Annotated in this window: 49 protein-coding genes, 1 tRNA gene and 1 pseudogene (1 of these 51 running past the window's edge); 20 read left to right on the forward strand and 31 right to left on the reverse strand. The window is 60.8% G+C overall.

What is annotated here, in order from left to right:
- The 7 genes and pseudogenes from IP76_RS13395 to IP76_RS13425 form a co-directional block, all read right to left on the reverse strand.
- Window positions 1-1,187: pseudogene (locus IP76_RS13395) on the reverse strand (hypothetical protein); the annotation flags it as partial.
- 593 nt (window positions 1,188-1,780) lie between these two features.
- Window positions 1,781-3,217 (reverse strand): S10 family peptidase, encoded by a 1,437-nt coding sequence (locus IP76_RS13400; RefSeq protein WP_054158738.1) that lies wholly within the window; start codon window positions 3,215-3,217, stop codon window positions 1,781-1,783.
- Between the two features lie 114 nt (window positions 3,218-3,331).
- Complete coding sequence (locus tag IP76_RS13405) at window positions 3,332-3,880, reverse strand: hypothetical protein (protein WP_054158739.1); 549 nt, start codon at window positions 3,878-3,880, stop codon at window positions 3,332-3,334.
- Between the two features lie 55 nt (window positions 3,881-3,935).
- Window positions 3,936-6,002, reverse strand: coding sequence for a M13 family metallopeptidase (locus tag IP76_RS13410; RefSeq protein ID WP_245281461.1), 2,067 nt, complete (start codon window positions 6,000-6,002; stop codon window positions 3,936-3,938).
- Window positions 6,003-6,075: 73 nt separating this feature from the next.
- Window positions 6,076-6,414 (reverse strand): hypothetical protein, encoded by a 339-nt coding sequence (locus IP76_RS13415; protein ID WP_245281462.1) that lies wholly within the window; start codon window positions 6,412-6,414, stop codon window positions 6,076-6,078.
- A 48-nt stretch (window positions 6,415-6,462) separates the two neighbouring features.
- Complete coding sequence (locus IP76_RS13420; protein ID WP_245281463.1) at window positions 6,463-7,161, reverse strand: SH3 domain-containing protein; 699 nt, start codon at window positions 7,159-7,161, stop codon at window positions 6,463-6,465.
- Between the two features lie 118 nt (window positions 7,162-7,279).
- The gene (locus tag IP76_RS13425) at window positions 7,280-8,194 is read right to left on the reverse strand and encodes a LysR family transcriptional regulator (protein WP_054158741.1); all 915 of its coding nucleotides are present in this window, start codon (window positions 8,192-8,194) and stop codon (window positions 7,280-7,282) included.
- A gap of 150 nt (window positions 8,195-8,344) precedes the next feature.
- On the opposite strand from IP76_RS13425, the gene IP76_RS13430 reads away from it, so the two are divergent.
- The 3 genes from IP76_RS13430 to IP76_RS13440 all read left to right on the forward strand — a co-directional run bounded on the left by IP76_RS13430 (window position 8,345) and on the right by IP76_RS13440 (window position 10,199).
- Entirely contained in the window at window positions 8,345-9,337 is a 993-nt protein-coding gene (locus tag IP76_RS13430) for a L,D-transpeptidase (protein WP_054158782.1), read from the forward strand.
- Window positions 9,338-9,405: 68 nt separating this feature from the next.
- Window positions 9,406-9,810, forward strand: coding sequence for a hypothetical protein (locus IP76_RS13435; protein WP_156318570.1), 405 nt, complete (start codon window positions 9,406-9,408; stop codon window positions 9,808-9,810).
- A complete protein-coding gene (locus IP76_RS13440; RefSeq protein WP_156318571.1) occupies window positions 9,807-10,199 on the forward strand; it encodes a hypothetical protein in 393 nt (130 codons plus the stop codon). Before IP76_RS13435 ends, IP76_RS13440 begins: the two co-directional genes overlap by 4 nt.
- 119 nt (window positions 10,200-10,318) lie before the next feature.
- On the opposite strand, the gene IP76_RS13445 is transcribed toward IP76_RS13440, so the two are convergent.
- From IP76_RS13445 to IP76_RS13455, 3 genes are all read right to left on the reverse strand, one after another.
- Complete coding sequence (locus IP76_RS13445; protein ID WP_156318572.1) at window positions 10,319-11,092, reverse strand: CPBP family intramembrane glutamic endopeptidase; 774 nt, start codon at window positions 11,090-11,092, stop codon at window positions 10,319-10,321.
- Between the two features lie 326 nt (window positions 11,093-11,418).
- Window positions 11,419-11,658 carry a hypothetical protein gene (locus IP76_RS13450; RefSeq protein ID WP_054158745.1) on the reverse strand — a complete coding sequence of 80 codons (240 nt, stop codon included), beginning with the start codon at window positions 11,656-11,658 and terminating at the stop codon, window positions 11,419-11,421.
- A gap of 119 nt (window positions 11,659-11,777) precedes the next feature.
- Complete coding sequence (locus IP76_RS13455; protein ID WP_054158746.1) at window positions 11,778-12,035, reverse strand: hypothetical protein; 258 nt, start codon at window positions 12,033-12,035, stop codon at window positions 11,778-11,780.
- A gap of 517 nt (window positions 12,036-12,552) precedes the next feature.
- Between IP76_RS13455 and IP76_RS13460 the strand changes: the two genes are divergently transcribed.
- A complete protein-coding gene (locus IP76_RS13460; protein ID WP_054158747.1) occupies window positions 12,553-13,068 on the forward strand; it encodes a Dps family protein in 516 nt (171 codons plus the stop codon).
- Between the two features lie 325 nt (window positions 13,069-13,393).
- Here the strand turns inward: IP76_RS13460 and IP76_RS13465 are convergent, their stop codons facing one another.
- Entirely contained in the window at window positions 13,394-13,945 is a 552-nt protein-coding gene (locus IP76_RS13465) for a helix-turn-helix transcriptional regulator (protein WP_054158748.1), read from the reverse strand.
- Window positions 13,946-14,127: 182 nt separating this feature from the next.
- On the opposite strand from IP76_RS13465, the gene IP76_RS13470 reads away from it, so the two are divergent.
- Window positions 14,128-14,763 (forward strand): response regulator transcription factor, encoded by a 636-nt coding sequence (locus IP76_RS13470; RefSeq protein WP_054158749.1) that lies wholly within the window; start codon window positions 14,128-14,130, stop codon window positions 14,761-14,763.
- Between the two features lie 87 nt (window positions 14,764-14,850).
- Window positions 14,851-15,225 (forward strand): response regulator transcription factor, encoded by a 375-nt coding sequence (locus IP76_RS13475; RefSeq protein ID WP_054158750.1) that lies wholly within the window; start codon window positions 14,851-14,853, stop codon window positions 15,223-15,225.
- A 29-nt stretch (window positions 15,226-15,254) separates the two neighbouring features.
- On the opposite strand, the gene IP76_RS13480 is transcribed toward IP76_RS13475, so the two are convergent.
- The 6 genes from IP76_RS13480 to IP76_RS13505 all read right to left on the reverse strand — a co-directional run bounded on the left by IP76_RS13480 (window position 15,255) and on the right by IP76_RS13505 (window position 21,484).
- Window positions 15,255-16,871 (reverse strand): MFS transporter, encoded by a 1,617-nt coding sequence (locus IP76_RS13480; RefSeq protein ID WP_082352533.1) that lies wholly within the window; start codon window positions 16,869-16,871, stop codon window positions 15,255-15,257.
- 115 nt (window positions 16,872-16,986) lie between these two features.
- Window positions 16,987-17,964 (reverse strand): alpha/beta fold hydrolase, encoded by a 978-nt coding sequence (locus IP76_RS13485; RefSeq protein ID WP_054158751.1) that lies wholly within the window; start codon window positions 17,962-17,964, stop codon window positions 16,987-16,989.
- Window positions 17,965-18,027: 63 nt separating this feature from the next.
- The gene (locus tag IP76_RS13490; protein WP_054158752.1) at window positions 18,028-18,480 is read right to left on the reverse strand and encodes a DoxX family protein; all 453 of its coding nucleotides are present in this window, start codon (window positions 18,478-18,480) and stop codon (window positions 18,028-18,030) included.
- An 11-nt stretch (window positions 18,481-18,491) separates the two neighbouring features.
- Window positions 18,492-20,369: an amidohydrolase gene (locus tag IP76_RS13495; RefSeq protein WP_054158753.1), complete on the reverse strand. Its 1,878-nt coding sequence runs from the start codon at window positions 20,367-20,369 to the stop codon at window positions 18,492-18,494.
- Between the two features lie 49 nt (window positions 20,370-20,418).
- A complete protein-coding gene (locus IP76_RS13500) occupies window positions 20,419-20,676 on the reverse strand; it encodes a XapX domain-containing protein (RefSeq protein WP_054158754.1) in 258 nt (85 codons plus the stop codon).
- Window positions 20,677-20,827: 151 nt separating this feature from the next.
- Complete coding sequence (locus IP76_RS13505; protein WP_054158755.1) at window positions 20,828-21,484, reverse strand: hydrolase; 657 nt, start codon at window positions 21,482-21,484, stop codon at window positions 20,828-20,830.
- A gap of 294 nt (window positions 21,485-21,778) precedes the next feature.
- On the opposite strand from IP76_RS13505, the gene IP76_RS13510 reads away from it, so the two are divergent.
- Window positions 21,779-26,857, forward strand: a complete 5,079-nt coding sequence (locus tag IP76_RS13510) for an ATP-binding sensor histidine kinase (RefSeq protein WP_156318573.1) — start codon at window positions 21,779-21,781, stop codon at window positions 26,855-26,857.
- A gap of 105 nt (window positions 26,858-26,962) precedes the next feature.
- On the opposite strand, the gene IP76_RS13515 is transcribed toward IP76_RS13510, so the two are convergent.
- Window positions 26,963-29,824, reverse strand: coding sequence for a winged helix-turn-helix domain-containing protein (locus IP76_RS13515; RefSeq protein WP_054158757.1), 2,862 nt, complete (start codon window positions 29,822-29,824; stop codon window positions 26,963-26,965).
- A gap of 387 nt (window positions 29,825-30,211) precedes the next feature.
- Window positions 30,212-30,285: transfer RNA gene (locus tag IP76_RS13520), tRNA-Gln, on the reverse strand.
- A gap of 295 nt (window positions 30,286-30,580) precedes the next feature.
- Here IP76_RS13520 and IP76_RS13525 point away from each other — a divergent pair.
- Genes IP76_RS13525 through IP76_RS13535 form a run of 3 tightly spaced genes read left to right on the forward strand, consistent with a single transcriptional unit; the run spans window position 30,581 to window position 33,463 of the window.
- Window positions 30,581-32,284, forward strand: a complete 1,704-nt coding sequence (locus tag IP76_RS13525) for a Ppx/GppA phosphatase family protein (RefSeq protein WP_054158758.1) — start codon at window positions 30,581-30,583, stop codon at window positions 32,282-32,284.
- Window positions 32,285-32,286: 2 nt separating this feature from the next.
- Window positions 32,287-33,066, forward strand: coding sequence for an RlmE family RNA methyltransferase (locus IP76_RS13530; protein WP_054158759.1), 780 nt, complete (start codon window positions 32,287-32,289; stop codon window positions 33,064-33,066).
- Window positions 33,067-33,079: 13 nt separating this feature from the next.
- Window positions 33,080-33,463, forward strand: a complete 384-nt coding sequence (locus tag IP76_RS13535; protein WP_054158760.1) for a VOC family protein — start codon at window positions 33,080-33,082, stop codon at window positions 33,461-33,463.
- Window positions 33,464-33,475: 12 nt separating this feature from the next.
- Here the strand turns inward: IP76_RS13535 and IP76_RS13540 are convergent, their stop codons facing one another.
- Window positions 33,476-34,885: an MFS transporter gene (locus tag IP76_RS13540; RefSeq protein WP_054158761.1), complete on the reverse strand. Its 1,410-nt coding sequence runs from the start codon at window positions 34,883-34,885 to the stop codon at window positions 33,476-33,478.
- 243 nt (window positions 34,886-35,128) lie between these two features.
- Between IP76_RS13540 and IP76_RS13545 the strand changes: the two genes are divergently transcribed.
- Window positions 35,129-36,124 (forward strand): MBL fold metallo-hydrolase, encoded by a 996-nt coding sequence (locus IP76_RS13545; protein ID WP_054158784.1) that lies wholly within the window; start codon window positions 35,129-35,131, stop codon window positions 36,122-36,124.
- Between the two features lie 57 nt (window positions 36,125-36,181).
- Here the strand turns inward: IP76_RS13545 and IP76_RS13550 are convergent, their stop codons facing one another.
- The gene (locus IP76_RS13550; protein ID WP_082352534.1) at window positions 36,182-36,493 is read right to left on the reverse strand and encodes an ATPase inhibitor subunit zeta; all 312 of its coding nucleotides are present in this window, start codon (window positions 36,491-36,493) and stop codon (window positions 36,182-36,184) included.
- 280 nt (window positions 36,494-36,773) lie between these two features.
- Between IP76_RS13550 and guaB the strand changes: the two genes are divergently transcribed.
- The 4 genes from guaB to adhP all read left to right on the forward strand — a co-directional run bounded on the left by guaB (window position 36,774) and on the right by adhP (window position 40,916).
- Window positions 36,774-38,264 carry an IMP dehydrogenase gene (gene guaB / locus IP76_RS13555; protein ID WP_054158763.1) on the forward strand — a complete coding sequence of 497 codons (1,491 nt, stop codon included), beginning with the start codon at window positions 36,774-36,776 and terminating at the stop codon, window positions 38,262-38,264.
- A gap of 83 nt (window positions 38,265-38,347) precedes the next feature.
- On the forward strand, window positions 38,348-38,761 hold the full coding sequence (locus tag IP76_RS13560; protein WP_054158764.1) for an MAPEG family protein: 414 nt from the start codon (window positions 38,348-38,350) through the stop codon (window positions 38,759-38,761).
- Window positions 38,762-38,840: 79 nt separating this feature from the next.
- Window positions 38,841-39,716, forward strand: a complete 876-nt coding sequence (locus IP76_RS13565; RefSeq protein WP_054158765.1) for a dienelactone hydrolase family protein — start codon at window positions 38,841-38,843, stop codon at window positions 39,714-39,716.
- A 171-nt stretch (window positions 39,717-39,887) separates the two neighbouring features.
- Entirely contained in the window at window positions 39,888-40,916 is a 1,029-nt protein-coding gene (adhP, locus tag IP76_RS13570) for an alcohol dehydrogenase AdhP (protein WP_054158766.1), read from the forward strand.
- A gap of 97 nt (window positions 40,917-41,013) precedes the next feature.
- On the opposite strand, the gene IP76_RS13575 is transcribed toward adhP, so the two are convergent.
- Window positions 41,014-41,469, reverse strand: a complete 456-nt coding sequence (locus IP76_RS13575) for a hypothetical protein (RefSeq protein ID WP_054158767.1) — start codon at window positions 41,467-41,469, stop codon at window positions 41,014-41,016.
- Window positions 41,470-41,653: 184 nt separating this feature from the next.
- Between IP76_RS13575 and IP76_RS13580 the strand changes: the two genes are divergently transcribed.
- Both IP76_RS13580 and IP76_RS13585 read left to right on the forward strand, forming a co-directional pair.
- Window positions 41,654-42,793, forward strand: coding sequence for a patatin-like phospholipase family protein (locus tag IP76_RS13580; protein ID WP_054158768.1), 1,140 nt, complete (start codon window positions 41,654-41,656; stop codon window positions 42,791-42,793).
- 140 nt (window positions 42,794-42,933) lie between these two features.
- Complete coding sequence (locus tag IP76_RS13585) at window positions 42,934-43,566, forward strand: TetR/AcrR family transcriptional regulator (RefSeq protein WP_054158769.1); 633 nt, start codon at window positions 42,934-42,936, stop codon at window positions 43,564-43,566.
- Window positions 43,567-43,569: 3 nt separating this feature from the next.
- On the opposite strand, the gene IP76_RS13590 is transcribed toward IP76_RS13585, so the two are convergent.
- Window positions 43,570-44,523 carry a LysR substrate-binding domain-containing protein gene (locus IP76_RS13590; protein ID WP_054158770.1) on the reverse strand — a complete coding sequence of 318 codons (954 nt, stop codon included), beginning with the start codon at window positions 44,521-44,523 and terminating at the stop codon, window positions 43,570-43,572.
- 188 nt (window positions 44,524-44,711) lie between these two features.
- On the opposite strand from IP76_RS13590, the gene IP76_RS13595 reads away from it, so the two are divergent.
- The gene (locus IP76_RS13595) at window positions 44,712-45,017 is read left to right on the forward strand and encodes a DUF1127 domain-containing protein (protein WP_054158771.1); all 306 of its coding nucleotides are present in this window, start codon (window positions 44,712-44,714) and stop codon (window positions 45,015-45,017) included.
- Window positions 45,018-45,225: 208 nt separating this feature from the next.
- The gene (locus tag IP76_RS13600) at window positions 45,226-47,727 is read left to right on the forward strand and encodes a methyl-accepting chemotaxis protein (RefSeq protein WP_054158772.1); all 2,502 of its coding nucleotides are present in this window, start codon (window positions 45,226-45,228) and stop codon (window positions 47,725-47,727) included.
- A gap of 71 nt (window positions 47,728-47,798) precedes the next feature.
- Here the strand turns inward: IP76_RS13600 and IP76_RS13605 are convergent, their stop codons facing one another.
- The 8 genes from IP76_RS13605 to IP76_RS13640 form a co-directional block, all read right to left on the reverse strand.
- Window positions 47,799-48,701 (reverse strand): DUF937 domain-containing protein, encoded by a 903-nt coding sequence (locus tag IP76_RS13605; protein WP_054158773.1) that lies wholly within the window; start codon window positions 48,699-48,701, stop codon window positions 47,799-47,801.
- Between the two features lie 120 nt (window positions 48,702-48,821).
- Entirely contained in the window at window positions 48,822-50,195 is a 1,374-nt protein-coding gene (locus IP76_RS13610; RefSeq protein ID WP_054158785.1) for a glutamate--cysteine ligase, read from the reverse strand.
- A gap of 158 nt (window positions 50,196-50,353) precedes the next feature.
- The gene (locus IP76_RS13615; protein ID WP_054158774.1) at window positions 50,354-51,091 is read right to left on the reverse strand and encodes a 16S rRNA (uracil(1498)-N(3))-methyltransferase; all 738 of its coding nucleotides are present in this window, start codon (window positions 51,089-51,091) and stop codon (window positions 50,354-50,356) included.
- Window positions 51,092-51,110: 19 nt separating this feature from the next.
- Window positions 51,111-52,616, reverse strand: a complete 1,506-nt coding sequence (locus IP76_RS13620) for an inorganic phosphate transporter (protein WP_054158775.1) — start codon at window positions 52,614-52,616, stop codon at window positions 51,111-51,113.
- Window positions 52,617-52,820: 204 nt separating this feature from the next.
- Window positions 52,821-53,333 (reverse strand): NUDIX hydrolase, encoded by a 513-nt coding sequence (locus IP76_RS13625; protein WP_197278344.1) that lies wholly within the window; start codon window positions 53,331-53,333, stop codon window positions 52,821-52,823.
- A 188-nt stretch (window positions 53,334-53,521) separates the two neighbouring features.
- Complete coding sequence (locus IP76_RS13630) at window positions 53,522-54,286, reverse strand: HAD-IIB family hydrolase (RefSeq protein WP_082352535.1); 765 nt, start codon at window positions 54,284-54,286, stop codon at window positions 53,522-53,524.
- Window positions 54,268-55,605 (reverse strand): glycosyltransferase family 1 protein, encoded by a 1,338-nt coding sequence (locus IP76_RS13635; RefSeq protein ID WP_054158777.1) that lies wholly within the window; start codon window positions 55,603-55,605, stop codon window positions 54,268-54,270. The genes IP76_RS13630 and IP76_RS13635 overlap by 19 nt, the downstream gene beginning before the upstream one ends.
- A 162-nt stretch (window positions 55,606-55,767) precedes the next feature.
- Complete coding sequence (locus IP76_RS13640; RefSeq protein WP_082352536.1) at window positions 55,768-56,610, reverse strand: FadR/GntR family transcriptional regulator; 843 nt, start codon at window positions 56,608-56,610, stop codon at window positions 55,768-55,770.
- Between the two features lie 177 nt (window positions 56,611-56,787).
- Between IP76_RS13640 and IP76_RS13645 the strand changes: the two genes are divergently transcribed.
- On the forward strand, window positions 56,788-57,671 hold part of the coding region annotated (locus IP76_RS13645; protein ID WP_054158779.1) for a DUF3422 family protein (this coding region is incomplete at its 3' end). Its footprint extends 60 nt past the window's final position; 884 of 944 annotated nt are visible.

Genomic DNA, 57,671 nt, shown 5'->3' on the forward strand with positions numbered 1-57,671 from the left:
AGATCGGCGACCGCATCGAGGTCGACATCAATATCGGTGCCGAGCAGGTCTTCGACTGCATTCAAAGTGACATCGACATCGGCCGTGATTGGATCGATGATCGGGAGATCGGTGGTCAGATCGATGCTCAGATCGCTGTCCCCGTCAGGGCCCTGATCGGCATCCCCGCCCAGAATGTCATCGATTACTCCACCCAAAGTGTCGTCAAGATCGGCGTCCACGTCGATTGAAATATCAACACCGCCCCCTGAACCATCTGCTATCAGGTCCAGATCGCTGTCGACATCTCCGATGACCGGGCCGACGGGCGGATCGATGTTCAGATCAATCGAGATGTCATTGTCATCCTCGCCGCTTCCCAGGATGTCGTCGACAGTGCCTCCCACCGTATCAACGATGCCAGCGTCAACATCAATTGAGACGTCGAGGTCGCTCCCCAGAAGGTCTTCCAGGGGGTCGAGTCCGACATCCACATCGGCAATGATCGGCCCGACCACAGGCGGATCGATATTCACGTCAACCGAAAGATCGGTATCGTCCGTGCCGTCGACGGTGTCAGTACCACCGTCGCCGTCGCCGTCGCTATTGCCACCGTCGTCATCGCCGTCGACTTCATCACCGCCGTCACCGCCGTCACCGCCGTCACCGCCACCACCACCATCGCCTGAGGTGTCTTCGCCTGCGTCGTCTGTGGTCCCGTCGCCTTGATCCGTATCTTCGTCAGGCAGAGCGGTATCCGTTTCGGGCGTGGTTGTGGAATCGTCATCCGAGCTCACCTCGAAAGAGGGGCCACGACCGACGAGAGGCGCCCCGCCTGCTTGGGCGCTGTCGAGGGCTGCAAGTTCGTTTTCACCAGCGTTTTGTTGACCGCCGGTAGTCGCCTGTGAGGCAGCGTTTGACCTCGCGCCGGATCCCGAAACACCCGCGACAGGTTGCGCGACGGATGCTCCGTCATCGGATGGCTGCCCCTCGCTTCTGGGCGCGGTGGACGTAACGCCGGAAATGATCACCGATGAAGGGCTCTGCGCACCGTCTGATGCGGCAATAGCACTGGAAGCGTCGTCGCCGGCTGTCTGCACGACGCCAGCTTCGTCCGAGCGTACGCCTGCGATGCCGCTCAGGGTTGCAAATTGGTCGACGGCTTCGTAGAGCTTCGCCTCGAGTACGTTTTCTGTCACTTCGTTCATCGGATTCTCCCTTATGGAGAACCTTACATGAAGATGATCTAATTATACCTTAACGTAAAGACTAAGGTGCTAACTCACATTGCGGTTGTTTTAGTGAAATTCAACCTATCCGGTGTTCTGCCGCATGCGACGGTTCCTTGGGTGATGAACCGGGATCTGTGCAAAGCTTAGGAGGCAGTTCAAAGGTTTCTGCAAGCTCTGTTCCAGAGCGCTTTCGCCGAATTTTAAATCGTTGACGTGCTTGTCTTTGGGCTCAGATTAACGAATTCTTTGACAGGAAAACAGTCAATCTCGGAGTGGCGACGAGGTGAAGGAAGATCGAAATATGTTCAGCCATGAGGCGTCAGTTGTCCGCTCCCGAAGGTGAGTGCAATCTTAACTGAACCTATAGGTTGTATGTTGTCGCAGACCTGATCTGCGTGCAAAGTCGTTGGTTGCGATGCTTGCTGAGAGGATGTCTGGCATGACGCAAACACAATGGGATATCGGCACGCGATTTCCTCGGCGCGGAGTGCAAGGCACGGGGGCGAGGAGAGGTTCTGTGGAATACTTTAACCTCTGCCCCATGCCGTTCGGACGAAGCTTGATTTCGTTTATTCCGCGAAGAACCCCTTCACGTCTTTGAAAAACTCCGATCGACTCTTGCTCTGCAGATAGAACATGTGACCACCGGGATAATTGCCGAAATAAAGCCGCTCCCGCGCGCCGCGGGCCCGCGTCGTCTGCTCCAGCGTGTAGCGGGACAGGAAGTAGTTGGTGACGAGGTCGTGGTACCCATGCACGACCAGCGCTTTCAGATCCGGGTTCTGGGCCAGCGCAATGCCGATATCGTCCGGCGTGCCGATGTCTCCGCTGTAATCCCAGGAGGCATTGGTCACGAGGTTGAGCGGGATGTAGGGCCTGTCGCTGGTGTAGCCGAGATCGTTCCGCACATAGTCCATGAAGGGTGCGAGGAGAACGCCGCTCAGCACGGTCAGCGATCGGTCGAGCACGGCGAGACCGGGCTCCTGAGGGGTAGGGTTGTCGCTCGCCTGTGTCCCGTCATACCGGTCGAGAATGAGGCCGCGATCGGACAAGAGACTGCCGACATAGAGCGTTTCCGGAATGCGCCCGTTGTGAAGCTCGACGAGCCTCGGATCGAGGCCCGTATAGTGGGCCACCGTATCGAAGAAGATCTTTCGCCCTTCCGGCGTCGAGCGCCCGAGTGAGACCAGCCCGGTCAGGAACCCGTTCAGCGTATAGTCTTCGACTGCCTTCATCCCGGCCTCGTCGACCTTCACGTCGTTCAAGCCGTGATGGGAGGCAATCGCTGTCTGGGTGGGCAGCAGGGTCATCGGATAGAGGATCGAATAGTTGCCCGCATCGACATCGACCTTGAGGGCAGGGGAGATCAGGATGGCGCGGTTGATATTGACGGCATAGTTCTCCGCAAGGATCCGCATCAGGGCCGCGACCCTGAGGCCCCCATAACTTTCTCCGGCGATCGCCTTTGGCGAGGCCCAGCGATTGTTCACCGTCAGCCACTTGCGAATGAAGATGGCCATCGAATTCACGTCTGCTGTCGTATTGTAATACGGCTTTGGATCGCCCGGCTTGCCGTCCGCGCCCGAGAGCATGCGGCTGTAACCGGTATCGACGGGGTCGATGAAGACGAGATCGGTGAAGGCAATCCAGCTTTCCGGATTGTCCTCCAGCCTTGCCGGAACGGCAGGGAATGTCCCGTCTCCAGACGTCTTGATCGTCTTCGGCCCGAGTGCCGACATATGCAGGAAGATGCTCGATCCCCCTGGGCCGCCATTGAACACGAAGGTTACCGGCCGCGTGGCCGGATCGGCCCCCTTCAGAGTGTAATCCATGTGGAAGATCTCGGCATCCGGCCGTTCGGGATCGATGCCGATTTCCAGCATCCCGGCCTTTGCCTCGTAGTCCGGTAGCGCTTCGGCGGCTTTTGATACGGGGGCCGTCCCACAGAGCAGGATGAGCGTCAGAAGCACTGGCAACGCCCTGATCCAGCGGAACCACCGTTGCATTGTCAATCTCCTCACTTCAGATCAATCCCGTGCCGGATCCGTCCCCAGAGCTCCGGCGCACGCGCCGGAATCCTCTGCTGGCATCGTGCCTGCGGCTGACGGCGGTGCCGGTTTTCACAACTGTCCGCCGCGCAAGTCGATCAACTGGCCGGTGTCCCGCATGGTGCAGGTCATGTATTGGTGCCCGACCGCGGCCTCGATCAGCCATTCATGTTTGGCCGGCGAGCGTGCCCGGGTGAAATGCACGTGGTTCATGCCGACGGCAAAGTTGCGCGCGACGATTTCGGCGCAGCCCCGATAGGCCATGGGTGGGGCCTTGGCGTCTGCTGCGACACGCCGATGCGCCATGCTGTTTTCCCGTTCGCGGTCGCCCGCCTGATAGCCTTGCGCATAGCTCGGCGTACGATTGCCTTCCCAGTAGGGATAACCATGCAAGCCGTCGCGGTAGCCGCGCTCGAATTCGGCCGTCTCCTCGGCATTGCTCGGTTCATAGCCATTTTGATAATGGTGTTTGTTGTGGGCAAGGGCCGCGATGCCGAGTAAGGCGATCGCGGCTGCGGCGGCTGCCGCCTTGTCCTTGTCGCTCATGCGAGCCGTCGCCGGCTGCGTGGCTGCCGCCAGCACGAGTGCCGTGGCGGTGAAAATGGCGATATAGCGTTTCATGATCGTTCCCCTTCCTGGAGTCGTTTATGTTCCGGTGCCCGCCAAGACAGGCGTCTCACCAGGCCCGCACACGCTTTTCTGGCGCCAGCCATTCCGGTTCTCCCTCCGTAATGTCGAAGGCGCTGTAAAACTCGTCCACATGCTTGAGAGCCGCAATTGATCGATACATGCCTGGCGCGTGCGCATCGCTCATGAAGACGCTGCGGATGACCCCGTCGGTCGCCTTCATGCCCCAGAATTGCGCCCAGGCCAGAAAACAGCGCTGCCCTGGCGAAAAACCGTCAATCGCCACATTCTCTTCCGGGTTTTCGGCGAGGTAATCCTGCAGCGCGGCGTAGGCGAGCGTGATGCCTCCGACATCGGCCATGTTTTCCGTAACGGTTAGCGCACCGTTGAGGGTAAGACCTGGGAGAACTTCATAGGCATTTGCCTGCGCGACGAGCTTTTCGGCTTCTCGCGTGAAGGCAACCGTGTCTTCGGGCGTCCACCAGTCCCGCAGATTGCCATCGGCATCGTATTGCCGGCCGCGACTGTCGAAACCATGGGTCATTTCATGGCCCAGTACGGCACCGAGACGGCAGAAATAGACGGGGGCATCAAGATCGGCCTCGAAGGCCGGAGGCTGCAGAATGGCGGCAGGAACTTCGAAGCCGTTGATCGAGGGATCATAGGCGGCGTTGACGATGATCGGCAGCGTCGACTGCACATTGGCAAAGGATTCGTGCTCAACCGGATCGTCGAACTTGTCGAGCGACCGCTTGACGTCGAATGCGATCAGCCGCTGGATATTGCCGATCAGGTCATCCGGGCGCACCTCGACCTCAGACATGTCGATCCATGTCTGAGGGTAGCCAACCTCGAAGGTGAGTTTCTCCAGTTTGTCCTTCGCCGCCGCCCGTGTAGCCTCAGTCAACCAGTCCCGCGTCTCGATCCGGGCTAGGAAAGCGTCCTTGACGCGCCCCACCATGTCGGCAGATTTGGCCCGCGTCTCGTCATCGAAATAGCGCTCGACATAGAGCTGCGAGACCGGATGACCGAGAAAGAGTTTCAGTTCGTTTTGCACCCGCTCTTCGCGTGGCGGTAGTTTTTCGACGCCCACCAGGATCTTCTGCTGATCGGCGATCACGACCTCGAAGCGGCTGCCGAGATAGAACTTGAAGCGGTTGATTAGCTTGACCTTCAGATAGTCACGGATCTCCTCAATCGGGCGTTCACGCAGCACCTTGCCCAGGATAGGCAGGTAGCGTGGCTCCGACTTTATGACCCGTTCCGGCGGCTTCATGCCGAGGCCAGCGAGCAAAGCGGTAAGGTCGAGCTCGGGAATTTCCGCCTGCAGGGCTGCGAAAGGGACGGGCTGATAGGTGTTGGCCGGATTGGCAGCCTCCACCGGCGTCAGCATCCCGCCATGCAATTCCCGGTCGATATCGGCGACGAGCGCCGCGACCGCTGTCGCTCGCGAGTGTTCGTAACCGGCTGCGACCAGCATGTCGGCCAGGTTCTTGCGCAAGGCGAGGTCGAGCGCCGAGCCCGGCGGTTCCTCATAGAGGTTTTGCTGACCGAGCACGAGGGACGCACCGGCGAAGTAAAGGGAATTACGTGTCGAATCCGCCATATCTGTCATCGGCACGAAGCCTGCCAGGGCCAGATCCTCGGCCATCTGCAGATAGTGGCCGAGATAGCTGGCGAGGTCGCCGAGATCGACAATCGCATCGATCCTGGCCATCTCTGGGTCGAGTGGGGTCATGCCTTTGGCATCAAGTGTCGCGACATCCATGAAGGAGGTGTAGAAGGCCCCCACCTGCTGGATCGGCGTTCCCCTTTCCGCCGTTTCTGATTTGGCGGCGGCATCGAGCAGTGTTTCTTCCATTTGCGCCGTCAGCCGTCGGCCCATGAAGTCGAAGGCATCGACCATTGCCCGGTCCGCCGGACGCTCGACCCGGTCGATCCAGCCGCCGAGTGCAAAGCGGTAGAAATCGGTCCCCGGGTCGGATGCCTTGTCCATGTTTTCAAGGGAAAAGGCCAACTGATCGGGTCCGATCGCGGGCACAGGTGGCCGATCATTGGCGTGGGCGACGGGAGCCATGGCAAGACACAGAACAAGACGAAAGGTGAGATGTCGCACGATGATTCCCTTGGATGATTTGCCCACTACCTGAGGTCGCGAGCCGTTTCCCACGACCCATGGCGCCTGCGACCTAGAGGCTGCCTTCGTTCGTCATCGACATTACATTGGCGACCACGCCGCTGTTCGAGACAAGGCAGCGCCACGGGGCCCTTGTCGGTCCGACGCCGACCGTCACCTGCGAATTGGCCTCAGAGAAGATCATTTCGGTGATCTGGACGTCGCCATTGTTGGCCGTGTTGGACACGGCCGCGAGGCATGCACTGCGCGCTGTTGGCGACACACTCTCGTCCATCAGAGGCTGGGTCGAGGCGGCCATCGACGGCGGCTGCGATGTCCCGTCCGAGGTGCAGCCTGCAAGCAGCCCGAAGGCGAGGCAAATCATTCCTGTTGTCGGTCTGGATCTGGTCATGCGTCTCCCCCTCCGGTTTTCTTAACGGCCTCTCATCCAGGCCCGGGCTTAATTGCTTGCCTCGATCAGAAAACGACCCGCCGCCCATCCAGCATCACTGCCATCCGGCCGAGACACCCGGCACCAGCGGGTCTGTCCGGTCATGCGGCATCCACCATTGCGCAGGATCTCGCCGTTAACGACACGAGTGACGATCGGGCTTTGCGCACTGGGACGAGTTCTAATGTTCAAGGTATCGCCCCGCGAGATGCCGGCCACCTGGAAGAAGTCCGGCCCGCCGGATAGGCCATCGGCGAAATCGGGTGAGGGCGGCGCAATCGGCCTGCCGCCCGTGACCTCGATGCGAAGCGTGAAGCGCGCCTGTTCATTGCGACGCGCGGCATTGCGCATCAGGTAGACCTGCACGGTATAGTCACCGCTCTCGGGAACGATAACATCGGCGAAATCGCCTGATATCGAACCGTTGAACAGCGCTTCGCCGCCTCCGGGGCCGAGAATGTTGAAGTAGTTGCTGCTGTTCGAGCTATCCATGGTGACGGCGAGCCTCTGGCCACCGCGGACATTGATGCGATAGCTGGCGCCGTCGTAGCCACGGACCGTGCCGCGGATGACAGTTGAACTCTGGCCACGACCGAATTCGACCCGGGCACTTGGCTCCTGCGCGACGGCCGCCTGCTGCCCGACATCAACGATAACGCCAAGCGTCAACGCAAACACACCACCGAAGAACGCACGCAACAAACGCATCGGACATCTCCCGTTGGGAAGTCTTCAAAAGACTGCCTTGCAACCTTTCGCTGTCCTCAGACTGGCATGCGGAATGTTTGCAAACCAGTGAATTAAATTAGTCTAATGTGAAAAGCTCTCATGGTTGCACAAGGCGGAGCCTCCCGGTTCGCTGAGCGCCGTTTGGCTTCGGGACCTCTTGCCGGAACCATTGCACAAGGGCGTCAAGGGCAGGCTCAGACCGGCGGCTCTCCTTGATGCACAGATGATAGTCCTCGAGTGTCGGCAATGTTGCATCGTGAAGAAGCCGAAGGGAGCCGGACTTGATCTCCCGCGCGACAAGAAAATCCGGCAGAAGGGCGGCACCCAGTCCCAGACGGACCATATCCAGCGCGACGATATAGTGCGAGGCGAAGAGCCAGCGGTCGTCAGCCGGGACCAGGTCGGTGCGTCCACCGTGTCGTGCATAGGCGTGCCAGTCGGATCCTATTCTGCCGGGCAACAGTTCGGTCGTGATGTAATTGAACTCGCTCTTGCCGTCGATAAGGGCCGACGAGACGACGGGTACCAACAACTCCGGCCAGAGAAGCTGCGCATGATAGCCAGGATCCCTTGGCAAGGTCGTGACGAAAGCGTCGCCCGTGGCATCGGTGAGTTCCGGATCCTGTGCATACATCATGATCTGCAAGTCGATATCTGGATGCGCAGCATAGAAGGATCGAATCCGTGGTACGAGCCACGCTGTCGCAAAACTGCTGCACACCGCAAGCCGCAGGCGATTGCGGGAGCCGCCGATGGTCTCGGCAAGCGATCGATGGATCTCGGCGAATGCTGGCTGCAGACGTTGAGCGAGATCACGTCCTGCATCGGTCAGCGCAATGCCGCGTCCGCTTTTCTGAATCAGTCTCTCGCCAACAATTTCAGCCAGTAGTCGCAACTGATGGCTGACGGCGCTCTGGATGACGCCAAGTTCAGCGGCCGCCGCGGAAACGGAGAGATGGCGGGATACGGTCTCGAACGTATGCAAGGCCCTGAGGTTATGGCGAAACTCCATGCTTTGATCCCTCCGATGCGCTCAAGCCGGCGTACTGCATATACAACGTTCCATGAGGGTTTTTTAAAATGCAAGTACGAAACTCATTGGACAGCCGGCAGCCACCCTGAAATGCTCTGGGCCGACACTGATGAGAAGGTGAGATCGGCCATGAAGGAAAAGAAACAGGGCAGGCGGCATTTCATCTCCGGTCTGGCGGCCATGGCGGCCTTGTCTGGGCCCGGCCGGGCACTTGCCGGTGAAGTGATGAAAGAGATCGCCGCGCTGAAGCCCGGCGAATTCACCTGGCATCCGGAGCGGCAGCGCACCGGACGTGTAGCAGTCGTCGTCTCTCTCCCGGAACAGCGGGTGCATGTTTATCGCAACGGCATTCGCATAGCCGTGTCCACCTGTTCGACCGGCAAGCCCGGCCACGAGACGCCGACCGGCGTCTTCGTCGTCCTGCAGAAGGACAAGCACCATAAATCGAGTACCTATGACGATGCGCCGATGCCGAACATGAACCGGCTCACCTGGTCGGGCATCGCGCTTCATGCGGGAAATCTGCCGGGTTATCCTGCGTCGCACGGCTGCATACGTCTTCCCATGGCCTTTTCCGAACGCCTCTTCGACATCACGCATCTCGGAACGCCGGTCATCATCGCGGGATCCGTCCAGGATCCGCAGAACCTGACCCATCCAGGCATGGTACTTGGCGCCTATGCCGCCCGGGAATTCACCGATGCCGTAACGGCTCTGCGCGGCAAGCAGCGACCGAATGACTGGACCGACCTCAAGAAGCAACCCGTCGTTTCGGTCATCATGTCGACCTTTGACGGAAAGGCCTTGCTGGTTGAAAATTCCGAGATCCGCGCCGAAGGCCGGATCACTGTGAATGGCCAGGACAAGCTCGGCAGCCATGTCTTCCTGCTCGATGGCCTCGACGAAGCGACACGCGGCATGCGCTGGATCGCGTTTGCCAATCCGAATGATGATGAAGGCGTGGTCAACATGGCCACCGGCCTCCTTGCCCGAATATCCGCAGACCCGGCCTTTGTGTCGACCATGCAGAGTGTCCTGCATCCCGGTGCAGTGCTGATCCTGACCGATGCACCGCTTGCGCCCGACACCCGCACCGGCAAGGACTTCGTCATCATGGCGTGAACCATCTCCTGGTGTGCCGCAGAGCTGGCCATGGAGAAACGCTCAAGGCGAGACTGGGAGAGGACGCGATGAGACTACTGACGGCCATGTTTGCCATAGCGTGTTTGGCCAGCCCCGTTCTTGCTGATGCGGGTGGCAAGCCTTCGGCCAACCCTATGCCCGATGTCAGGGTCGAAGGCGACACCCTGATCTATATCGGCGGCACCAACGACAATGGCCTGCAGGCGCTGAAGGCGGTGCTGGCGAAGGTTCCGGATGGCCAGATCACGAAAATGCTGGTGAATTCCGGCGGCGGCGACACCAAGGCCGCCATCCAGATCGGTTTCATCATCGCCGACCTGAGGCCGCATCTGACGATCGATACGGGTTGTTTTTCATCCTGCGCCAATTTCATCGCGCCCGCCGCGGCCACGATCACAATCCGCGAAAACGCTTTCCTGGGATGGCATGCAATGATCGCGGCTTCGCCATGACGGCTGCCGAAGAGGGGGTGACATTGCGCGAACACCTGCGCGCCATGGTGTCCCCGCAGGCGAGCGACGCCGTTGGGCCAGATGGCAAGTCGGTCGACATGGAAGCCTTTCTCGACGAAGCCGTGTCCGCCACCGAGGCCCGGATGACTGAGGAGGCGGCACTTTATGCCAGGATCGGACTGCCGAACGATACCTTCGCTGTTTGTGGCGTTGGCTCGCGCTTCGACAATCGCTTGAGCGGGGACCAGCGTGGCTGGGGCTTTTCGCTGGATGATATGGCCCGGCTGGCCCTGCCACCCGTGCGTTATGAAGGCGCCGGACGCTATGAGGACAGCCCGGCTTTCAGGCGCTGGCTGATCGTGCTGACACCCGAAGACTGCCGAGAGTGAGTTTCATCGCCCGTCTGCTGCTCGGGCAGATAGCCTTTTTCGGTTTCCGACGCGGGTTGAGCCGCTTCCGAGAGAGGTCCTCGCATACTGTGTTGGACCGTCTGTGCCAGCCAAGCGGTTCAGGCCGCAGTCGCAAGCGGCGCCAGGAAGACTGTCGAGCCGATCAGCGCCCAGTCGTTTATGACATGCACCCCGGTGCTGACCCAGATATTCTTGGTCCAAACATAGGCCCAGGTCAGGATCAGTCTGGCGCAGCCGATCACAACAAAGCATTGCACAAAGTTCCAGTCATAGGTCGGCAGGTGCAGCATCCCGAAGATGACCGCCGACAAAAGCCACGCAGCCAGCACCGCTGCATTGCGGCCCATTCCCGCCTTGTTATGCAGATAGGCAAGGATGGCGAGGAAGGGCAGGATTGTGATCAGTTCCTCCCCGAGCAACTGCAGGCCGACTTTGGCAAAGAAACTCGCCAGCCGCGCGCCTTCGAGGTCGGCCGCATCCGCAACCGCTGAATTGGTGCTGACAGTGCCAAAGGTTTGCAGCAGCGCTCCGACGGAAAGGGTCACGATGATGTTGAGGATTGCAAAGCCAAACATCAGCAGCACGTCGCGAATGCCGACGCGCCTGAAGATTGCCCGCCAGCGACCGGGGGCCGCGATAGCGAGCGCGGCCAGTGGCAAAGCGACGAAAGCGACGGCCCTGAGCCAACCCGTGACAATATTGTCCTCAAAGGGCAACGGGATGCCAAGCGCTGCAAATCCGCTGGCTGCAGCCGCGAGCACCCAAAGCCAGGCGGTCCCCGACACGCTTGGTGGAGTGTCTGAGTAGAACGGAAAATCAGGCCCTTTGCGCTCCAGCACCAAACGCTCAGATGCAAATGTCGAATGATCCACGAATGCCCCCTCTGCCCTGAATTAGAAACTACTTCAATTCACCTGAGGAGCAAGGCTATCTTATTATCGGGCTCACAAATGGGAGAGGTCCAAGAGAGCGTCGTGGTGGTCTGCTTTGCAGTCGATCGCATGCTGTGACCACAGTCCCACCAGAGAGACCTAGCGACCATGGACGCCATCTTTGATCCCTGGCTTTGGGCTGACGTCAGCATGGCGGGAGAGCGGCAGTTGGTTCCGCGGTATGTCGTTATCGACTGCTCATGTCTGCGCAGCCGAATGCAACGCTAGGCGTAAGTGAAGGCTGACCATTCATATGGCTAGCACGCCTACCGGTTTGGGCTGTGCGTCGCATGCAGCCTGCTGGACTTGTATATCTCGATCGTCGGCATGGCGATGTTAGGACCGGGTGTCGGCAGGGAGCATAGTTGCATGGAGTCCGGCTCTGTTTTGCCTTTCTCGGACCAGATGAATTCGCCGCGCGTCAGTTCCTCGGCGGGCGGTAGGCTTGCCAGTGCGCCGATCACACTGACGGATGCTACGGCGACGGCCAGAATTATGGTTCGCATTGTTTCGCTCCTTGTCATGGTCTCGGTGCCGAGGCACGTGGCTGGCACTTTGGTTGAAAGGTGGTCGCCGGATCGGCCGAGGTTGCTCTCGGCCGATCTGGTCTGCAGTGCGCCTGGGGTCAGGAAGCGTTCGAGATGGTGCGGTTGACGAGGGTCACCGACTTGTCGGCATTGACCTTGTAGATTTCGCGGACATCGCGACCGTCACCGTTGGAGAAGGTGTGGAAGAAGGTCGAGCCGGCGGGAGCCTTTTCGAGCATCACATCGCTGTTGTCGTAGGTGATCGAGCCCGGGATCGGCTGGACGGATGCGAAAGCGGCCGTGCCGGCTGCGAACGAAATCAGGGCAGCGGAGAGAGCGGTAAGGATGGTCTTCATGGTCGTGTTCCTTCAAGGGTTGAGTGAGGGCCGATCTTCGGCCGGTTTCATCTGACTGCTGCTGCAAAACAGGTCTCTGGCGGGAGGCCTGGTAGGCCGCTGATCTCGCATCCGGGAGGAGAAGACTGCGTGGTTGATCAGCCAGTTCAGAGTGCCAGCGAGGGGGATGAGGTTCCATTGAACCTGAGTTCGCTCGCTACCAACATTGGTATGCTGCAGCCATGCCGAAGGCAGGGCGGGAGTGACCCATGGTTTGGGTCAAGGCATCGATCGGCGAGGGCCGGGATGCGAAAACGGTGTAGCGTCAGCTTGCTCCCCGAGTGCGAAATGCTTGCGATGGCCAGCGGGCAACACGTGCCAATCACCCCACATCATCCCGATGTATAAGGACGAGCATACCAGCGGCTGATGGGCTGGTTTTCGCGGGCGGCGTAGACTTGCCGCGCGGGGCCGGGCCGGCGCCGGAGGCGTCTGTCGGAGACCCAGCACCCACCGCATGGCGAACAGGAGATGACCCATGGAGCCTCTCGCAGTCGAAGCGCGCCGAAAGGCCGCACTCACCACACCGTCCAGATTTTCACCCGAAGCCGTGAACGACTTATCCGCAGCGCTCACCGGCCTGCTTGCCGATACCTTCGCGCTCTATCTCAAAACCAAGAACTTCCACTGGCACATGAGTGGGCCGTCCTTCCGCGACTATCACCTGCTCCTCGATGAGCAGGCAGGCCAGATCTTCGCGATGACCGATGCGATCGCCGAGCGGGTCCGCAAGCTTGGCGGCACGACAATCCGCTCCAGCGGCCATATCGCCAGGCTCCAGCGGTTGCTGGACAACGATGCGGCCTATGTGACACCGCAGGATATGCTGGCCGAGCTCCGGGACGACAACGAGCGTTTCGTGTCCTTTGCCCGCCAGACGCATGGGCTCTGTGCCGAGCATGGAGATGTTGCCTCAACCAGCCTGCTTGAACAGTGGATCGATGAGGGCGAACAGCGTGTCTGGTTCCTCTTCGAGATCTGCCGCAACACATAAGGAGCGCATGGGAAACGGGTGCGTTCAGGCTCACAGCCAGCGATCTAAACGGGACCGGGCCACGATCGGCTTCGGTCCCGTTGCTCTATGCGCCGATCAGCAGCACCAGACCAAACAGCAGAGCCTGCCGCCAGACATTGTGGCGTGCTCCATTGCGGGAAAGGCTTGGAGATTTTCGGATGGTGAGGTTTTGCCGGTTGGCGGTATCGCGCACGAAGCGCGCGATCAGCGCGGAAGGCGCCTTCGGCACTCTAAAGGCTAAAGGCGTCGTCGCACGCAGGGCCGCGTGCAACAGAGTAGGCAGCACGGCAGAACGGATGCCGCCTCAGGCGATCCGCCCATTGCGCCGCCATGCGGCTGGTGTCTGGCCCGTAATGCGGCGGAAGACGCGGCAGAGATGGGACTGGTCGGCGAAACCGCAATCAAGCGCAATTTCGCATAGCGGCGTGTCGGTGGTGAGCATCAACTGCTTGGCATGATCGATGCGCCGCCGGCAGATATAGTCGTGCGGGGATGTCCCGAAGCTGGCCCGAAAGGCGGCAGAAAAATAACTGGTGCTGAGCCGCGTGATCTGGGCCAGCTCATCGATATTGATCCGACCGGCAAGCTCCTTGTCGATATGCCGCTTGACCCGACCGATCTGCCAGGGAGCCAACCCACCACGCGTCGAGGGCACAGGGTTTTCGGGCAAATCAGGGCTGCCGACTAGGGCGGACGCTTTCCGGAGGAGATCCATCGCAGTGTCCTCGTTTTGCTCGACGAGGGACATGGCATGGGCAAGCAGGCGGTTAAGCTGATGGTGCTGTGACGAAAGCGAAACCGCGTCAAGAGGCGCTCGGTGAAGGCTGTCGTCGATCTGAAACGGTAGTGCTGACATGACGATCCCCGGTGGTTCTGGTGTATGGGGAGATCTTCATGCGAACGGCGATTCAAAGAAATTGTACGGGAATTGATAAGCGTCAGACTGCAGTGCTAGCCTCGCATACCCACGTATAGTTGCCGGAGCAGCGACGCGGGTTTTAAACAAGCTGAACACTTAAAATCCCTGGAAGGCGAAGGATGTCCGTGAGCCCTCTCGTTCTGGTCGTCGATGACGAGCAAATCGTCCGCAGTTCTGTCGATAGCCTGCTGCGCTCGGTTGGCTATCGGGTTAAGGGCTATGCCACGCCGCTTGATCTGTGCCGCGACGTGCAATCCCTGGAAGAGGCCGATTGCCTGATCCTGGATGTGCGCCTGCCCTTCACCAGTGGCCTCGATTTCCAGCAGAAACTCTCTGAAATGGGCGTCGAAATCCCGATCGTTTTCGTCACCGGCCATGGCGATATACCGATGTCGGTAAGGGCCATGAAGGCCGGAGCCGCGGACTTTTTGCCGAAACCCTTCCGGGATCAGGACATGCTCGACGCTGTCGCTGCCGCCTGCCTGACCCGGGCTGCGGCCAAGGGCGAGACCAGGCTCGAGGCGGAACTGAAAGAGCGGTTTTCATCGCTCACTCCGCGCGAGCGCCAGATCATGGAAATGGCGACCAGCGGCCTGATGAACAAGCAGATCGCCGGCGAACTGGATTTGAGCGAGATCACCGTCAAGATCCATCGCGGCAAGATCATGCGCAAGATGATGGCCAAAACCTTCGCCGATCTGGTGAAGATGTCGGAAGCGATCTCACGAAATCAGGGCGCGCCGGCGAGCAGATAAACTCAGGTATAGTCGATAAAGTTATGAAATAAGTCTATTAAGGCATGCGAGGTAAACCCGGTCCCGACCGGAGATTGGCAGATCAAGGTGCATGCTCCCAGGCTGATTTCAGTGATCGACGACGAGGTCGAAGTCCTTCGTGCTACGAGCAGCCTCTTGCGATCCTGCGGCTTCGACGTCGCGACCTATTCTTCCGCCGAAGATTTCCTCCATTCGCCCAGCAACGGCCGCTCGGCCTGCCTGATTTCCGATGTCCAGATGCCGGGCATGAGCGGGATTGAACTCTTTGCAGCGCTCAGGCAACGCAGAGACCCTGTCCCGGTCATCTTCATCACCGCCTTTGCTGACGCGCCCGTCCGCCAGCATATCGAGGCGCCCGTCTGCGTGCTTCAGAAGCCCTATCAGGCAGAAGCCCTGATCGCCTGCATCGAGCGGGCAATCAGCGTCCAGCCGCAGACCTGACGAGGCGCCGAAGCGCCCCGCCTTTGGGCCTATTTCCCATCTCGAGTTCTCGCCGAAATGGCGATGAGGTGCCGTACCGTCGGTCGCTCCTCGCCTTGGTGATAGCCGATGAGCTGGCCGTGGATCTCGGCGTCCGCGTGCGATGCGCGTTCATGCTGTCGTAGATGCTCGGCCCAGGACTCGACGAAGAACCATTCAACGATCTGCTCGGGCTTTGCCGCATCCTCGCTCACGCCCCACAGATAGGCGCCGTCTCTCCGCCGCGCTTCGGCATGGAGGTTGAGCGCGCGGAGGAATGCGGGGCGATCGGCTGCGGTAACCGTGTACTCGATTTGCACCATGACGGGACCCTGATCATGGGCAACGCTATCCGCCACGATCGGCTCGGGCCAGTGGTGGGAAGCGGAAAGGTCATCTTCACCCAGCGGCAGCTTGATCAGGTGCATGAGGACTGCGCTCAAGCTCAGGCCGGCGGCCGCAATCCACAATGTTGTTGTCAGCCCCATTGCTTCGGCCGTGATGCCCCAGGCGACGCTGCCAACCGTCATCGCCCCGTTGAAGACGGTGAGGTAGACCGCAAGTGCACGCCCGCGCACCCAATTGGGTAGCACGGCCTGGGCAACACCATTGAGGACGGTGAGCGCCGCGATCCACGCGCTGCCCAGCAAAAAGAGGCAGACGAAGGCCACCCATTGCGGTGGTGCGAAGGTGAGCGCGACCATGACGCCGGCGCTTAGGATCGCAGATCCCAGGAGAATGGCATCGGAACTGAGACCGTTGCGCAGTCTCGGCAGGATGGTTGCTCCGCCAATTGCCCCGGCACCGACCGAGCCAAGCAGCAGGCCGAAGAAGCTCGCTCCGCCGCCGAGAAGATCCTTGGCGACGAGGGGGAGAAGCGCCCAGGTGGCGCTGGCAAAGATGAAATAGACGCCGGCCCTCAACAGCACGACATGCAGTTTGCGGCTCGAGCGGGCATAGCGCAGCCCCGCCCGGAAGGCGCCGAAGAAGTGTTCGGGGATGTGGCTCACCTCGGTCCGCGGGTTTTGCCACCAGAGGAGTGCGCCGATCACAAAGAGGTAGGTGGCAAGATCCGCTGCATAAGCGAAAGCCGCGCCGAAGGCGCCGAGCAGTATGCCGCCGACCGCAGGGCCGATCGACCGTGACACATTGATCCCGACGGAGTTCAGCGCGATCGCATTGCGCAACTGGGATCTCGGAACGAGATCCGGCACCATGGATTGCCAGGCGGGACCGGCGATGGCTGCGGCCGTTCCGCCGACAAGGGTGAGGCCGATCAGCAGCTCGACAGTGATCAGCCCGCGCCAGGCAAGCAGCGTCAGCGCAAGGCTGACCGCCAGCAGCACGACCTGCATCGCCATCAGCAGCTTGCGCCGGTCGAGAATGTCGGCCAGCACGCCCGCCGGCAGCGCCAGCAGGAAAATCGGCAGTGTCCCTGCCGCCTGGATGAGGCCGACGGCACCCGGAGAGGCTGAGAGATCGGCGACGAGCCAGGCACTCGCGACATCGCGCATATAGGTGCCGGTATTGCCGATGACGGTTGCGGTCCAAAGGACTGCGAAGGCTGTATGATGGAACGGAGCGAGCGCACTGCCTGCCTCCGCTTTGTCAGGCTGCAATTGGGTCATGACGATCACCTCTCGAAGGTTCGGTGCGACGGAGCGCCCTGCTGCAAAACGGGCAGGGTGTAGACACACGAAGGCCGCCGCGGGTCAGGCGGCGGCCTGGGAGGCACAAGCCGGATCAGCTCTTCACGAAGGCCAGGAGGTCCGGGTTGATGACGTCGGCATTGACGGTCAGCATGCCGTGCGAGAAGCCCTTGTAGACCTTCAGCGTGCCGTTCTTCAGAAGCTTGACGGAGATCTCGGCGGAAGCGGCGATCGGAACGATCTGGTCATCGTCGCCATGCATCACCAGCGTCGGAACGGAGATGTTCTTCAGGTCTTCCGTCTGGTCGGTTTCCGAGAAGGCCTTGATGCCGTCGTAATGGGCCTTTGCGCCGCCCATCATGCCCTGGCGCCACCAATTCTGGATCACGCCTTCATGCACGGTCGCACCATCACGGTTGAAACCGTAGAAGGGGCCGGCCGGCACGTCACGGAAGAACTGCGCGCGGTTGGCGGCGAGCGCCGAACGGAAACCGTCGAACACTTCGATCGGCAGGCCGCCCGGATAAGCTTCCGTCTTCACCATGATCGGCGGGATGGCCGCGACCAGGACGGCTTTCGCCACACGGCCCTGCGGTTCGCCGAAGTTCGCGACGTAACGGGCGACTTCACCGCCGCCGGTGGAATGACCGATATGAACGGCATTGCGCAGGTCGAGCTTCTCGAAAACGGCCGAGGCATCGGCGGCATAGTGGTCGAGATCGTGACCTTCGCTCACCTGCTGCGAGCGCCCGTGGCCACGGCGGTCATGGGCCACGACTCGGTAGCCGTTGAGGAGGAAGAACAGCATCTGTGCGTCCCAGTCGTCGGACGACAGCGGCCAGCCATGATGGAAGACGATCGGCTGCGCATCCTTCGGACCCCAGTCCTTGTAGAAGATTTCGACGCCGTCCTTGGTGGTCACATAGGTCTCGGTCATTGGTATCGTTCCTTCCTGTTGAAGTGCGTTGAGGGTTTCCGAGGCAAAGACCGGGAGCGTCGATGCCAGCGAAAGGGTGGCGCCCGCGAGCAGTGCCTGCCGCCGGGACAAAAGGAATTCGTGTTTCTGATCCATCGCTTGGTTCCTGCTGATTGGATGATCGGAGACTAGGGCCTGGCTGCCATGCGCTCTTGTCGGCTAGGCCGGTTTTTTGGACGTTTGACCGCTCGCATCTGTCCGGGCGACGAGAAGGAAGGCGGCAACCAGACCGAGATGCTCGAAGAAGGCATTGGTCGCGCCCGTGCGTGCCGGACCCTGCGGCATCGTCCAGAACTGCAGGGCGATGAAGGTCGCCGCGAGCGTGAAGGCAGCGAGCGCCAAGGCTCCGACGCGGCGATGAAAGCCGGTAATGACCATGGCGGATGCCGCGAGCTCGAAGCCAATCACGCCGGCTGCGAAGAGGGGTGCCGGCAGGAGGCCGAAATGGGTCATTTCCTGAATGGCGCCCCCGAAATCGAAGAGCTTCGTCAGGGCACCCTGGATATAAGCCGAGCAAAGCGCGCTCAGCATCAGGACCTTTGCCGTCGATCCGTTCAGCGCATTGCGGCGCGTCGGCGGAGAGGTCTGTTCAAAACGTGTGATCGTTGTCATCGTCTTCTCTCCTAAACAGCCCAGCAGGAGCAGCCGAGCGCACCGAAAAAGCCCTTGAGATCGCTGATGGGCAGGCTGGAGGTCCACGCGCCCGCATGATCGTGACCATGCACGCCGCAGTCATTGGCGCAGCCGCAGGACGCAATCGCGTGGCGGCGCAGTGAGTTTTTGCCAGCCCCTTGCGGCTCGCCCCAGGCGGCATAACCACCGAAGGTTCTGACCGGCGACCAGTCGGGCATGGCCGGAGGAAGCGGCGGCGCATCAACGCCGCTGAAGTCACCGGCGCCGTAGACGACCTTGCCGCCGACGATGGTGAGGTCGGAGGTGAGGAAGGAGATCTCGTCCTCCGGGCAGGAGAAGTAGTCCTTGCTCGGCACGATCAAGTCGGCGAACTGGCCGGCTTCGATGCGCCCTTTGCGACCCTCGTCATTGCTGAACCACTGGACCTTTTCGGTCCACATGCGGAGCGCCGTCTCGCGGTCCAGGCAGTTCTGCCGCGGATAAAGGCTCATGCCGCCAACGGTCTTGCCGGTGATCATCCAGGCGAGCGAGACCCAAGGGTTGTAGGAGGCAACACGGGTCGCGTCGGTGCCCGCCGAAACATGGACGCCGCGATCGAGCATCTTGGCAATCGGCGGCGTTGCTTCGGCGGCACCATGGCCGTATCGCTCGACGAAATACTCGCCCTGATAGGCCATGCGGTGCTGAACCGCGACCCCACCGCCAAGAGCCGCCACGCGATCGATCGAACGCTCGGAAATTGTTTCCGCATGGTCGAAGAACCAGTTTATGCCATCAAGTGGCGTATCGCGGTTCACCTTCTCGAAGACGTCGAGCGCCCGCGAGATGGTCTCGTCATAGGTCGCGTGCATGCGCCACGGCCAGCGGTTCTGGGCAAGGACCCGGACCACCTCTTCGAGATCGCCTTCCATCTCCGGCGGCATGTCAGGGCGTGGCTGCCGAAAATCCTCGAAATCGGCGGCGGAGAAGACCAGCATTTCGCCGGCACCGTTGTGGCGGAAGTAGTCGGTGCCCTGCTTGTAGGCGACCGAGGAGGTCCAGCGGAGAAAGTCCTCCTTCTCCTCCTTCGGCTTCTGGGTGAAGAGGTTGTAGGCGAGCCGGACCGTCAGCAGGTCCTCGTCCGCCAGCTTTTGGATGACGGCATAGTCATCCGGATAATTCTGGAAACCACCGCCGGCATCGATGACGGCCGTCACGCCCAGCCGGTTGAGCTCGCGCATGAAATGGCGCGTCGAATTGACCTGATAGTCGAAGGGAAGCTTCGGTCCCTTGGCGAGTGTTGCATAGAGAATGCCGGCATTGGGTTTGGCGAGCAGCAGCCCGGTCGGATTGCCGGCGGCGTCGCGCGTGATCTCGCCACCCGGCGGATCCTTCGTGTCCTTGGTGAAGCCGACAGCGCGGACGGCGGCGGCATTCAGCAGCGCGCGATCATAGAGGTGTAGCAGGAAGACGGGCGTGTCCGGCGCGATCGCATTGATCTCCTCGATCGTCGGCAGCCGCTTCTCGACGAACTGATGTTCGGTGAAACCGCCGATCACTCGCACCCATTGGGGTGCCGGTGTGACTGCCACCTGCCGTCGCAGCATGTCCATGGCATCGGCAAGCGAACGGATGCCATCCCAGCGCAGTTCCATGTTGAAGTTCAGCCCGCCGCGGACGACATGGGTGTGGTTGTCGTTGAGGCCGGGCAGCACCCGTTTTCCGCGCAAGTCGACGGTCTTGGTCTGCGGACCGGCATGTTTCATGATCTCGGCATCGCTGCCGACAGCGAGAAACTTGCCGTCCTTGATTGCAATCGCCGTCGCCGACGGGTTGGAGCGGTTAAGCGTGGTCACGAGTCCGTGGTAGAGGATGAGGTCGGCATCCATCACAGTGTTCCTTCTGAATTGAGAGGCATCGCTACGCGGGGCGAGGAGCTCAGCCCGCCCGGTCCTGCGGCCTGCGGGTCTCGCTGAGGTCGGTCGTCGTCCGCGTTTCACTGTGCTTCGGGAGCGATGTCGTGATCGGCTGCCGAACGAGAGCGCCCTTGGCGAGCGGCACGATCTGTTCGCCGATCAGAATCCCGAGCAATCCGACCAGCGCGATGACCGGCGGTGCAGGGGAACGCACGTTGAGGACGCCGTAGATCATGCCGACGAGCAGCCCTGCTGCGAGTGATATGAGATAGAGTTTCATCACCGTTTCCTTTCGGCGTGAGATCGAATGCATGCGGTGGAACTGCGAACGTGTCGTCCACCTAAGCCTGGCGCGGGAGGGGAGGCCGCGCCAGGCTTAGGCGGTCGTTCCGGTTGGGAGGCGGGACGCGGAACGACCGGCGGGGACGGGGTCAGTGGCCTTCGGCGGCGTTGAACATCGTCTTGGCGTAGGTGACGCCGAGGCCGTAGGCGCCGCCGAGCTTCTTCGCGATGCCGGTGGTGGCCTCATAGGTCTCACCACGCGCCCAGTCGCGCTGCAGTTCGAGCAGATACTGAAGCGATGTCATCGGCTGGGCGCCAGCCTGCACCATGCGATCCATGGCGCGGTCATGCGCTTCCGTGCTCACATCGCCGCAGGCATCAGCGATCACATAGACCTCGAAGCCCTGGTCGAGCGCTGACAGGGCCGGGCCGACGATGCAGACACTCGTCCACAGGCCGCAGAGCACGATGCGCTTCTTGGCGATGCGGTTGACGTCGGCGATCACGGCCACGTCTTCCCAGGTGTTCATCGAGGTGCGGTCGAGCATCTCCTGACCAGGGAAGGTGGTGGTGATCTCGTCGAACATCGGGCCAGAGAAGCTCTTCTCGGCAACGGTGGTCAGGATGGTCGAGACGTTGAAGGTCTTCGCGGCATTGGCAACAAGCGCTGCATTGGTGCGCAGGTTGACGGCATCGATGCTCTTTGTGGCAAAGGCCATCTGGGACTGAAAGTCGATCATGATCAGCGTGTGATCGGCGGCGTTCAGAAGGCGGGCGCCGGGGGCGGCTTTGGCTTGAATGGTCATTTTTCGTTTCCTCGGTGCTTGGGAGAAGCAGTGACGAGGAGAGAATGCCTTGGGGCGCCATCCATCTCTTGTCGGTTACTCAGCCGTTTTGGACGTTTCGATGATCTTGGTGAGCGACCGGAGCCGTGAGGGCTTGCTGCATCAATCAGGGAAGAGACCACAAGCCCGCATCTAACAAAAACTACCGGTTTCTGATCGAATTGGAGGGTCGTATTAGAGTTTGTGCCATGGACAAAATGCGGGGTCCAACTGCTACTCTGGCGCGAGTAATGTTACGTCTGTTCGGAGACTACGGTGCCCTCAACCGCCGCGACAATGGAAACGCTGGATGAAGCCTGGCTTCGGGCCTGCAGCCGTGTCGCTGTCTGGCAGTCTTCGTCGGTCAATCTATATCACCTGTCCCATGGTGCCTCCGCTTGGGACGCGCTCACTCTGCCTCGCACCCGGGACGGAGTGCGATCGGCGCAGGCAGATGCGCGCCTGCGTCGCTATGCCAATGCCGATGCTTGGCTCGATACGCCTGTGGCCATTCTGGAGGAGGCCGAACATCGTACCCTAGTGTTCGACACTACGAGCATCGTTCTCAGACTTCAGTCGCCTTCGCCGACCCCTCTGGCCGAATTTCTGCCCCTCGCCCTTTCCATCGTCAGGACGCTCTCGGCCGCCCATGCCGACGGGGCGCCACTCGGATCACTGCATCCGATCGACTTTGCGGTTGATCGTCGTGGCAGCCTCCGGCTGAGGACAATGCCGACGACGGCCTCCGCGCAAACGCTTGGCGTGATCGATGACATCATCTATCGCGCACCCGAGCAATTGAGACCTGTCGCCCCACAATACGACGGTCGAAGCGACCTTTATGCGCTTGGCATGATCCTCTTCAGGCATTTGACTGGCATCTTTCCGCTGGCGGCCAACTCGCCCGTCGAATGGCGCCACGCACATCTTGCGCTTGCACCCATGGACGCAAGCAGCATGTTCTCAGACCTACCGCCGGTGATCGGGCAGATTCTGAAGCGTCTGCTCGCCAAGGAACCCACCGCTCGATACCAGACGGCCCTCGCGCTGGAGGTCGATCTTGCGCGGTGCGAACAGGAATGGCGAGAAAACCGCACCATCAGCGATTTCGAAATCGGTCGTGTTGACACACCCTTTGCGCAGCTCGGAACGTCCGCGCTCTTCGGCCGTGGCGAGGAGGAGCAGATCCTCGCCAACGTACTCGATCGCTTTCTGGATCACGGCAAGCCGTCGATGATCGCGGTGCACGGCCAGCCGGGTGTCGGGAAGTCAAGCCTCATCCAAAGCCTTGGCAAGGCGGCGGCTGAGAAGGCACTATTCCTTCAAGGCAAGAGTGACCAGCATCAGTCTGAACTGCCCTATGCCCCCATCATGCAGGCGGTCAGCACATTCATCGACGAGGCGATGCGTGCCGATCATGTGACACTGGCATCGCTTCGCAAGGCGCTTGCCCGCGAGTTGCAGGGGAGCGCCGCCCTGTTGGTTGACCTCCTGCCTTCAATGGAGATTTTGACCGGACCGCAGTCGACGCGGACAGAAGTGACCGGTCCACTTGTCCAGCTTCGATTGCAGCGGGCGTTGCGTACAGTCCTGTCGGTCGCGGCGGCGACCATCAGACCTTTGGTCCTGTTTCTCGATGACATACAATGGGCGGATGAGGCCACGCGCTCTTTCCTATCAGTCCTAGTCAGCGAGCCTGTTACGGGGCTCCTCCTGATCGTTGCCCGCCGCGACCAGTCCGGAGAGGCGCAAGCGCTGGCGGAACGACTCCTGGTGGATGCGCGCACCTCCATGGCCGAACTGGCCGAGCTTTATCTGCGGCCGCTCTCCCTGCAATCGACCCGCGAGATGCTCGAAACGATCTTTTCGGACGCCCCGGACGGTCTCGCGGATCTGGCCGAGACGTTGCACGAGAAGACAGGTGGAAACCCATTCTACCTGCGAAGGCTGTTGCAGGCTCTGGTGCAGGACGGCGTCGTCTATTTCTCTCCCGGCCAAAGGGCATGGCTTTGCCAAGTTGAAGACGTGGCGCGCTATCCAGCCAGCGAAAACATCATCTCCTTCGTCACCGCTCGTCTCGAAAAGGAGGGGGTGGAAGCGCTTCGGCTTTTGCAGACTATGGCCTGCATGGGCCCCGAAGCGGAAAAGGCCGTTATCGCCAGCGCCCTCAGCCTGTCGGCTGAAGGCCTTGCCCGGCTTGCCGCACCTCTGGCGCGCTCCGGTTTTGTGGTTCTGTCGCCAGCAAAACTGAGTTTCGCCCATGACCGCATCCAGGAGGCGGCCTACTCGCTGCTCGATACGGAAGAGCGGCGCGCTCGCCATCTTCATCTGGTTGATGTGATGATGTCGCTGTCGGACGGCTCAACAAATGCCTCTGTCTTTGCTGTGGCCAATCAGATCGAGCAATGTAAAGACGAACACCTGCCGATTGAAAAGCGGAGGCTTTTCATCGAGGCGCTTTTGGCCGCACTGGCCCACGCTAGGCGCTCGGCGGCGTTTGGCCAAGCAGTCCGCTACGGCGAGACTGCTGTCAGCCTGATCCAGGACGACCTTTGGGGTGAAGACTATGCGCTGGCGTTCCGTGCCCATATTCTCTTGTGTGAGGCGTTGCTGGGCGCAGCCTCGCTGGAAGCCGCAGAGAGCCAGCTCGACGATCTCTTGCAGTATGCGCGATCGGCTCTGGACAGGAGTTCGGTTTTCCGCCTTCGCGCCAACCTGCTCACGCTGAAATCCGACTATGAAGGCTCAATTGACGAAGCGCTGCTGGGGCTGGATGAGCTTGGCGTCAAGCTGGCGCGCGGTGCGTCTGAAGCGGAACAGGATGAGGCCTATCGCGCTATCCGGCGGCGATTGGATGCAAGACGGATTGCCGATCTCGAACACTTGCCTCTCATGGATGATCCGCGCATCAGGGCCGCTATGTCGCTGCTCGCGCCGCTTATCTCGTCGGTATTCACGACGGACGGCCTGCGCTTCCTCCACCTCGCCAAGATGGTGGAGCTCACGCTCGATCATGGGGCAAGCCCAGAATCCACCCATGGCCTTGCCTGGTTCGGTGCCATCATCTCCGACAAATATGATGCCTATGCCGATGGTCTAGACTTCTGCCTCGCAGCGCGGGCGCTTGTCGACAAATACGGCTTCGAGGAACACCGAACGTCTGTTCTGCTGGCTGTGGATCAGATCGCACCCTGGACCCGTTCTCTCCCTTACGCCCTGGAGCGCGTCCGCGAAGCCCTCGACGCCGCCCATGCGGCCGGCGATGTCGGCTGGATGTGTTATGCGCGCAATCACCTGGTTTCTGATCTCATCGCCATGGGGGAGGAGATCCCCAACATCAGGCGCGAGGCAGAAGAGTCGATCGCTGTCACCCGGCGTTTCGGCTATACTGATATCGAGCATATTCTGGCAGCCCAGCTCCGACTGGTGGTCGATCTCGCCGAAGGCCAGGGAGAAAACCGGTCATCGGCAAGCCTGACGCAGAGTGCCCCTGTCGTTTCAGCGACAACCGCATTCTGGGTGGCCTTCTATGATGGCACCTCGCTCTACTATAACGGCGCCTATGCGCAGGCAGTCGAGAAACTCCTTGCCGCCGACGCCCTCAGCATTTTCCTGCTTGCCCATATCGATACCGGTTTCTGTAAGTTCTATCTCGGCCTTGGCCTCGCCGCACTCGAAAAAGACGCGTCGGCGGAGAGCGAGGAGGATACCCGGCTTGGTGACGTGCGCTCCCGCCTTGCGCTTTGGGCAGACCTGAACCCCTTGAATTTCGCCGACAAACTCCTGCTCCTCGATGCCGAGATTGCCCGTAGGAATCGGAATTTCGCCGAGGCTCTTGTTCTTTACGAAAAAGCCGCGGCCTCTGCCCGATCCTCCCGCTTCGAGCATGAGCATGCCTTGGCGCTTGAGCGCGCCGGAGCTTGCTGCCTGGAAATGGGCAATCGGATCGGTGCCAACGCCTATCTTTCATTAGCATCCGAAGCATACGAACGCTGGGGTGCAGGACACAAGGCAAGAAGCCTGAGAACAGCCTTGACCCTGGATGCGACCCGGCGTCCATCCGCGGCGCAAGGTCTGACCTCCGCAGCAGGCGACCTTGATACAGTCCTCGGAACCTCGCTCGCACTGTCGGAGGAGATTGTCCTCGACCGGGTGATCGAAACGCTGATGACCCGGATGCTCGTTCACGCAGGCGCCAATCGCGGCCTGCTGCTGAAGATTGCTGATGGGAAGCTGGAGGCAGAGGCATCCGCCTGGACCGAAGGCGACAGCGTGCGCGTCAGCACCCACGATCCGGACCGATATGGCCTGAGCCCACCCTATTCTGTGATCGATCGCGCCCTTCAGACGCGAACCCCGTTCGTCATTTCCGGGTCGGATTTTGGAGCCTGGGCCGCCGACAAGGTGTCCGCGACGGGGCGTTCGATCCTCTGCGTACCGCTTTTACGCCGCGGCGAACTCACCGGTCTGCTTTGCCTCCAGAACGACTATCTTGAAGGGGTGTTTGCCGCTGATACCGTGGCGCTCCTCAAGATCCTGGCCTCGCAGGCAGCAATATCTCTCGAAAATGCCAGGCTCTATACCAAGCTGCTGCAGGAAAACGAGCTCCGATCGCGGAGCGAACAGGCGCTCGCGGGTGCGCGAGCTGAGCTTGAGAAGAATGCGCGTCTGACCCTGCTCGGCGGTATCGCCGCCTCAGTCACGCATGAACTCGGCCAGCCCCTGTCTGCCATTGCATCGAACGCAGGCGCCGGTCTTCGCTGGCTCAGCCGCGCCGAACCGGACATCGGCGAAACGCTGAGCGTCCTCACCGAAATCGAGACCAGTGTCACGCGCGCCCATGAGATCATCCGCGCTTTGCGCGCCCTCTCGAAGCAGGCTCCGAAGGTCGAGGAGATCGTAGACGTCAACGAGGTCATTCTTGAGGTGTTGCGCATCGCACGATCCGAGGTTGATCGCCATGGCACGGAAATCCGTCTCGATCTGTCTGCTGCCAGAGCCATAGTGCTGGGCGACGCCACTCAGCTAAAGCAGGTGATCTTGAATCTCGTGCACAACGGGATGGAAGCGATGAACGATCTGCCTACGCATAGGCGCCAGATCGAGATCGGCTCGGAGCGGACCGAGACCGAGATTATGGTGACCGTGCGAGACTTCGGCAGCGGCATCCCCCCGGAGATCGCATCACAGATCTTCGAGCCCATGTTCACGACGAAAACCACGGGCATGGGCATGGGACTTGCGATCTGCAAGTCAATTATCGAAGCCCATCACGGCGTCCTGACCGCTGTTGCCGAGCCCAGCGGAACCAGTTTCAGCTTTGTCATTCCGTTGAGCTCGGGCCTAGACGCGTAGACTGGCATCAGACGCGGACCTATCCTCCCGTTCCCGGGGGCTGCGGCTTAGATTTCTCCCGCTGTCGTCCATGGTGTTCGACACCCTAGACGCTATCCGTGTCGGTCAGGACCAGACCTGGTTCCTGACCATCTCTGCCATGGGATCGCCGTCATCCGGGTAAGAGGCCAGTAGTCTGCGTCCGGCTTCGATGGCCACGGTGTTGAGCCTGTCGGATGCCTTCCGCTCCAAAACTCTGAGAACATTGCGAATTGCCAACGCAGAGGCGCCCAGCTCCTCCGCGCAATCATGGCTCTCTTGAAAGGCGATGGCCGCGCTCGTCTGTCCTTCCGGGCTATGATCATGCCAGAGAAGACTGCAACGGATGGAGTGCAGTTCCGGCATCCACCATCGGCTGTTGCTTGCCCTGCAGAAGGAGATCGACTGATCGATGACGTCTAGCGCCTCGTTGTTTCGGCCGAGTTCACCGAGCATCTGTGCACGAATGCCATCGATCCAGGGGATCAGCATCCGGAACTTGTTCCGGTCCATCTTGTCACGCAGGGCCGTGAGCGCCGGGTAATTTGGGTTTCCACTCAATGCATTGATAACGTGGAGCGCGGCCTCGCTGGATACGTCCCTGATTGTCATCGACTGTTGGTGCACGGCCTTTCGCAGTTTCTCGCAGGCGTGGCGCGCCCTGTCATAGTCCCGCAGCGAGCAATAGAGGGGAATGATGACCTCGTTCAATGCCCAGCAGTGATACAATCCATGTTCCGGCTCTTCCAAGGGACCGCGGATCGCCTCGTAGTGGTCCAGTGCCGTGGTCACCTTTCCGCGCAGCCATTGTGCCTTGATCAGAAAAACGCGCGACAGAAGTCCGGGATCTGTGCCAATCCGCATGAAGCGGCCAAGCGAAATGAGCGCCTGGCGCTTCACGACATCCTCCAGCTCCCTTTCGGCGCGCAACTGATTGCCCCGCATCTGCAAGGCCATGGCGTTGTAGTTGTCGGCGATCAGATCATCATCGTCCTGAAGATCGCTTTTGCTCGATGGCCTCAACGTCTCGGCACAAACGTCCGCCAGATCTGGCTCTGACCGGTAGATATGAAGCCAGTAGAGGCCTGAATAGGCCAGGATTGCTGTGGGACTTAACCGGGAATCCTGTGTTTTCTGGATCGCAACTTCCATGGCGGCTTTCGACGCCTCCACCGGGCCGTTCGTTGCTAGCAACGCTGCTCCATAGAATGCGTTCAGAGCAGCCCACAATGCCTCGCTCTGCTCGACACGTCCTTGATAGGTCAGGGCCCGCGCGGCGACCGTCTCGCAGTCCCTGAGCAGCGAGAGTTGCATGTAAAGCGGCGCGGCTTCCGCAGCCAGTCGCACCGCCAGTGCGGGGCTTTCCGCCATTTCGAATTGCCAGTCAAGGCAGGCCGAAAGGTTGGTCAGATTTGGGCACGCCGACCCAAACCAGTTTACCGCCTTTTCCTTGTCGCCCTCGAGCAAGCCTTGCCCTTGAATCTCCCTGATGAAGAATTCGCCCAGTTTGGCCTGGACCTGATGCCACTCACCGGCTTTGATCATTTGATCAATGCAGAAGGCGCGTGTCGTATCGAGGAGCCGGAAAGACGCCTTTCCGTCCCGATCTTCCTTGACGATCAGATTTTTACCCACGAGCACGGCGATCGCCTGGATAACGTCGCGTTCAGGCAGGTCTTCGCTGGAGATCACCCGCAGGCATGCCTCCACGCTGGCGGCACCCAGAAAGACCGACATCTCGAGCAGAACACGCCTTTGGCTGCCGGTCAGCAAGTCAAAGCTCCAGCCGATCATCTTGCTCAACGTGCGGTGACGCTCGGGCCAGTCGGTCGGCATAAGATCCATCATCTCGAAGTTTTCACGCAAAAGCGCGTCGAGATCGTGAACGCCGAAAATGGAAAGATGAGCGCAGGCAATCTCGATCGCCAACGGGATTCCGTCGAGCCGCCTGCAGATCTCGGCGGCGCTGGCCAACAGCTTTTCATTGGGCACTAGGCCATGCAGATGCGCGGCCCCGCGATCGAAGAAAAGCGCAAGCGCGCTGTAAGCAACGATGTCGTCTGCTTTGAGCGCCAGACCCGGAGGAGGCACGGTCAGTGCGTCGAGACGAACGATATGTTCATCGCGCACGTTGACCGGCTGTCGCGACGTCGTGATGACAGTGAGATTTTCGAGGTCGCAAAGCTCGTCTTGGTCGAAGGCCGACAATACGTCGGTACATCGGTCGACGCAGTCGAAGAATACGAAGCCTCTGGAGGATCTCAAGACCTCGCGGACCAGGTCCACAGGCGCTTGGAGCGTGCCAGACACCGGTAGTTGCGCGGCAAGACTGGCCCAAATGTCAGCATTTTGGCGGACAGTCGATGCATCGATCCAGAAGACCGTCGCTTCCGGGCGCAGGGTTTCGAGAACTGCAAGGGCCAGTGTGGTCTTCCCAAAGCCACCGGGGGCGAGGATTGTCACAAACCGATGGCGACGCGCAGCATTGACGGTGGCTTCCAGATCGTGCTGGCGGCCGATGAGCGTTTTCGGTCTGGTACGATTTGCCTGGTCCAGTGCATCGTCCTTGATGGAGTAACGTGATGCGATTGCACCCGTCTCCGGAAGGAAATCCACTTTCTCCGTAAACACATAGCCGACGCGCGAAACGTTCCTGATAAAGGGGCGGGAGTCTGCTTCAGGGGACAGATGTTTCCTCAGAACATTGATCTGAAATCGCAAAGCACTGTCTGTGATATTGGGGGCACCCCAAACCTTGTCTACAATCATGGCGCGGGGCACGGTCTGGCCGGCCATCTCGAGCAAGACCTGCAATATGTCAGTGGCGCGCCCGCCCAGCGGTAGCTGCTTGCCTCGCAGGCTCAGATTCCGCGTCCGAGTATCGAAGGCGAAATCACCGAACAGAAACACGCCCTTCTCATGCGCTTGCAAAGGATCAAGCTCTGCCATTGATTGGTCCCATGGTTTCCTCTGGCAATTTTGATTGAGATATTGAACCGGGCAATTGCCAGCCGCCGCCACTGATCCTTGGCACCCCCTATGCAAAGCGGCTAAGCCTGCGCTGAGGCGGACAACGGATCATAGGTGGAGCGGTAACGCGCTCAGAACAGATAGTCTGTCCAAATGCGGCGTGTCAAATCGACCGGAAAGGCGCCGCAGAGCAGCACCGATAGGGGGGCTCAGGCACTGAAAGGTAAATGCACAATCCACACCTAGACGCATGAGAAGCAGCCACATCGCGCCATAATGCGGGAATTTGGCGTATTTCCAGCTGCGAGACACGATCACGCACGACGGGAAAAACTCGGAAATCAACACTTTGGGGAGGGTAAAGATTGGCTGGGGAACCTGGATTCGAACCAAGATTAACGGAGTCAGAGTCCGTCGTTCTACCGTTGAACTATTCCCCACCAGGGTATCGCTGCCGCGATCGGTGAGCGGGCTTATAGCCAAAAGCTTTGAGATTGCAAAGGCCGATTTTTAAAAAAATGTCGGAATGTGTTTCGCCTAAGTGAAATACCGGCTTCGCTTAGGCCGTGGGCGGAGGCTAAAGCCTGCGAGGCGGATCGGCGGCTATTGGTAGTCCTTGGAAAAACCGTTTGGCGCAAAGGGCTTGCGCTGGTATGCTGGCGCCAACGAAACGATTGATGACACCAGCGGCATGCGGCGAAAGCGGCGCCTTGCGCGGTGCAATGGAAGACTTCAGTGACAGACCCCAATCGCGGCGGACAGCCGAATAGCGAGGGGACGTCGACGGGCAAGCGCAAGGGCGGGGGATCTCGCCGGCGCGGCAAGAGCAGGAAGACGGGGCCGATCGCAAACGGTCCTGAGGCTTCTGCTTCGGCAGGATCGGCGGGAACGCCGGTCTCCGAACGACGTTCCGAATCAGTCTTTGCGGATGGCCCTGTCCGCAAGCGAAAGCGTCGTCGACGCGGCAAAGGCCCTTCGGGAGCCGATCTTGCTTCGTCATCGACCGACGGTGGCGCGCGGCAGACCTCTTCCCAAATCCTATCCGGTGGTTCCGGTGCGCCAAAGGGCGAACTGCCTGGCGGATCGGACAACCGTGCTCGCTCGGCCTCAGCCCCTGCCGGCGATCATGCCGCCGCAGGCAGCCATGGCGCTCATGCGGTGGCGACGCGGTCGGCAATATCGGTAGAGCCCGATGCCCGGTCGCCGAAGAAGCGCCGGCGCAATCGCAATCGGAAGCCCGCCCTTAAAGCCGGTCATGTCCGGCCGCTTGCCGGTTCGGAGCCGCCGTCTGCCGCGTCTGCCAAGGCGCGCAAGCCGGAGCCGCCGGCCGTGCCGCCGCGCCATCAGGTCGCCGCGCCCGGCCGGTCTGACAGACCGTCGGCGCCGGATCGTTTGCGGTTTGCAGGAGAGGGCAGCCATGACGATCTTTACGCGGCACTCGACCTTGGCACCAACAATTGCCGGCTGCTGATTGCGCAGCCAACCCGGCCCGGCCAGTTTCGCGTCGTCGACGCTTTCTCGCGCATCGTGAGGCTGGGCGAGGGCCTGGGGGCAACAGGGCAATTGTCGCAGGACGCGATGGACCGCGCGGTCGACGCCTTGCGCATCTGCGCTTCCAAGCTCTCCGGTCGTGAAATTCGCCGCATGCGCCTGATCGCCACCGAAGCCTGCCGCGCGGCAGAGAATGGGGAAAGCTTCCTCGAACGGGTCACCAACGAGACGGGCCTCGAACTCGAGATCATCAACCGCGAGACCGAAGCGCGGCTCGCTGTCTCTGGCTGCTCCTCGCTGGTCGGTCGCGAAGCCCGCTCCGTCGTGCTCTTCGATATCGGCGGCGGCTCCTCCGAGATCGCGGTGATCCGGATCGCTGACAACAGGTCAAGCCGGCTTGCCAACCACATCACCCATTGGACATCGCTGCCCGTTGGTGTCGTGACGCTCTCCGAGCGCCATGGCGGCCGCGACGTGACGCCGGATATCTTCGAAGCCATGACCCAGGAAGTCGAAGGCATGCTTGCCCGCTTCGATTGCCCGGATCTACCGCGCGGGCCAGATGGATATCCGGAGGATTTCCATCTGATCGGCACTTCGGGCACGGTAACGACATTGGCCGGCGTGCATCTCGATCTGCCGCGCTATGACCGCCGCAAGGTCGATGGCGTCTGGCTGTCCGATGCCGAGGTCACGGCGATGCAGGCCAAGCTATTGTCCTGGGATTATGCCGGACGCGCCGCCAACCCGTGCATCGGGCCGGACCGCGCCGACCTTGTGCTGGCCGGCTGCGCCATTCTTGAGGCGATCCGCCGGCGTTGGCCGTCGAGCCGGATGCGGGTCGCGGATCGCGGCCTGCGCGAAGGCCTTTTGACAGATATGATGGCGGATGACGGCGTCTGGCGCCGCGGCCGGACCCGCCGACCTAACACCCATAGGGAGCGCTGACCATGGCAAAGCCACCCATCGGCGGGAACAGAACCGGCCGCAAACTCGGCCAGAAGGTCAAGAAGGGCAAGCTGAAGGCGTCGTCCAGACGTTGGCTCGAGCGCCACATCAACGACCCCTATGTGCAGCGCGCAAAGCTCGAGGGTTACCGCGCCCGCGCGGCCTTCAAGTTGCTGGAGATCGACGAGAAGCACCAGATCCTGAAAGGTGCCCATCGTGTCATCGATCTGGGGGCGGCGCCGGGCAGTTGGTCGCAGATCGCCGCCAAGGTCACCGATTCGACCGATGACGACATCCGTGTCGCCGCAATCGACTTTCTCGAAATGGCGCAGTTGCCGGGTGTGAAGATCCTGCAACTCGACTTTCTGGATCCGGACGCCCCGCGCCAGCTGATCGAAGCCGTTGGCGGCACACCCAATCTCGTCCTGTCTGACATGGCGGCGCCGACGACGGGCCACCAGAAGACTGACCATCTGCGCACCATGCATCTATGCGAGGTTGCGGCCCACTTCGCCGTCGAAGTTCTGGCAGAAGGCGGCCATTTCCTGGCGAAGACCTTCCAGGGCGGTACGGAAAAAGATCTCTTGAACATGCTGAAGCTGAACTTCCGTCAGGTCCTGCATATCAAGCCGGCCTCATCGCGCCAGGAATCGGTCGAGATGTTCCTGCTGGCCAAGGGCTTCAAGGGTCGCAAGGGAGGCGTGATCACGGCTGCGGTCGATGAGGACGGTTTCGCTCGTGATCCGCGTGAGGACATTCCGGCCGAAGAAGACCAGGACTGAGGCGCAGACAGCGGTGCTCACCTACATTACCATCGGCATCAACGATCTGAGGCGCGCCATCGGCTTCTACGACGCAGTTCTGTCGACGCTCGGCGTCGAGCGCCGCGTCACGGTCGAAAGCGAAGCAGGTTATGGACTGCCGCAGGATGAGCGCTGCCGTTTCTGGATCACACATCCCTTCGATGGCAAGCCCGCGACGGTCGGCAATGGTTCGATGCCGGCTTTCGAGGCTCGGTCCCGGGCTGCCGTCGATGCGTTTTACAGGGCAGCGATTGCAAATGGCGGCACGGATGAGGGCGCACCGGGTCTGCGTCCCTTTCATCCCAATTTCTATGCCTGCTATGTCCGCGATCCCGACGGCAACAAACTGTCGGCGCTGTGCGAAAAGCCCCAATAACCCATCATCGGCTTACTTGACGCTGATTGTGTCGTCTTCAGCTTGCCCGTGGCGATAGCCGGAGACGGCGGATCCGACATCGCGCGCTAGGCCGAAGAACGGGATGACGGCGAAGATCGAGAGAGCGGCAACCATGGCGAAGGCAAGGTGGAAGTCACCGAGCGACAGTGTGCCGCCGGTGATCTTGGCGCTGACCTCCAGGATAGCGCCGGCCACAGCCACGCCAAGCGCCAGGCTCACCTGCTGAAGGACGGAAGTGAGCGCAGTTGCCTGCGAGGCCTGGCCGTCCTCGATCTCGGAATATCCCAAAGTATTCACACCTGTGAAGAAGAAGGAGCGGCAGAAGCCGCCTAGCAGCAGGATTCCCATGATCAGAAGGATCGGGGTTGCCGGCGTGAACAGCGCATTGGCACCCGTCGTCAGGGCACCGATAATGCCGGCTGTGATCAGGACGGTGCGAAATCCGAGAGCGGCGAAGGCGCGCCTGACAATGAATTTGGTGGAAATCGCCCCGATTGCGGCCACGAACGTGACCATGCCGGATTGGAAGGCGCTCATGCCGAAGCCGAGCTGCAACATCAGTGGCAGCAGGAAGGGCGTGGCGCCGGCGGCAATGCGAAACAGCGTGCCGCCGATGATCGAGGCGCGAAAGCTTCTGTTGGTAAAGAGCGACAGGTTAAGCAGCGGCGCCGGATGCCGGCGGGCATGGATGACGTAGAGGACAAGGCATAAAATGCCGGCCACCGTCGCTCCGGCCCCCACGGCCACCGGCAGGGCCGGAAGGCTCATGACTGACAAGCCGAAGACCAGACCGGATGCCGCACCGGCACTCAAGGTAAAGCCGCGCCAGTCGATGCGACCGGTCTTTATCGGGGCAATCTCCGGCAGGTAGAGGCCGGAAATCCACAGGCCCAGCAGCCCGATCGGCAGGTTGATCAGGAAGATCCAGTGCCAGCTGAAGAAGGTGGTTATGAAGCCCCCGATCGGCGGCCCGGTGATCGGGCCGAGCAGGCCCGGAATGGTCAGAAGCGCCATGGCCGAGACCAGTTCGCTTTTCTTCGTGGTTCTCAGCAGGACCAGGCGCCCGACAGGCGTCATCATCGCGCCGCCCATGCCCTGCAGGAAGCGTGCGGCGATGAAGGCGAGGAGCGATCCGGACATTGCACAGAACAGTGAGCCGAGCATGAAGATGACAATCGCTGCGCGGAACACGCGCTTGGCTCCATAACGATCTGCCATCCAGCCACTGATCGGAATGAAGATTGCAAGCGCCACCATATAGGCGGTGAGCGCAAGTTTGAGCGTGATCGGCCCAACCCCAAGGTCGGTGGCAATCGTCGGCAGCGCCGTGGCAATCACGGTCGAATCCATCTGTTCCATGAACAGCGCGACGGCGAGTATGAGCGGGGTAATACGGTTCATCGGTCTTCCGGCGGGGCGCGAGGGACCCGACACACTGATGGTGCGTCCGCCGCGGATGCCGAACTCGATATGGAGAATGGCGGAAAAGGCAAGCCTCGGTTGCGATTTGAGCCCGTTGGTGGCGTGGATACACGCTTCACGTTGGCGTGAGCCCGCTTTCCCCGCTTAGCTGCAAACCTATGTTTCGCCTCGGCCCGACGAAACGGGGATGCGACTTTCACTGAGGAGATTGCGATGTTATCGATGAACCGAAGAATGCTTTTGGGCGGTGCGGGTGTAGCACTTGCCACGCCGATGATCATGACCAGAGCCGCCTCCGCCCAAACGGCGTCCGCCCAAACCTCGTCCGCCCAAACCTCGATGAGCATTAACCACGCCATGCCACCCGAAACCCATCGCTTCAATGTCGGAAAGTTCGAAGTTCTGGTGGTCAAGGATGGTTCGCGTGCCTCCGGTGCGCCGCAGGAAACCTTCGGCACCAATCAGTCGCCGGAAACGGTCGGTGCACTGCTCGAGGCGAATTTCCTGCCGCCGGACAACTTCGTCAACAGCTTCGCCCCGGTACTGGTCAACACCGGCACGGATGTCATCCTCTTTGATACAGGCATGGGGGAGGGCGGTCGCGCCAATGGCCTTGGTCGTTTGGTCGAGGGTCTCACGGCAGCCGGTTACAAGCGCGAGGATGTCACCGTCGTTGTTCTCACCCATATGCATGGCGACCACATTGGTGGCCTGATGGAAGGTGGCCAGCCGGCTTTCCCGAATGCACGTTATGTGACGGGCCAGGCCGAATATGATTTCTGGGTCGATCCGGCCCGCGTTGGAACACCGGCCGAGAACGGCCAGAAGGGCGTCATCGCCAACGTCAAGCCGCTTGCGGACAAGACAACCTTCATCGGAGACGGTGGGGAAGTCGTCTCGGGCGTGACCGGCATGGCGGCCTTCGGCCATTCGCCCGGCCACATGATCTATCGCCTGGAATCGGAAGGCCGCCAGCTGGTGCTGACGGCGGATACGGCCAATCACTTCGTGCTGTCGCTGCAGCGCCCCGATTGGGAAGTTCGCTTTGACATGGACAAGGCGGCGGCCGCTGCAAGCCGGAAGAAGGTGTTCGACATGCTGGCGACGGACAAGCTCGCCTTCCTGGGCTATCACATGCCGTTCCCGGCGGTTGGTTTCGTCGAGAAGATCGACCAGGGCTATCGGTTCGTTCCGAAGGCCTATCAGTTCGATCTCTAAGACGTCTAAGGCATCGACGTTGTGGGCTGTCCTTTGGGCAGCCCACAGCTTTTGGTCTTAGCCGCGCGTGGCGATTTCGACAGACGCACTGTCGAGAAATGTGTGCATCTGCGAGTTTAGTTCTGCCTCGGAGACATCCATACCGGCGGCCGAAAAATCCTGGCGCAGAAGGTCAAGCAAACGGTGCGGCTCGACCACCTGCTGCATTGCGATGTTATGCGCATAGGCCTCGACATCGTCGACGCCCATTTTGTAGCCGGCCCATCGCCCGATCATCTTGCCGCAAAGTACCTTCGTTCGAAATTCGAGTTCTGCCTGTCGGGCGAACTGCGTCTCAAGCGCATTGGCGCGTTTTCTCAATGGTGTCATCTTTGCCCCCGTTGTTGATTGGCTCCCCGTCCCGAAGAAGCGAGGGTGGTTGTAACGAAGGAGATTTCAGACTTCGTGCAAGAACATCCTAAAATTCTAATGGAGGCGTGTTTTCTGTGCAGTGCGGCATGGCGCCGTTTAGAGCCGCGTTTTGCTATTCCCTTCCTGTCATGAACGTGTTACCAGCCCTCGCCAACTTCCAAGCATTTCATGCAGGAGCCACCGGACGGGAAATTCCGTTTTCGGGAGGATTCTGCCTATTCAAACGAAGGATTTGGCAATGGCACGCATCGTAATGTCGGCAACCGGCGCAGAAGCGCTTACCTTTGACGACGTCCTCCTGCAGCCGGGGCATTCGGAAGTGATGCCGGGGCAGACGAATATCGCCACCCGCATCGCTCGCGACATCGAACTCTCCCTGCCGATCCTGTCGTCCGCCATGGATACGGTGACTGAAAGCCGGTTGGCCATCGCCATGGCCCAGTCCGGCGGCATGGGCGTTATCCACCGCAACCTGACGCCGATCGAGCAGGCCGAAGAAGTTCGCCAGGTCAAGAAGTTCGAAAGCGGCATGGTCGTCAACCCGGTGACTATTGGCCCGGATGCGACGCTTGCCGAAGCCAAGGCGCTGATGAAGGCCCACGGCATTTCCGGTATCCCGGTTGTTGAAAACGGCGGTCGCCCGGGTCGCCTCGTCGGCATCCTCACCAATCGCGACGTCCGTTTCGCTTCTGACCCGAACCAGAAGATCTACGAGCTGATGACACGTGAAAACCTGATCACGGTCAAGGACGGCGTCGACCAGCAGGAAGCCAAGCGCCTCCTCCACACGCACCGCATCGAAAAGCTCGTCGTAGTCGACAATGAAGGCCGTTGCGTTGGCCTGATCACCGTCAAGGATATCGAAAAGTCGCAGCTCAACCCGCATGCCGCCAAGGACGCTCAGGGTCGCCTGCGCGTCGCTGCCGCCATCTCGACCGGTGATGATGGCGTCGAGCGCGCCGAGCGCCTGATCGATGCCGGCGTTGACGTCATCGTCGTCGATACCGCGCACGGCCACAGCCAGAAGGTTCTCGATGCCGTCGCGCATGTGAAGAAGATGTCGAATGCGATCCGCATCATCGCCGGCAATGTCGCGACATCCGAGGGAACGCAGGCTCTGATCGATGCCGGCGCAGACTGCATCAAGGTGGGCATCGGCCCGGGCTCGATCTGCACCACCCGCATCGTCGCGGGCGTCGGCGTTCCCCAGCTTGCAGCCGTCATGGCCGCAGTTGAAGCCGCCCAGAAGCACGACATTCCTGTCATCGCCGATGGTGGCCTGAAGTTCTCGGGCGATGTTGCCAAGGCGATTGCTGCCGGTGCTTCCGCCGTCATGGTCGGTTCGTTGCTCGCCGGCACGGATGAAAGCCCAGGTGAAGTTTACCTCTACCAGGGCCGTTCGTTCAAAGCCTATCGCGGCATGGGCTCCGTCGGCGCCATGGCCCGCGGTTCGGCGGATCGCTACTTCCAGGCGGAAGTGCGTGACACGCTGAAGCTCGTGCCGGAGGGCATCGAAGGCCAGGTGCCTTACAAGGGACCAGTCTCGGCCGTGCTGCACCAGCTCGCCGGTGGCCTGAAGGCTGCCATGGGTTATGTCGGCGGCAAGGACATCCGGGACTTCCAGGAAAAGGCGACCTTCGTGCGCATCTCCGGTGCCGGCCTTCGTGAAAGCCATCCGCATGGTGTAACGATCACCCGCGAAAGCCCGAACTATCCGGGCTCGAACTGATCTTTCGATGAAGTGAGAATGCGGCCCGGGAACATATCCTTCCCGGGCCTTTTTCATGACCAGATAGGGAGGAGATTTTTCACATGACCGGGTTTGAAATGTTCTGGCCGCTGCTGGCCCATGCCTTCCTGATTTTTAGCCTGTATGGCTTGCTCGTCGTCAGACGTGCCGCGGTCGTCAAAAGCGGCGAAGTCAAGCGGGAAGCATTCCGCGAAAACCGTGATGAGCCGCAGGCAAGCCGGGTGGTCAACAAGGCGATCGCCAACCAGTTCGAATTGCCGGTGCTCTTTTATGCCGTCTGCGTGCTCCTCTATATCGCCGAGGCTGACAATCTCGCCGCCGTCGTCGGCGCCTGGGCCTTCGTGCTCGCCCGCTATGTGCAGGCCACTATGCAGCTGACCGGCAATCTACCGCTCCGCCGTCTCTCCTTCATGGCGGGCTTCGTTATCCTCTTCCTGCTCTGGATCTGGCTCGGCGCCTGGATGGCGTTCAGCTGACCCATCACGGCGTTTTGTATGGTCACCTGCGTTAAGCGTCCTATCTTCCGGGCATCAGCACCCGCCGGGAGGATATGCCATGGACAAGCCGACAATCACGCAGGCGATGATCGATGCCTATGACGAATACACCCACCTGACTTTGGACCGACGCGGCTTCATGCAGAAGCTCACATCGCTGGCGGGTTCAGGGGCTGCTGCCGCCGTCATCATGCCGATGCTGGCTGCAAACTCTGCCCATGCAACCATCGTGCCCGAGGCCGATGATCGTCTAACGGTGGAAGACGTCACCTATCCCGGTGGTGCCGGCGAGATGAAAGGCTATCTGGCCGTCCCGAAAGATGCGACCGGCAAGCTGCCGGCGGTCATTGTCATCCATGAAAATCGCGGCCTCAATGCGCATATCCGCGATGTCACCCGCCGCATGGCGCTCGAAGGTTTCGTCGCGCTGGCGCCGGATTTCCTGTCGCCAAACGGAGGGACCCCGGCCAATGAAGACGAAGCGCGCAACATGTTCCAGTCGCTCGACATGGTCGCCACCGTCGCCAATGGCGAAGCCACACGCGCCTTTCTCGCCGGTCATGAAAAGACCAATGGCAAGGTCGGCGCCATCGGCTTCTGCTGGGGCGGTGGCATGGTGAACCGCATGGCGGTCGCCTCGCCAGAGCTCGGCGCAGGCGTCGCCTATTATGGTGCCCAGGCACCGGCTGAGGATGTGCCAAAGATCAAGGCACCCCTGATGTTGCATTACGGCGGCCTCGATGAGCGCATCAATGCCGGGATTGACGCCTACAAGGCGGCGCTCGACGCCAATGGCAAGACCTATGAGCTCTTCATCTATGACGGCGTCAACCACGCCTTCAACAATGACACCTCCGCTGCCCGCTACGACAAGGCCGCTGCCGATCTCGCCTGGTCGCGCACGGTCGCCTTCCTGAAGAAGAACCTCGCCTGACGTTCTTCCCTCTGTCCGGGGAGTGACACCGGCGACCCCGAACATGACACTTCGATGAAATGTTTCGCCACTTGATACCGATCAACCGGCAGCCGTGCCCACACTCCTAAGCTCCTTCCATGGACACCGGGTTTTCCGGTCCAGTCGGTTCAACGAGCGTGGGAGAGTGACATGGCATCGATGATGAAGGCCGCCGTCGTGCGGGAATTCGGCAAGCCGCTGACGATCGAGGAATGGGCAATTCCGGAGCCGGGCCCGGGACAGATTCTGGTCAAGTATGAGGCGACGGGCGTCTGCCATACCGATCTCCATGCCGCCAATGGGGACTGGCCGGTCAAGCCCAGCCCGCCTTTCATTCCCGGCCATGAGGGCGTGGGTTACGTGGCAAAGCTTGGCGCCGGCGTCTCCCGCATCAAGGAAGGCGACCGCGTCGGCGTGCCATGGCTGCATACGGCCTGCGGCTGCTGCTCGCCCTGCCGCACCGGCTGGGAAACGCTGTGCGGCAGCCAGCAGAACACCGGTTACTCCGTCAACGGCACCTTTGCGCAATATGGCCTTGCCGATCCCGACTTTGTCGGCCGGCTGCCTGACAATCTGGACTTTGGCCCGGCTGCACCCGTGCTCTGCGCCGGTGTCACCGTCTACAAGGGTCTGAAGGAGGCGGAAGTGAAGCCCGGCGAGTGGGTTGTCATTTCAGGCATTGGCGGTCTCGGTCACATGGCGGTGCAATATGCAAAGGCCATGGGCATGCATGTGGTTGCCGCCGACATTCACGAGGACAAGCTGGCTCTGGCAAAGACCCTGGGTGCCGACGTCATCGTCAATGGTCGCGATGCCGATGCGATCGCGCAGGTGCAGAAGGCCACCGGCGGCGTGCATGGCGCTCTGGTAACGGCGGTGTCGCCGCAGGCCATGGAACAGGCTTACGGTTTCCTGCGCTCCAAGGGCACGATGTCGCTGGTCGGCCTGCCGCCGGGCTTTATCTCGCTGCCGGTCTTCGAAACCGTCCTGAAGCGCATCACGGTGCGCGGCTCGATCGTCGGCACGCGCCAGGATCTCGAGGAAAGCCTGCAGTTTGCCGGTGAGGGCAAGGTCGCCTCGCATTTCAGCTGGGACAAGCTGGAGAATATCAACGACATCTTCCACCGCATGGAAGAAGGCAAGATCGACGGCCGCATCGTGCTCGATCTGGCCGCCTGAACCAGCGCCTCATGGGGCTGAAGGCGGCATCGCAGATGCCGCCTTCTTTTTGTCCGAGGCCGAACCAGTTCCAGCCCGCTGTCTGAACGGGACAGGCTCAATTGGCCGACTGGATGACGGAAACACGCGGTGGCGCGCTGGTGCAGGCGCTGTCCTCGCAGATGCCCGTGATCCAGACCTCGCCATTGCCGATCATCACGCCCTCGGAATTGACGAAAAGGCTGCCGTAATCCTGGTTTGAAACCGCCTCGACGATCGCTTCTGTAAAGACGGAATCATACGCGTCGAGCAGTTCCTGCTCCGAGCCATAGGTCGCCTCTTCGCCATCGATGGTGACGGTCAGCGGATAGTTCACAAGGCTGACGACAATGTCGGACTTGCCTTCCTCAAGCGCCACCTTGAAGGCGTAGAACAGCTCCTTGTAGTCCGGCGCATCGCCGAGCAGCGTTTCGATCTGCTGATCGACGGATGCTTCGTCGGCGCGGCTCGGCCCGGAGGCGATCAGGGTTGTAGACAGCAACACGGCGGCAAAGGGAACGAGGAAACGGGGCATCGGCTTTCCTTGATGAGAAATGAGCTCGCATTTCATAATCTGGAATGAACAAGCGCATCGAATTTCTTTTGGGCGTGATCCGAAAGCAGCGCTGGAAAAGTGAACGCTGCGTGAAGCCGGCCTGCACTGGAAGCAAGGCTTCGGCTCGTCTATCTATTGCGGTGCAGCAAGGATAGGACGGGCCATGGCAGAAAGTTCACGCAATTCCAACCCCGATCGGATCTTCGTCTTTCAAGGAGGCGGCGCGCTTGGGGCCTACCAGGCCGGGACCTTCGAGGCCTTGCATGACCGGGACGTGGAGCCGGACTGGCTGGCCGGAATCTCGATCGGCGCGATCAATGCGGCGATCATCGCCGGCAGCCCCCGCGACAAGCGGATCGCCCATCTCAGGGAATTCTGGCAGTCCATTTCCGCCACGCTCGATTTCGGCTGGCCAGCGGCAAACGACAGCCAGAGACGGCTGCAGAATGATGCAGCAGCTTTGGCCGGCAGCCTCTGGGGCATTCCCGGTTTTTTCTCGCCAAGGCTCTGGACGCCTTACCAGTTGATCGCCAATCCTGAGAGCCGGATCAGTCTCTACGACACCGGGCCGTTGATGAACACCTTGGAGCGTCTGATCGACTTTGATCTCCTCAATGCTTCTGGAACCCGGCTGAGTGTCGGCGCTGTCGATATCCATTCTGGCAACTTTGCCTATTTCGACAACCGCAGCCGCCGCCTGGATGCCCGCCACATCGCGGCATCCGGCGCCCTGCCGCCGGGCTTTCCGCCCGTCGAGATCGATGGGCGGTTCTATTGGGATGGTGGCCTTGTGTCGAACACGCCGCTGCAGCATGTGCTCAATGTCAACGACGCCTCCCGCGATCTCGAGATCTTTCAGGTGGATCTGTTTAACGCGCGAGGAGACATGCCGCGCGATCAGTTCGAGGTCGAGAGCCGGATCAAGGAGATTCGCTATTCCAGCCGTACCCGCATGAACACGGATGATTTCGCCCGCAGGCAGATTGTCCGGCGGGCCGCCAAACGGCTGCTGGAGAAATTGCCGCCCGAATTGTCCGAGGATGAGGATGCGCAGATCCTGCGTTCGATCGGCCATGAATACGACGTCACCATTGTACACCTGATCCATCGCCGCGCCTCGCATGCGACCCATGCCATGGATGCCGAATTCTCCCGCCGGTCGATTGAGGAGCACTGGCAGGCAGGCTATGACGATGCGTGCTACACGCTGGACCACCCGCGCTGGCAAGGACGGGGTCGTCCCAAAAACGGCATACAGATCTTCGATCTTGCGCGCTATCGACAGCCGCATACCGATGCATAGTTGTATTTTGATGAACCTTTTTTGGAATCGTCATGCAATTGCACGTCAGGCCCGTGTCGTTAACGATTTGGCCAGAAGCGAGGCCTAATTCCTGTGCCGAGACAGAGGAGGCCGGCGAATGATGCGTCGGACAACGATCCATGAGTGATAAGGTCGACAAGGGCCGTCTGCAGCAGCGCAAGAAGCCGATGCAGGAGCGCAGCATTCAGCGGCTGGAGTCCATTCTTGAAGCCGCCGTCGGGCTGTTTCTTGAAAAGGGCGTCAACAACGTGACGATGAGCGAGATCGCCCAGCGAGCCCATATTCCGATCGGCTCCCTCTACCAGTTCTTTCCGCAGAAGGCGGCCATCATCAAGGCGCTGCATGACCGCCTGTCGAGCGAGATGGACGGCTTCATCCTCAACATCTTCGCTGATACGCACACGCTGGATGAAGCCGCCGAGCGCGCGGCCAAGTGTCTGCTTGAGATCTTCGACATCATCCGCAAGGCGCCGATCCACATCTCGCTCTGGCAGGCCATCCTCGCAGACAATGATCTCAACCAGCTGTCGGCCGAGTTTCATGAGCGTCTGATCACGGCCTTCTACAAGGATCTGGCGCATCTTGTGCCGGAAGGGCAGTGCGAACGGTTCCGCATTAACCTCAAACTGATGATCATGACGACCAGCGAAGTCATTCGCTTCTCCAGTCATCAGAGCGAAGAGGCGGCAAGCGCCTATCTGGCGCGCTGGCGCCAGATCATCCGCTCGCAGATCTTCAATTTCGATCCCTGATGCTCACCAGCCGGGCATCAAGTTGCCGGCGCGCGCACGCGAAACGTAACGCCCATAGCCCTTTGCGTCACCATCCAGATCATCCTCGACCTGAGCTGGCGTAATGTTGTCGAGGCAGGCGGTAATGTGATCGGTGATCGCATTGACCAGTGAGGTCGACAGGCCCGGTCGCTTCATCAGACCGATCTGCACCGGTGGTAGCGGCGGAAAACCATCGGCGGCCGTGAGCACTTTCATTCCCGTCCTGAGTGCCGATTCCGGCAGCGTTGAAACGGCCATGCCGGCGAGAACGGCGGCGGCGACCACCGTCGACGACCAGCTGGTGAACAGGACCTGGTACTCGCGCCCGTCAGCGTCCAGCGCCGAGCACGCAAGCTGACGCCACTGGCAGTCACGCCGACCAACGGCAAGCGGCACAGGCGCATCGTCCTTCAGCGGATGGTTTGCCGAACCGACCCAGCACAAGGGTTCTGTCCGCACCACGTCCGATTGCCGCAGCAGCGGATTATGCGTGACGAGTGCAATGTCGAGCTCCCCCTTTGCCATCTTCTCGGCCAGGTCCATCGAAGGCTCGCAGACGATATAGAGTTCGACATTCGGATGGGTCTTGGCGAAGCGGCCAATGATTTCCGGCATGTAGCGATCGGCATAATCGTCAGGTGTGCCGATCCGAAGCGTTCCCTCCAGACGGTTATCGTCGAATGCGGCGATCGCTTCCGAATTCAGCCGGATAATCCGCCGCGCATAGTTCAAGAGCTTGTCGCCATCGGCAGTCAGCCGGTTGCCGCGACCATCTTTCACGAAGAGCTGCTTGCCGACGCGCTCTTCCAGCCGGCGCATCTGCATCGAGACGGCCGATTGCGTCTTGAACACGCGGCCGGCCGCCTTGGTGAAGCTGCCAGTGTCGATGATGGCGACGAAGGTTTGCAGTTGATCGATGTCCAGGGGAGCCGACATGGGTTTCGTCCATCAGAAGGGTTGATGATTACCATTAGAAACATTCGTTGGACTGATCAATATCTTTTCGCCAATTTGCCCCTCGCCACCGCCGGACCATAAAGTCCAACAGACCATCCCGCCTCCAATGCACCCGCCGCCCCCGCGGCGGGATGCACCTCCTCGTGCCCGCTGAAAGGACATTTGCCATGCGCACGACCGACCGGATCTTCGACCTCGAGCTTGTTTACCCCGCGCGCCACGTCTCGGCGGCAGATCGCGTGACACGTGTGTCGAACGTCATCCGGACGGTGTTCAAGGCCATCCGAAATCGACTGGCGGTGGATAAACTCGGCGACCTCGATGATCGCCTGCTGGCCGATATCGGCCTGTCGCGCAGTGAGATCAGTCAGGTCCTGCTAAGCCACGGAATCTCCAGTGACCCGTCGCCCATTTTGAAACATTTGGCCCGCGCTCGTGCCGAACAGGCATTGCGCGCCCCACGGTCCTCTTGACCGACGGCATCCCCGCAGGGCGATAGCCAACAGCCCTGCCTTTTGCCCGATTTGGTGTTCTCACCAGATCGGGCATTTTTTTTATCGCTAAATTAACCTTGGCGGGTGCCATATGCGGGGAATAAGCACGCCCTGGTAACAACTTTTCAATGGGCTTCTGGCAGCAGAAGAGACTGTGCTTTCGTGGAATTCTGTCGGAGAACCATCCATGCGGATATCGAAGAAACTGCCGGTCGCTGCAGCCCTGTTCGCCCTTGTTACCTTGAGCGCTTCGGTTGCCATCGGCCTCGTGCAGCAAAGCGCGACGCTCAACGAGCAGGTTTACCAGAAACTCGAAGCGACGGCCGACGGGCGCCGCAACGAGGCCAAGCGCTTCCTGGATGCGATCCGCCTCGATGCCCATGCAATTGCCTCCAACATGATGACCCAGCAGGCCCTGTTCGGCATCACCGGCGCCTGGCCAAAGCTCGGCGACAATCCTGTCGCCGAACTGCACCGTCGTTACATTGCCGACAATCCCAATCCCGTCGGTCAAAAGTTCAAGCTTGATAGCGCCAAGGTCGACAATTACGACCGTGCCCACCGACAGGGCCACACCACCTTTGTCAAACACCTGCAGGCGCTGGGCTACTACGACATCTTCCTGATCGATGCCGACGGCAACGTCGTCTACACCGTGCAGAAGGAAGATGACTTCGGCACGAACCTGCTGACAGGCCCCTACAAGGATACGGGCCTCGGCCAGGTCTACCGCAAGGTCATGCAGAGCGACGATCCGGGGATCTTCGCCAATTCGGAATTCGAGAATTACGCACCATCGCTCGGCGCCCCGGCAGCTTTTGTTGCCGTGCCGATTATCATGAGCGATCGCAAGATTGGCGTGCTCGCCTATCAGTTGCCCAACGACCAGATCAACGCGATCTTCTCCAACACGCGCGGTCTTGGAGAAACGGGTGAGACGCTGCTCGTCGACGTTTCCGGCACGGTGATCAACGACAGCGGCCGCACCCCGGAAGCCGATGGGCTTGTCACAAAGATTGCCTCTCCAATGATTGCAGAGGTCGCAGCCGGCGCGGAGAAGAGCGGCTTGCTCGAAGGCTACCGCGGCATGGAAAGCAACGCTGCCATCGTTCCCCTTCAGTTCGGTGATGTGAAATGGGCCGTCGTCGCCCTGATCGGCGCATCCGAAGTCTCCTCGCAACTCCAGGCGACGGCGCTGAAGTCGATCGGGTTCGGCCTGGTTCTGATCCTTCTCGGTTCGATCGTTGGCCTCATCTTCTCTCGCACGCTGACGCGCCCGATCTCGGATCTGGTTGGCGCCATGCGGGAATTGGCCACAGGAAATACGGATATCGACCTGAAGGGCGTCGACCGCAAGGACGAAATCGGCGACATGGTGCGCTCCGTCGCCGTCTTCCGGCAGGCGGAAATCGACAAGCGCCAGCTCGAAACCGAAGCGACAGCGCGCCGGTCTGCGGGTGAAGCAGAACGCCAGCTGCGGGAGCAGGAGCGGGCCGCAGCCCAGGCCGAGTTGACCGAGGCGATTGATGTTCTGGGTTCTGGTCTCCAGCGTCTGGCCAGTGGGGACCTGACGACCCCGATCCGCAAGCCGCTGACGGGCAATCTCGACCGGCTACGCATCGACTTCAACGCCTCGCTGGAGCGCCTTTCGGCGACAGTGTCGGCCGTGCATGGCAATGTTGCCGAGATCAATCGCAAGAGCGGCGCCGTCGGTGGTGCGACAGCTGATCTGTCGCTGCGCACCGAGCAGCAGGCCGCCGCTCTCGTCGAAACCTCCGCGGCCATCCGCCAGATCATGGAAGCGATCCGGCATTCCTCGGAGCGCGCCGAAAATGCCTCGCGTCTGGCACTCGAAGCCCGCACCAATTCCGACCGTTCCGGCGAGATCGTCGGCGGTGCGGTGGATGCCATGAGCCGTATCGAGCAGGCCTCGAGCGAGATCTCGAAGATCATCAACGTCATTGATGAAATCGCCTTCCAGACCAACTTGCTGGCTTTGAATGCCGGCGTGGAGGCCGCCCGTGCTGGCGAAGCCGGAAAGGGCTTCGCGGTCGTCGCGCAGGAAGTCCGTGAGTTGGCCCAGCGCTCGGCCAATGCGGCAAAGGACATCAAGGCTCTGATCACCAAGTCGGGCCAGGAAGTCTCGGCCGGTGTGGGACTGGTGCGCGAAACGGGTGCCGTACTCTCAGCGATCGCAGGCCAGGTTGTCCAGATCGGCGATCACATCCATTCGATTGCCTCGACTTCCAGACAGCAGTCGACGAGCCTCAACGAGATCAATGACGCTGTGACCCGCATGGAGAATGTGACGCAGCAGAATGCCAACGCCGCCGAACAGACCAATGCGGCCATGACCGGCCTGACACGCGATGCCGAGATGCTCTCCGAGCTCGTTGGGCAGTTCACCGTGGAAAATAATGCGAGCGGCATGCAGAACCGGTTTGCCGACCAGCGCGATACGCCGTTCTCGCGCCCCCTGGGATCGGCTCCGTCTGCGCCATCCACACCAGCATCGGCACCGTCCTCTCTGCTGCGCAAGACGGGCCCGAAGGTCGTGCCCGCCCAGCCCGGCAGCCGCTCGGTCGCCTCGCCGGCACGCTCGCTGATGGACAAGATCTCAATCGGCCTGGGCGCCAAGATGACTCAGGCGAAAGACACGAAGTCCGAAAACGAGTGGGAAGAGTTCTGAGGCCTGAAAGGTTCCTGAAACGGCAAACGGCGCGGTTACCCGCGCCGTTTTGTTTTTGTCTGTAGAAGTGCTCAGGCCTTGGCCTTCGGTCCTTCATCCGCTGCACTGGCGGAACCGTCGCTCTGTGTCGCGGCACGGTAGGTGTCGAAGATCTGCTCCATGCTCTTCTGATAGTTCTTCTGCACTTCAAGCCCGCTGTCGAACAGCGTGTTGATCATCGCCGAGAAACTTTCCTGCGCTTCCTTCTCCGCCGCCTTTGGCGCTTCTGCCTGCGGCTTCGGGGCCTCGGCCGGCTGACCGTTCATCTGGGCGGAATAAGCAGCCGCAATGTCCTGGAAGGCCTTGGTGAAGGGGTTGTCGAGGAAGGGATTGGCAGGCGCCTGCGGCTCCGGCTTGGTCGCCGCGCCACCCATCATCTCCTGGAAGGCCCGGGTAAACGGATTGTCGAACATGGTGGCAGGCTGCGGCTTCGGCTGAAGGCCGGTATTTTCGAGCCATTGCTGCATCATCGCGGCCATCGGGTGTCCGGCAAAGGCATTGGCGCCGGAGAATTGCCCGGTGGTCTGTTTGAACAACCCGCCCATGATTGTATCGGCCATGGCCGGCATCATCTGCTTGAGAATGTCCTGGCCGATCCCAGTCAGCTGAGCTGCCTGTGCCGCGATCGCGCGCGAGACCTCCTTGGAGCCGAAGATCTGCTGCAGCACCTGATTGCCATCGGCGACCCCCTGCGGGGTGAAGGCAGCGCTCATGTCTTCGAAGTAGCGCGCATAATTGGCAGACGACATGGCCTGCAATAGCGTCGAGAAATCGTAAGGATTGGCGGCGTTGCGCTTGAAGCCGGAGGCAAACGCGGGCGTCAGCGCGGCGATGGCCTTGGCTGTCTGCTCCTGGGCCAGGCCGAACTGCCGCGCCATGGCATCCATCGCCTTGCCGTTCTGCGCCTGGAGCATCATGTCGAACAATGGCAGCATGGACTTTTCTCCCCGAATGCGTGCAGCTGAATCAGCACTATAATCGCAAAAAGCCCGGCGCAAACCGGTTTTTGCCGGTTTCATCGCCGAGCCTTTGTATGGGGCAAAAAGCGCTATCGCTTAGTACTGATACTCGTCGAAAGCGGGCTCCACCGAACCGTTCCAGCGGCCGTGATAGAGCATCAGCAGATCGTCGGCGAGCGTGGCACGCTTGGCCAGAACTTCGTCCAGCGGGTTGAGGAAGACGCTCTCGTCATTGCCTTCGGTATTGAGCCGCGCCCGAGCCTGCAGGCCCTGCCGGGAGATCGCCACCACCTCGCGGCAGACATCGAGAAGCGGCCGGCCGGCAACGCTGGCCTTCAGCCCCTGCGACGGCACGCTGTCACGCATGGCAATGACGTCCTCGACGGTCCAGTCGGCGGTCAACGCATCGGCTGCAGCCAGTGCTGCATCGTCGTAAAGAAGCCCGACCCAGAAAGCCGGGAGCGCGCAGATCCGCCGCCAGGGGCCACCATCGGCACCCCGCATTTCGAGGAAGCGCTTGAGGCGCACTTCTGGGAACAGGGTGGAGAGGTGGTTGGTCCAGTCGCCGAGCTGCGGTTCCCAATCGGCAATCTCGCCCTTCAACGCGCCATCCATGAACTGGCGGAAGGTGATGTGGGTACAGTCGTGGTAGCGGCCGTCACGTACGACGAAATACATCGGCGCATCGATCGCCCAACGGACATAGTCACCAAACCCGAAATCCTTCGAGAAGGTAAAGGGCAGGATGCCGGCACGCTGGTTGTCAGTATCGCGCCAGATGTTGCCGCGCCAGGACAGAAGCCCGTTCGGCTTGCCTTCGGTAAACGGCGAGGCAGCGAAGAGGGCGGTGGCCACCGACTGCAGCTTCATCGAGACGCGCATCTTGTTGCGCATATCCGCTTCCGAGGAAAAGTCGAGGTTTACCTGAATTGTGCAGGTCCGGTACATCATGTCGAGGCCCTGGCTGCCGACCTTCGGCATGTAGCGCGCCATGATGTCGTAGCGGGATTTCGGCATGCGCGGCGTCTCGGCCAGCGACCATTTCGGACTGCCGCCCAGGCCGAGGAAGCGGATGCCCATCGGCTCGGCGATCTCCCTGAGAACGGCGAGGTGCTGGTTGGATTCCCGGCAGGTCTCGTGCAGCGTCTCGAGCGGCGCGCCCGAAAGCTCGAACTGGCCGCCGGGCTCGATCGAGATGGCGCCCATGCCGGATTGCTCACCAAGGCCGATGATGTTCTCGCCGTCCATGATCGGCTCCCAGCCGAGCTTGGCCTGCATGCCCTTGAGCAGGGCCGAAATGCTGGCGTCGCCGAAATAGGGCACGGGGCTGTTGTCGGCGCGGAAGAACGCGAACTTCTCGTGCTCGGTGCCGATCCGGAAGGCCTCCTTCGGCTTTGAGCCGGCCGCCAGATAGGCAGCCATGTCATCGAGTGTGCCGAGAGGTGTCTGGTCGGTCGTGTCACGGGCCATGAAATAAACCTTGTTGGGCGTCGCCAATCGGCATGCAGGGCCTCAGCGTGAGGCCCGACTATCGGGTTGATTGGACCGGTTTCATATGCCGTGCAAGTGAAATTCTCTCAAGCACGGCTGGAAAAATCTGAAGCTTCCGTGGCTGTGATCGCAGGGGCTCAGTTCCAGTCGCCGATTGCTGCCTGGACGACGGCAAGTGCTGCGACAGCTGCCGTGTCGGCCCTGAGGATACGGGGCCCCAGTGGTATGGCTGTCACGAAGGCGAGCCCTCGCAGCAACTGGCGTTCTTCCTCGGAAAATCCGCCTTCAGGACCTACCAACAGGGCAAGAGACCGCTCTCTTATGCTCTGTAGGGCAGGGAGCGGATTTTGCGTGGCACTGTCCTCGTCGCAATAGATGATGCGGCGGTCCGCAGGCCAGCGTTCTAGAAGGTCCTTGAGCTTGAGCGGCTCACGCACTTGGGGGATCGCAAGGATGCCGCATTGTTCGGCCGCCTCGACGGCATTGGCCTGAAGGCGCTCAACGCTGCCGATCTTGCCCTGCACATGCTGGGTCATGACCGGTTGCAGCACGCCGGCACCCATTTCCACGGCCTTCTGCACGAGATAGTCCATGCGGCCGACCTTGAGAGGGGCAAAGAGGAAGTGGAGATCGCTGTCGGCCGGTTGCGGCCGGGTCTCTTCGGCGGGGGTAATCAGGATGCGTTTGCGGGTGGGAAAGCGAAGCGTGGCACGCCATTCGCCATCACGGCCGTTGAACACCAGGATTTCGGCGCCATCCTCGAGGCGGAGCACATTGGCGAGATAGTTGAACTGCTCGCTCGTCGCTTCGAATCCCTGCTGGCTGGAAAGATCTGCCTCCACATGAAGCCGCTGCATCCGGTAGTTCGCGCGCATATATGTCCTGTCTCCACTGTCAGGGAACGAGGTGAGACATAACCAAATATAGAACCGCTGCAAGAGCGGCGGACGTTGGAACCGTGATGACCCAGGCAGCCACAATCGTCATGAAATGCGAACGGCGGACGAGGTAGCGGCGACGCAACTCCTCGGGATTGCGCTCGGGCTTCGGTTCCGCCTCAAAGCGCTCCGCCTTTGCTCGCATATATTCCACCCGGCGTTTCGAGTGGCGCGTGTACCATTCGCGGAAGAAGCCGACGCCGAACACGGCTCCCACAGCGATATGGGTCGAACTCACCGGCAGGCCGAGCGCCGATGCCAGGATCACGGTCGTTGCGGTCGAGAGGGATACGCAAAACGCCCGCATCGGGTTGAGCTTGGTGATCTCCTCGCCGACGATGCGGATCAGCCGTGGACCGAACAAAAGGATCCCGACAGAAATGCCGAAAGCCCCGATCAGAAGAACCCAGAGCTGTGGCGTGCCGCTGCCGGTCATGCCGTCCGGGCGCGTGGCTTCAACAATGGCAGTGAGCGGGCCGATCGCATTGGCAACGTCGTTTGCGCCATGCGCAAAGGAGAGGAGCGCGGCCGCGAAAATCAGTGGCAGCCGGAAGAGCTTGCGCAGCGACTGGTTGCGGTTTTCGAGTCCGGCAGCCTGTCGCCAAACCAGCGGCTTCACCAAAAGCCATGCAAGGAAACCGCAGACCAGCCCAACCCCAATGGCGGTGGCGACGCCGATCGAGAGGAACTGACTGAAGCCTTCAAGCGCCAGATAGCTGATGAACGTGCCGGTCATGATGGCGATGAGGACCGGAACCCAGCGCCGGGCCGCAGCGATCTTGTCCTCGCGGTAGATGATGAATTCCTTGACGAAGGCGAGCACCAGGGCAGCGATCACACCCCCCAGAAGCGGCGAAATCACCCAGCTTGCGGTGATGGCTGCGACCATGCCCCAGTTCAGCGCTGAAGCACCGACCGCAGCGACCCCCGCGCCCAGCACGCCACCGACGATCGAATGGGTGGTCGACACCGGCGCGTTGATCCAGGTGGCGAAGTTGACCCAGACGCCTGCGGAGAGCAGGGCGGCCATCATGGCCCAGATGAAGACGTCCCGCGAGGGCGCCATTCCAGGGCTGAGGATGCCTTCCGAAATTGTCGATACGACCTTGTCACCGGCGATCATGGCGCCCGCGATCTCGAAGACAACGGCCATGGCAAGGGCGGTCCCCATACGGATGACCCGGGCTCCGACGGCGGGCCCGACATTGTTGGTCACATCGTTGGCGCCGATATTCATCGCCATATAGGCGGCAACAGTCGCCGCAGCCACCACGATGGTCGCGCCCGAGCGATCCATGGCAGCACCTGCCGCAACGACCGCTGCCAAAATCAGGAAAATGAGAGCCAGTCCGAAGGGTGCGACACCGCGCCAGACATGCTGCGACGCCTCCTCAACCTGGGTGATCTTGTCCAGATCCTTGTCCAGTGTTGGCTTGAGAAGCTTAGGCGTCGATTTGCCCATGAGGCTAGGCTCCCGGAAGAAACCGCAGACCGGTCTCCCATTCCGAGCAGTCTACTCTGTGTCTGTGAAATTGACGTTGCGGCACGATCATCGAAGCAGGGTGCCACAACATGGGAAAACGGCACCGAAGCGTGAGATATCTGCAGTAGCGGTATCTGCAAATCGACGTGGCTTCAATATGTCACTTTGGTGACATTTGCTGTTTCAGGCTGCTTTTCCGGACTTTTTAGGGGTGTCGGCTGCAATGGCCTCCAGCAGCTTTTCGAAGGCGAGAAACAGGACCTGCAGCTCCGGCTCTTCCACTCGCCGCGCTGCCTCGCGGCAGGCAACCCATTCGAAACGGCGCGTTCCCTTTTCCGGGAAATCCTTGGCTACGCTCTTGACTTCAAGCGCATGAACCTGCGCACGGGTCGGCACCTTCAGCCCGTTTTTCAGCTTCTTCAAATAGGAGTAGCTGCCGATGGGGTCGCGTGTCGCCTTGCCGAGAATGCCGGCCTCTTCGAAGGCCTCGCGCTCGGCGATGGCGTGGGGCTGCTTGCCTGCCATGTGCCAGCCCTTCGGAATCACCCAGCGACCGGTATCGCGGCTGGTGATCAGCAACACTTCAAGCTCGCCAGTCTTTTTGTGGCGGCGGTAGCAGATCGCGGCAAATTGCTGCCGCGGCGGCCGCTGCAGCATGAGCCTGAGATCGGATGTGATGCGACCAATGATTCCCAAGACGTGTTCACCTCGATTCGGATTCTATATTAGATTCAGTTTATGAACGATAGAAAAAGCAAACCGAAGGTTGCCTTTTCCATCATCATTTATGGTTTACCAGAGCCTATCAGCGGTGCCCCAGTTCATACGGATTTCTATTGCGACACGATATGGCGCAAGTTCGTCATAGGGCATGGTCTGTGACGTTAGTCGTATCCACCGATGCCAAATTGCATCAGGCCGGTCAGCACGCCGTGCGCCGAATGGCCGTCTGTCTGCACGATGCGGGTGTTGACCTGTGCGAGGCTGGAGAGTTCTGCAAGAGCATTGCCGGGCAGGATGCCTCGGACACCGTCCAGCGTAAACATGGCCAGGTCATTGCCGGTATCCCCCGCCACCACCACTTCGTCGAGCCCGACCCCGAGCCGTTGGCAAAGCCAGGCAAGCGCGCGGCCCTTGTCTGCGAGATCCGGGATGACATCGAGATCGCGATTGCTGGAATAGACAATGCGGACGGGATGCCCAGCACGCCTCAACCGCTGTTCCAGGCCCATAATGTCCTCGGCCTTGGCATTGTGTAGATACCAACTCGATTTCAACGCATGCTGATACTGCGCAGGCTGGCGGGAGATCTGCTGCATCCCAAGGAGATCTGCCTCGATCAGGTCGACGTCAAATCCATGGCCGAGCGCGCGGGCATAATGCGTACCGATCTCCGGTTCCGCCGCCGAATGCAGCATGGTGCCGACGCCGCCGATGACGAAGTCTGCCTCAGGCAAACCTTCTTCGGCCGTGAAGGCGAGGATGTCCTCGATCAGCCGGCCGCTATTATAGACGAGGAGCGGCCGTCGCTCTGCGGGCAGATCTGCCCAGAACCGCGCAAAGGCCTCGCTGCCTTGGCGATCACCGGCAAGTGTGCCGTCGAGATCGGAGGAAAAGAGCCGGATCGGTTTCAATCGCCATCGTTCCATGGTTCCGCCCAATCGCTTTCTTCGAGCGCCTGCGCCACCGGTCGGCCCTCGACCAGAGCCACAAGCTGCTGCGCAATGCCGGTCCAGGTGAACAGGCTGCGAGCCTTGTGCGCGCCCATGCGGGACAGTCTGCCATAAAGTCGCGGATGGTTCAGCGGTTTCATCATGGTGATGCCGAGATCATATTTGTCGAAGGGATCGGCAAACAACGCATGGCGTCCGTAGCTCACGGACCGGAACAGGCCGCCATGGATGGTCACAATGGTCGGCGTTCCGCTCGCCATGGCCTCGATAGCCGTCATGCCGAAGGGCTCGTAGCGGCTGGACAGCACGAAGAGGTCGGCGGCCCGGTACATGTCGGGCAGATCCTCATCCGCGATGAAGCCGGAGAAGTCCACCTTGTCGGCAATGCCGAGATCCTCCACCTGCTGCTTCAGCTGGGCGAGAATACCCTCTTCCTGCGCATCCATCGTCTCGCCGCCAACGGCAAGACGAAGCCGCGCATCGGGCACGCGATCCGCAAGAACCTTGAAGCCATCGATCAGCAGGTCGTAACCCTTGTTGGTGGCCAGCCGTCCCAGCGCCAGGACCGTCCGCCCGTCAAAGCCCAGGCGCTGGCGGATCATCTGGCGCGACGCGTCAGACACGGGGAAGAAGCGGTTGTCGTCATAGCCCGGCGGGATCATGTGCACGCGATTGCGCGGCAGACCATAATCCGCTGTCAGCATGTCGAGCTGGATTGGCGTGGTCGCGATCACCAGCTGGCAGCTGCGATAGACGATCAGCTCGTGCTGAATGCGCTCCTTGAAATTGAACTCCGCCTCGAACTTGTCGGCCCGCTCCGGATAGTCGGTCTCCATCTGCCGCTTCTTCCAGAGCCCCAGCGAATGGGGCGTGTGGATATGCGGCACCCGAAGTTCTTCCGACAGTCTCTGGCCGGCAACGCCGGCATCCCAGTAGTGGCTGTTGATGAAGAGATAGGTGAGGCCCTCACGCTTGATCCAGCGCAGCGCCTTTTCATTCCATTCGGGGAGAGAGCGGTAGAGATATTCCTTCGGGATGAAGTCACGACCACCACAGGGGATGCGCACAACCCGGACATTCTCGTCGACCTCGTCGATCTCCGGCTGGTCCTCGAAGCGCCGGGTAAAGATATCCACCTTATGGCCAAGCTGTGCGAGCTTTTTGGCAAGCTCCAGCACATAGACCACCTGTCCGCCTGTATCGGCAGCGCCCAGAGGTGGGTGCGCGGCCACATAGCCATGGGTGGAGACGAGCGCTATACGCGGCGTTTCCTGCAGATCGGGTTGAATTGCCATTATCCCCACTCAGAAAATTTGTTCGTATGAAGCGGGAAACAACGCTCATACGGCACAAAAGTTCCGGTCTCACGCGACAAGACACTTCAAATGCGGCCAGGTCGCGCAAACTGGATGGGCTCAAATCTCAAGCAGAGGCGGTCATTCCTGCGCTCCTGACAATCAGGAGCTTTCGTCCGTTTTGGCCGTGCTACCGCCCCGGCCGCCTTTCGCCAGCGTCTGGCCTGCATCCCGACGCAGCAGGCGAAGCTTCGAGACGCGGCCCCATTCGTCGGCGCGGGCGCTCTCATCCACGGCCGCCATGACGAAATCGATATGTGCCTGCGCTGCCGTCTTGGCCGCTGCCGGATCGCCGGCAACAATCGCGTCATGGATCGCCACATGCTGTGCCAGCAGCTGTTCGCGGGCATTGGGCAGAGAAAAGACGGCCTTGCGATTGAAGAAGATGCCCTCCGACAGCAGCCGGTAACAGGCCCGCATCGTGTGCAGCAGAACGATATTGTGCGCTGCCTCGCCGACTGTGTTGTGGAATTCCACGTCGGCGGCGAGTTCCTCGTTCGGATGCGCAGTAGCATGGGCGCGGCGCATGTCCTCGACGATCCGCGATAGCAGCGCCTTGTCGGTGTCGGTGGCGCGTTGGGCTGCCAGTTCCGCCGTCAGACCTTCCAGTTCGCGTCGGTATTCGAGATAGTCACGCGTGGCTCGGGCATGGCGCGAAATGAGGTCGATGATCGGCTTGGAAAAAACCTGCCCGATGATATCGGCAACGAAGGTGCCGCCGCCATGATGGCTGACCAGAAGCCCGCGTCCCTCAAGCGCCTTCAAGGCTTCGCGCAGGATGGGCCGCGACACGTCAAGCGATTGCGCCAAATCGCGCTCGCCCGGCAATCGGTCGCCATCGCGCAACACCCCGTCAAGGATCAGAAGCTCGATCTGCTGCACCACCTCGTCGGCGGTACGGCTATGGCTGATACCGGAAAAAAGTCTGTCGTCGCTGTCTGTCACGGCCGCCTCCCATTGCGCCGAGTTAACAGCCACGTGGCTGATTGGTCAATTAACTTGCCCAGTCGCCGTGGCGCGAAGGTGACAGTCCCCGCGCGGTTGTTCCCTGTGGCAATTGTGCCTTTGCCCGGATGCGAGAGGGCTGTTAGCTTCAAGCCACGAAGCAAGGGGGACCGCTGCTTGGCCAAGGGTGATTTCGCATTTCCATCCGCACCGGAACGGGCGCTTGCGCTTGGTGAGATTCATGCTCGGCCCTATGCGCTGGTCAAGTCGAGCCGGGTGATCTTCCAGCTGGCCTTCATGATGGATGGCGGTTCGGCCGTGCATCATGCAGCGATCGCCGAGCTTTCGCGTGCAAGAGGCGTCGCACCCCCGGACAAGCAGGTTCGCCATCACGCTCTGGCCTGGGGGCAGGGCACGTTGCGCTGGGAGCGCCACACCGAATTCTCCACCTGGTTCTGGGATGGGCCGCTGCCGGAAAGTTTTGGCGGCGACGTGCCGATCCACCCCTTCGGCGATGGCTTCGTGGCGCCGGGGCCACTGATCTCAGGCATCCGGCTGGAACTGCGGCCTGATGGCCCCGACATTGCCGAAGCTCGAGCGGCTTTCGATCCGACCAGCCTCTGCTACAGCGAATTGAAGAACGGACAGGCGGCGGTGCTCACTGACTTCCGTCAGGATGGCAATGGTCTCACCCAGATCCTCGTCATTGATCGCGGCATGACGGAAGCCGGCCGCGGCGCCGTCGTCCAGCGTCTGCTCGACATCGAGACCTATCGCACCACGGCCATGCTCGGCCTGCCGCTCGCCCAGACCCTGTCGCCGGAGATCCGCCGCATCGAGGACGGGCTGACAGCGGTCACGCAGCGGATGAAGGCACATGCCCGCGAGGAATCGGACGAGATGCTGGCCGAAATTACCCGTCTGGCAGCCGAACTGGAGGCGAATGCCGCGCTCAGCCTTTACCGTTTCGGCGCCAGCCGCGCCTATGACGGCATCGTCCGCGAGCGCATCAAGACACTCGACGAAACCCCGGTTCCCGGCCACGAAACCCTCGGTTCGTT

This window comes from Rhizobium sp. AAP43 (assembly GCF_001296045.1).
In the GTDB taxonomy this organism is placed as follows: Bacteria; Pseudomonadota; Alphaproteobacteria; order Rhizobiales; family Rhizobiaceae; genus Allorhizobium.

What these genes read in the sequence shown, in the direction of transcription:
- IP76_RS13400 (WP_054158738.1), bottom strand. Translation starts at nt 3,217, where the DNA reads ATGCAACGGTGGTTCCGCTGGATCAGGGCGTTGCCAGTGCTTCTGACG.
- IP76_RS13405 (WP_054158739.1), bottom strand. Translation starts at nt 3,880, where the DNA reads ATGAAACGCTATATCGCCATTTTCACCGCCACGGCACTCGTGCTGGCG.
- IP76_RS13415 (WP_245281462.1), bottom strand. Translation starts at nt 6,414, where the DNA reads ATGACCAGATCCAGACCGACAACAGGAATGATTTGCCTCGCCTTCGGG.
- IP76_RS13420 (WP_245281463.1), bottom strand. Translation starts at nt 7,161, where the DNA reads ATGCGTTTGTTGCGTGCGTTCTTCGGTGGTGTGTTTGCGTTGACGCTT.
- IP76_RS13425 (WP_054158741.1), bottom strand. Translation starts at nt 8,194, where the DNA reads ATGGAGTTTCGCCATAACCTCAGGGCCTTGCATACGTTCGAGACCGTA.
- IP76_RS13430 (WP_054158782.1), top strand. Translation starts at nt 8,345, where the DNA reads ATGAAGGAAAAGAAACAGGGCAGGCGGCATTTCATCTCCGGTCTGGCG.
- IP76_RS13435 (WP_156318570.1), top strand. Translation starts at nt 9,406, where the DNA reads ATGAGACTACTGACGGCCATGTTTGCCATAGCGTGTTTGGCCAGCCCC.
- IP76_RS13440 (WP_156318571.1), top strand. Translation starts at nt 9,807, where the DNA reads ATGACGGCTGCCGAAGAGGGGGTGACATTGCGCGAACACCTGCGCGCC.
- IP76_RS13450 (WP_054158745.1), bottom strand. Translation starts at nt 11,658, where the DNA reads ATGCGAACCATAATTCTGGCCGTCGCCGTAGCATCCGTCAGTGTGATC.
- IP76_RS13455 (WP_054158746.1), bottom strand. Translation starts at nt 12,035, where the DNA reads ATGAAGACCATCCTTACCGCTCTCTCCGCTGCCCTGATTTCGTTCGCA.
- IP76_RS13460 (WP_054158747.1), top strand. Translation starts at nt 12,553, where the DNA reads ATGGAGCCTCTCGCAGTCGAAGCGCGCCGAAAGGCCGCACTCACCACA.
- IP76_RS13465 (WP_054158748.1), bottom strand. Translation starts at nt 13,945, where the DNA reads ATGTCAGCACTACCGTTTCAGATCGACGACAGCCTTCACCGAGCGCCT.
- IP76_RS13470 (WP_054158749.1), top strand. Translation starts at nt 14,128, where the DNA reads ATGTCCGTGAGCCCTCTCGTTCTGGTCGTCGATGACGAGCAAATCGTC.
- IP76_RS13480 (WP_082352533.1), bottom strand. Translation starts at nt 16,871, where the DNA reads ATGACCCAATTGCAGCCTGACAAAGCGGAGGCAGGCAGTGCGCTCGCT.
- IP76_RS13485 (WP_054158751.1), bottom strand. Translation starts at nt 17,964, where the DNA reads ATGGATCAGAAACACGAATTCCTTTTGTCCCGGCGGCAGGCACTGCTC.
- IP76_RS13490 (WP_054158752.1), bottom strand. Translation starts at nt 18,480, where the DNA reads ATGACAACGATCACACGTTTTGAACAGACCTCTCCGCCGACGCGCCGC.
- IP76_RS13495 (WP_054158753.1), bottom strand. Translation starts at nt 20,369, where the DNA reads ATGGATGCCGACCTCATCCTCTACCACGGACTCGTGACCACGCTTAAC.
- IP76_RS13500 (WP_054158754.1), bottom strand. Translation starts at nt 20,676, where the DNA reads ATGAAACTCTATCTCATATCACTCGCAGCAGGGCTGCTCGTCGGCATG.
- IP76_RS13505 (WP_054158755.1), bottom strand. Translation starts at nt 21,484, where the DNA reads ATGACCATTCAAGCCAAAGCCGCCCCCGGCGCCCGCCTTCTGAACGCC.
- IP76_RS13515 (WP_054158757.1), bottom strand. Translation starts at nt 29,824, where the DNA reads ATGGCAGAGCTTGATCCTTTGCAAGCGCATGAGAAGGGCGTGTTTCTG.
- IP76_RS13530 (WP_054158759.1), top strand. Translation starts at nt 32,287, where the DNA reads ATGGCAAAGCCACCCATCGGCGGGAACAGAACCGGCCGCAAACTCGGC.
- IP76_RS13540 (WP_054158761.1), bottom strand. Translation starts at nt 34,885, where the DNA reads ATGAACCGTATTACCCCGCTCATACTCGCCGTCGCGCTGTTCATGGAA.
- IP76_RS13545 (WP_054158784.1), top strand. Translation starts at nt 35,129, where the DNA reads ATGAACCGAAGAATGCTTTTGGGCGGTGCGGGTGTAGCACTTGCCACG.
- IP76_RS13550 (WP_082352534.1), bottom strand. Translation starts at nt 36,493, where the DNA reads ATGACACCATTGAGAAAACGCGCCAATGCGCTTGAGACGCAGTTCGCC.
- guaB (WP_054158763.1), top strand. Translation starts at nt 36,774, where the DNA reads ATGGCACGCATCGTAATGTCGGCAACCGGCGCAGAAGCGCTTACCTTT.
- IP76_RS13560 (WP_054158764.1), top strand. Translation starts at nt 38,348, where the DNA reads ATGACCGGGTTTGAAATGTTCTGGCCGCTGCTGGCCCATGCCTTCCTG.
- IP76_RS13565 (WP_054158765.1), top strand. Translation starts at nt 38,841, where the DNA reads ATGGACAAGCCGACAATCACGCAGGCGATGATCGATGCCTATGACGAA.
- adhP (WP_054158766.1), top strand. Translation starts at nt 39,888, where the DNA reads ATGGCATCGATGATGAAGGCCGCCGTCGTGCGGGAATTCGGCAAGCCG.
- IP76_RS13575 (WP_054158767.1), bottom strand. Translation starts at nt 41,469, where the DNA reads ATGCCCCGTTTCCTCGTTCCCTTTGCCGCCGTGTTGCTGTCTACAACC.
- IP76_RS13580 (WP_054158768.1), top strand. Translation starts at nt 41,654, where the DNA reads ATGGCAGAAAGTTCACGCAATTCCAACCCCGATCGGATCTTCGTCTTT.
- IP76_RS13585 (WP_054158769.1), top strand. Translation starts at nt 42,934, where the DNA reads ATGAGTGATAAGGTCGACAAGGGCCGTCTGCAGCAGCGCAAGAAGCCG.
- IP76_RS13590 (WP_054158770.1), bottom strand. Translation starts at nt 44,523, where the DNA reads ATGTCGGCTCCCCTGGACATCGATCAACTGCAAACCTTCGTCGCCATC.
- IP76_RS13595 (WP_054158771.1), top strand. Translation starts at nt 44,712, where the DNA reads ATGCGCACGACCGACCGGATCTTCGACCTCGAGCTTGTTTACCCCGCG.
- IP76_RS13600 (WP_054158772.1), top strand. Translation starts at nt 45,226, where the DNA reads ATGCGGATATCGAAGAAACTGCCGGTCGCTGCAGCCCTGTTCGCCCTT.
- IP76_RS13605 (WP_054158773.1), bottom strand. Translation starts at nt 48,701, where the DNA reads ATGCTGCCATTGTTCGACATGATGCTCCAGGCGCAGAACGGCAAGGCG.
- IP76_RS13610 (WP_054158785.1), bottom strand. Translation starts at nt 50,195, where the DNA reads ATGGCCCGTGACACGACCGACCAGACACCTCTCGGCACACTCGATGAC.
- IP76_RS13615 (WP_054158774.1), bottom strand. Translation starts at nt 51,091, where the DNA reads ATGCGCGCGAACTACCGGATGCAGCGGCTTCATGTGGAGGCAGATCTT.
- IP76_RS13620 (WP_054158775.1), bottom strand. Translation starts at nt 52,616, where the DNA reads ATGGGCAAATCGACGCCTAAGCTTCTCAAGCCAACACTGGACAAGGAT.
- IP76_RS13630 (WP_082352535.1), bottom strand. Translation starts at nt 54,286, where the DNA reads ATGGAACGATGGCGATTGAAACCGATCCGGCTCTTTTCCTCCGATCTC.
- IP76_RS13635 (WP_054158777.1), bottom strand. Translation starts at nt 55,605, where the DNA reads ATGGCAATTCAACCCGATCTGCAGGAAACGCCGCGTATAGCGCTCGTC.